Origin of the sequence: Anaerobutyricum hallii (genome assembly GCF_900209925.1) — a bacterium.
Classification (GTDB): domain Bacteria; phylum Bacillota; class Clostridia; order Lachnospirales; family Lachnospiraceae; genus Anaerobutyricum; species Anaerobutyricum soehngenii.
This window is the reverse complement of the sequence record NZ_LT907978.1, coordinates 1492231-1549901: the sequence shown is the minus strand read 5'-3', so window position 1 is coordinate 1549901 and position 57671 is coordinate 1492231. Positions and strand designations below refer to the sequence as shown.

Below are 57671 nucleotides of genomic sequence, written 5' to 3'. Positions count from 1 at the left end.
GTACTCTTCTTCAGGCAAATTCTATAATAATAGATTTGACAGTGAAAGATAAAATGAGTAAACGGATGGAGTTTTTTTTAGCATCAGGGATTGATTTAAAGTTTATTATTAAGGCCTACACAATACAAATTTTAAAAGCATCAATTATAATTCCTTTTATTATATTTGTATTAGGTTATTATCTCATAGATTTTAAAATTTCATTTTTTGGTATTATAGCCTTTTTTATATCGACAGTAATAATGAGTTACACTGAAGTTCTATTTTTCAATACAATTACATTTTCTGTAGAAAAATATAAGTTATTTAAAAATATGGTCTTTTTTGGAAATTTTTTTCTGATTTATATTAGTGCTATGTGTGCGAATGAAATTGTTGAATTTGTATCAGGTTTAAATATTAGTATGTATATTTTTATTATTATTCTGAATATAATTGGTGCGACAATTTTAGCTGTTATTTCTTTCAGAAAGATTTCTAAATTAGACAATGAAAGTGTTGTAAGGAGTGTTGGACAATGGATTTGACTATTATTAGGATTCATGTGAAAAAAATTTTAACAGGTAATTTTGTTTTTATGAGTCTAGTAGCAATTATTTTTGGTATATTAACCTTATTTAGTAAAGGGCAGGAAAAAATAATTGGCTCATATACTTATATTGATATGCTTTGGAAGGGGTATATTTTTTTATATATTATATTTGCCTGTGAATTAAGTAAAGATTTACTACAAATGGAAAAAATCACAAGAAGAATAGAGTGGTTGATTGCAAATGGGACTAGGCTTCAATCTATCCTTATTAATCATACAGTTTCTTTGTGGATATCAACTCTCTTACTTCTTATGCCACTGTTAGGTATTACTATATACAAAATAGGATCACCTGATGTTGCCCAAATACTTGATTTCTTTACATTTACCTTATTAAGCAGTATAATTATTAATGCAGTTATTTTGGTTATAAGAGATATGAATAAATATAAGGGAATTTCTTTGCGTATATCAGTATTTTATTTTTTTATTTTAATTATTGAGAGTATGTTTTATTCCTGGAGCAATAATTTTATTTTAACTGTTATAATAAAGTATGTAATAAGTTTGTGTGTTAGTGTATTTGTTCTGCGAATGGCCACTAAAGAGAGAATTGTAATGGCATACTACTAGATACGGTAAATGATGTTTCAGTGATGTGGGTGAAAAAGAGTATGAAGAGTAAGTACAGCATATATATTCTGCTCCATATAGCTATAATTGTTATGTGGAGTTTTTTTTATAAATTTAATTTGATTACAAATGATGCTGTAGAGATAAATGCATTATCTATGATATTGTTAGTTTGTTTTATTAGTGCATTATATGTATATATTATGACATCACAAAAAAAAACAGATATAGTGGATAGTATTGATTATACAGTTCCTATATTATTCTGTAGTTCCATGATACATAGAACAGGTATTATAATTTTTGAAATCGCATTTGTATTATTTTTATTGTATAAGGCAAGGAATTTATTAGCCAGGAAAAGATATAAGGAAGAAATAACTGTTCTTATTTCTTATTTTTTGGGATTGCTTTTTTACATTAATCGGTTTGTCCTTTTTTCTTCGTTTATGATAGTATTGGGCATGGCGGTAGATATTTTTGTTAAGTATAAATGGATAAATTTCAAATATGTACATATACTTCCGACTTCTGCAAAGAAGTCAAAATATATTTTAACCTTATGGATACCACTAGTAGTATATATATCTTATATTTTTGATTGGGATTCATTTTGCCTTAATATGATTTTCCAGGTTTTTATGCTATTGTTTGAAATATTAACTATGATACATATAGAGGATAGGCAAGAATTTTATAGAGAAATAAGTTCCTTTTTTTTCTTAACAAAGTATATAAATACTGAAAGAGAGAATTTTTCAAGAATACTTCACGATGATATTGTCCAGGATATCAGAGCATCTTACAATTTATTAGCATTAGAACAACCGGATATTGTGCTATCGAAAAAGGTTTTATTAAATCTGGAAGATCGTGCAAGGAAAATGATGAATTTTTATTCGGCAAATATTTTTCTGGAATATGGTGCCTATATTAATTTAGAAAATATGTTAAATTCTATACAAGCCATATATCCAAATAAGAAAGTTCAATTAAAAATTGATATAAATGAAAAAGCAGAAAAATATCTAAAAAATAAAGTGCATTTAGAAATGCTGTTACAGATTAGTAAGGAATTGATTAACAATATTTTTAAGCATTCCAATGCGACTTATATCAAATACGAAATAAAATTGGACGAAAATATGGTGTTAATAATTAACTGCAAGAGTGATGGGGCGAGTGCAATAGATTATGAAAATATTTTCAAGTCTAAAGGTGGTGTGCTACTTTTGAGGGTGCTTGTAGAGGCAAACAATGGGAAATTGACATATAATTATTCAAATGGCATTTTATGGTCTAGTGTCGAGCTGGAGGTAGATTAGTGAAAATTTTACTATTTGATGATCATAGATTATTTGGAGAGAGTTTAAAGAAATTACTGATAGAGAGTCAATTTGTATCACTTTGCTACTATGTTGAAAGGGAGAATGATTTTTTCCGTACGTTTCGAGAAAAAGAATTTGATATTATTCTATTGGACATAAATTTAAAGAATAGTTCTGAAAAGAATGGATTTGAAATATTGGCAGATATATTATCAATTAATCCAGATTCAAAAGTAGTTATACTTTCTTCGTATGATATGCCTATATACAAAAAGATGGCATTTGACAAAGGAGCTGCGGATTTTATAAATAAGTCTGTTTCTATGGAGGAATTAGTAGAAAGATTAAAGAGAGTTCTTTGTAATAAAACATATTATAATAAAATTCCAGATATTGAGGTATTAACAGAGAGGGAAATTGAAATATTACGAGCAATTTGTAAGGGGGATATAAAGAAGAAAATAGCAAAGAATCTTTTTATAAGTGAACGTACATTATATAACCATATTCAAAATATTTATGATAAACTTGAAGTATCTAATACAGTTGAAGCTTATAACAAAGCAATAAAGCTAGGATATATTGAGCCATTAATGTAATCTGTTCCGAATTTAAGTATTTTTTACTTTTTTTGATAGAATTGTAGGCAGATAATTAACTATAAATGAGCAAGTTCGTGATTTTGCATAAAAGAGAGACACCTTGATTCCGTGTGTTGTATAATGAAAGTACCTAAACAAACATTTGCAACATTTACGAAAGAAGGTGTCTCTCGCAAATACTATACATCATTCTACATTCATATACAACCAGCTTAAGAAATTAAACTTATACAAATTTTATTCCAATCGAGTGATAAATCATCTTATGAGCATTCTGATCAGCATATTTCTTTTAGGATACCATGGGAAAACCACGGACTTTGCTAAAAACAGTTCCTGTCACAGGACTACGATCGCACATTTCCTTAATTCAGGAAAATGGGATGATTCCTCACTTTCAGATACGTTAAAACGTTCTGTTATAGAGATTATTTATTCAGAAGCAGCTCGCACCGGAAAGCCTTTTTTCTGTATTGTAGATGATACGACAGCTTCAAAAACAAAGCCTTCGTCACAGGCTCTGCATCCAATTGAAGACGCGTACTTTCACCAATCCCATTTAAAGGGGAAACAGGATTACGGACACCAGGCAGTTGCTGTTATGCTTTCCTGCTGGTATACTTCTGAAAAAATAATCAACACTTTCGCAGCCGGAGGATTTCATACCATAGGTGCACTGAAAACAAACCGGATGCTTTATCCATTTGGATTCAAAAAGAAACTTAATGAGTTTGCTGCTTTTTTAACGTCCACACGTTCCAATTTTCGCCTTGTGACAGTGAAAAAACAAAAATATTACGTGTATCGTTATGAGGGAAAACTCAACGGTATTGAAAATGCCGTAGTTCTTTTAAGTTATCCGGAAAAAGCATTTGGAAATCCAAAAGCACTGCGTGCTTTTCTCAGTACAGACGTTTCATTATCATTGGACGAAACACTGTCTTATTATGTCTGCCGGTGACCGATAGAGGTATTTTTTCGCCAGTGTAAGAATAAACTGGCACTGGACAGCTATCAGATACGTTCTGCACAGGGAGTCCGAAGATACTGGCTTCTTATGTCAATGGCACATTTTATGTGTGTGACAGGGACTGGTGAATTCTGTTCTTTTGAAAAAGGCTACCACCGGATTGGAAGCATTATTCAGACAGAAAAGTATCAGTATCTCTTCCAACTTGCAAAAGGAAGTAATGATTTTAAGGCATTTATGAAGTTAGCAGGATAATTTTGTGCAATTTTTCAAATTTGCTCATTTATAGTATATTTCTTAACTTCCTGTAAAATTAACTCTCGTTCCAAATAAATGGCTTATTTATGCGGTTTGTGCGTGTTATATCGTTAACGACACGAGAATTAATTAACTCTCGAGAGTTAACTTATAAAACAGTCACAAATCCATTATTATAAGGTTCTCGTACAGTCGAGAGTTAATTCATCAGGAAGTTAACAATATTATACACAGGATCTGTTAATGTACATATCAGGATAACTGCTTCTGGATTTAAGCTCGAGATGTTCATGGAAAGTTTGTATTAAGAGGGCCTCTGAAAATGAGGTCCTCGATATTTTTATCAGAGTATTATAATTGAAAAATAGTAACGAATTTATGAAGTATCTCTGATTGTGCAGATTATGTACCAGAAGTTTGGGCTGGGATTACTGCTTGCAAGAAAGGGAAAAGACTGGTATCGGATAGGATTAGTATTAAAGAAAAGTTCTTTTATTCGATAAAGTTTTCTACGGACAGAGGATATGCGACGAGCCTTGGTATGAATATATATCTATGGAAAGAGGATATTGAAGACGGAGCGTCGGTGATGACAGTCGAATACAGACCTGTAGAATATGGAAAGGATTATGATGTTGTCAATAATCCTGATATATTTGAACTCTATATAGATGGAAAAGAAGTAAAAGAATAGCAGGGTGAACTTTTAACACCGAAATATGTACGATTTCTGTTATGACATGAACTTATGGGAACGTATTGCGGATACTTTGTGAACTTTATCCTGATACAATGATTATGCTGATGAAAGAGGGCATAGATAACTGAATACAAGAAAGAGACAGAAGCCTCAGTAGTTAAGAAAAACTACTGGGGCTTTTTTTCGTGCCTGAATTTATCAGCCAATAACTGCGGATGTGTCCCGGCAGGATGAAGGCGGAGCAGGCATGATCCTAAACAAAGGTCCTCCTTCCGAATTTGAAACGAGCAACAAGATTTCAAATTCAGGAGGAACGGATATGTATATTGAACACCCATATTTTTACGAAGGAAAGTATTACGCAAATATTGATGGAGAAATGATCGAGATTACAAAAGAAGTTGCGTATGCGATGAATAATTTTTACAGAAGCAGCAAGGCAAAAAAAGTTGAGATTAAGAATGAACTGGGTGAGGTTGTGGATAAGATGCTGAGAGAAGTACCTTACAGCGGTCAGTCCATTGATGGAGAAGGCTTCATGATTGAGGATTTTCCAGATCTGAACTGTGATGTGGAGCACTGTGTACTGACAAAAATGGAACAGCAGGATATTCACACAGTGATCAATCAACTGAACTCAGAGGAACGCATGATTATTTATGGTATTTTCTTTGAAAACAAGACACAGACACAGATGGCGGAGATTATGGGGATTTCCAGACAGATGCTGTCATACAAGTTGAAATCCACTCTTAATAAGATGCGTGAAATGTATATGAATAAATTTTTTTAAAAAATTTTTCAAAATCTTTTGCATCTGCCAAAGTCATTTGACTTTAGTAATTAGAGGAAGTTAAAGGACTTCCTAAAATGAACCATGATAACTGAATATCCAATAATAACTGACGTGACATTTCATGCAAAGAGCACGAGGAAGATGCCGCTATAGGATTATAAGACAAAACAAAGATTTTTAGTTCAGTCCGTAATGCTGCGAAAAAGCACTGACCGAAGCCAGCTGGCAGGCTGGTGATGCGATGATATGTATGAGATGCGATACACTTGCAGATCCTGAGAAGTCTGTAACTGGTAAACCTATGAACTGCTGGAGCCTGGAAACGAGAGTTTCCGGGTTGTGGTCCGGAGTATGCATCCGGGCAGGTTATTATTCCCTTCCTGCATATGCGGGAGTAACGATTCGGGGTATCGAGGATAAATAGAATCGAGCGAGCACTGTTTAATAATCAAATTGGCTATAGAGGTTATGCGGCAGAGCTTTCCGTCTTGGAAAGGAACTCTGCCGTATTCCTGTGGAGCTAATATAGCGCTATGAATGCTTTACAAATAAAAAAGGATTGGAGAGATGACAAGTGACGATTCGAAGAGGAGATATCTTATGGGCGGATCTCGGTATGTTCCCGACAACTTCGGTTCAGGGTGGAGTAAGACCGGTGATCGTAGTAAGTAACAACAAAGCTAATACATACAGTTCAGTCATTACAGTAGTTCCGCTGACGTCAAGAATATATAAGAAGCGGTATTTGCCAACACATGTATTTATCAGCAAATATGATATGACGGGAATCCGAAAAGGAAGCCTGGCACTGGCTGAACAGGTTATGAGCATTTCTACGAAATGTATTATTGAGAAATGCGGAAGAGTGAACAAGTGGAGCCTGGATCGGGTACTGAAAGCAGTACAGATTCAGATGGGAATGGAAGGAGAAGGGCATGACGGCAGAGGAATACAGAAACTATCTGGAGCAGGATTTCAGTGATGTAGATATCAATGAAATGACTGATCTACGGATGATAAAAGCAGACAGAAATAAATCGCTTCAGGAACGGAGAGATATTTTTCTGAATAAAGTAGGAAATCCATATTTGGTCCGGATCGGCAATATGAAAGTAAAAGTCAGATTTGCCAATAACGGTATATCTATGGAGCAGGCATTTGAGAATATGCTTCTGAGTGTCTGAAAAAGTACTGGCAAGATTGAGGGGACTGTGTTAGAATGTCGGTAAGGACAGATTATGCAGCCCCCTTTTATTACATGGATTTTCTGACGTAATAAAAGGAGGTAAGATATGTATCAGAATATCAATAAAATCTATCATGCCGCCATCTATGTCAGATTATCTAAAGAAGATGGCGATATTTCCAGTTCAGCAAAACTGGAAAGTAACAGCATTTCTAACCAGAAAGCTTTGATTCTGGATTTCCTGAAAGACAAAAAAGATATAGAAGTTGTTTCAGTCCGAGTTGATGATGGCTACTCAGGCTCTAATTTTGAGCGCCCAGCATTCCAGGCAATGCTGGAAGATATCCGGCGTGGGATTGTAGACTGCGTAGTGGTAAAAGATTTATCACGATTTGGAAGGGAATATATTGATTCTGGGAAGTATATCGAGAGATTATTCCCGGCTCTTGGTGTGCGTTTTATTGCCATCAATGACAATTATGACAGTCTCAAGGGAAAGAATCAGGCAGACGAAATTATTATCCCATTTAAGAATTTAATCAATGATGCTTATTGCCGTGACATTTCTATTAAGATCAGGAGTAATCTTGAGATTAAGAGGAAAAAAGGCGAATGCGTGACTCCGTTTGTAGCTTTTGGATACAGGAAGGCAAAGACAGATAAGCATAAATTAGAGATTGATCCATCTGCAGGCAGTGTAGTACAGGATATTTTTAAGATGAAGCTGCAGGGAATGAGTCAGGATGCGATTGCTAATCGTTTAAATGAACTGGGTATTCTTTCCCCATTTGAGTATAAAATCAGCAGTGGCAGTCATTATGAAACAGGCTTCCGGCAGAAAGAACAGGCACTTTGGAGTTCCGTTACCGTCCGCAGGATACTGGAAAACGAGGTTTATATCGGAAACCTTGTGCAGGGAAAAAGGACGACACCGAACCATAAAGTGAAGCAGACTTATGTGAAACCGGAAGATGACTGGATCCGGATTGAGAAAAATCATGAGCCATTGGTGAGTGACCGTGATTTTGAAATTGTTCAGAGACTTCTGGGCATGGATACACGTACTTCGCCTGACCAAAAGCAAGTATATCTGTTGTCCGGAATTGCTGTATGTGCGGATTGTGGTGCACCTATGACAAGAAAGGTTTCTACTGTGGCAGGGAAAAAATATGCTTATTATCTATGTTCCGCAAATAAAGAAACAAAACGCTGTTCTAGTCATAGAATACCGGAAAAGGATCTGGAAGATGCCGTACTGGTGATGCTGAAACAGCATATCCAGAATATCCTGCACCTGAAAAGAGTCCTGGAATTTGTTGGTACTGTGCCATTTCAGGAGATCAATATGAAGAAGCTGCAGGACAGGCTGGAGAAGAAAAAACAGGAGACAGAACGTTGTAAGGAGTTACGGATGATGCTCTATTCGGATATGAAAGAGGGCATTGTATCAAAAGAAGACTATGTAGAGCTTCATGCAGCCTATGGAAAGAGGCTTAGAAATGCGGAAGAGAGTATCCGTGCAATCCAGAAAGAAATGGATAGTGAGCTGGAAAAAGCAGACAATGCCAATACCTGGCTGGATTATTTTGTGAAATATCAGGATATTGAAGAACTGTCCCGCACAGTGGTGGTAGAACTGATCAGGAAAATCAGAGTATATGATAAAAAGAATATAGAGATCACTTTTGATTTTGATGATTGTTATCAGACATTGCTGAATCAATTACCGGCTATGGGAGTTGATACGGTAATAGATGATGATAATAATCTGCAGGTCAAGGTAAAGGAGGTTGTATAAAATGGCACGAAAGAGTAGGAAAAACATTCCGGAAGTAGTCGGCAGTGCAACCGTCCAGACAGAGGTGAGAAGACCATTCCGGGCAGGATTGTATGCCAGAATTTCAATGGAAACAGAAGAAACATTAGAAAGAGGGACGATAGAAACCCAGGTGGAATTGATGAAAAACTTTGTAGCAGATACGGAAGATATTTCGGTTGCGGAAGTTTATAAGGACTCAGACTATTCAGGTACAAATTTTGACCGTCCTGGATTCGTACAGATGATGGAAGATATCAAGCATGGAAAAATCAATTGTGTTATTGTAAAAGATTTGTCCAGACTTGGAAGAAATTATGTCGAAACCAGCAACTATATTGAACGAGTATTTCCGTTTTTTCATGTAAGATTCCTGGCTGTGACAGATGATTTCGATTCCTTCAGAGAGGGTGTGGATCTTACAGTTCCACTGAAGAATATTATCAATGAGTTCTATTCGAAAGACCTTGCCAAAAAGAGCAGCAGCGCAAAAAAAGCTCTTTGGAAAAAAGGAAAATTTACAAGTGCCTGGGAACCGTATGGTTACAGAAAGTCAGAAGAAGACCATCATCAGCTGATCGTTGATGAAGAAGCTGCAGAACATTTGAAAAGTATATTTTCTATGTATATGGATGGCAGGAACTATAGTGATATTGCAAGACAGCTCAATAAAGATGGAGTTTTATCGCCGACTTTACAGAGAAAATTCTATAAAACCGGTGAAAAGCCGCTTCCGGAGTCAAAACCCTGGAACAATTATGAAGTGAAACGAGTTCTTCAGGATGTTCATTGCACAGGTGATTCTGTATTTGGAAAATATCAGCAAAGTGTTTTCCAGGGAAATAAACAGAGAAATCGACCAGAGAGTGAATGGGTGCATGTGGAGAACACGCATGAAGGGATTATAGATAGAGAGTTGTTTCAACAGGTACAATCTAAAATCCAGGAATATACGGAAGCTTATAAGAAGAAACATCAGCAGAACAATGGAGCTATTAGAAACCATAATTTCTATACAGGAAAGATATGGTGCGGAGGCTGTGGCAACCGCATGACGTTGTCCAGAGAAAGAAATGGCACATTCTTTTATATCTGCGGAGCCAATACTAACCATAAATCCGGAGGAAAGCAATGCAAAGGGCACAGAGTCAGAAAAGAATATGTGGATGACGATGTTCTTCGCCTGATTCAAACGCATATGAAAACCGTATTGGATACAGAAAAAATGATTCAGGAAATGAATACAGCTTCCAAAAATCAGACACAGTACCTGCTTTTGGATAAAGAGGTGGGGAAACTTCGACGGGAACTGAGCCGTATCAGTAAGCGTAAATCGGATTTATATGAAGATTACTCAGAACGTTTGATTACAGAAGAAGAGTACATACAGTTTTCTCGGATCTATTCCAATGAAATTGAGAATATCAAGAGCCGTCTGGACACTGTATTGGCGGCACAGGTTCGGTATTCCCAGAATTACCACATTGAAGAAGGCTGGGGAAATGTGATACATACTTATATGTCAAAGCGTAAGCTGACAAAAGAAATGGCAGATGCCTTTGTGGATTCAATTATTATCCATGGTAAGTATGATTATGAGATCAAGCTGGTATATGACGATCAGTTTGCAGATTTACAGAAACTAAAGAAAGAGAAGGAGGCGCAGTCAAGATGACAGATCTTAGAAAAACAGCTGTTTACATCCGTTTGTCTGCAGAAGATGACAATGTAGATGGCAGAGCCAAAAAAGAGAGCGACAGTGTAACTTCTCAGAGAATTCTGTTAAAATCATTTGCAATTGATGAGCTGGGTGTAGCTGAGTCGGATATTCTGGAATATGTGGATGACGGTGTCAGCGGTACTCATTTTAAAAGGCAGGGATTTCAACAGCTGCAGGATGACATGAAAAGCGGAGAAATCGGCTGTGTAGTTGTGAAAGACTTTTCCAGATTTGGAAGAGACTATCTGGAAGTTGGATTTTATATTGAATATATTTTCCCACTTCTACAGATTCGATTTATTTCGATTAATGACAGCTATGACAGTGCAGCAAGCAGCGGAATGACTGGTGGAATGAATGTAGCATTGCAGAATCTGGTATACAATATGTATAGCCTGGATTTGTCCAAGAAAATTTCATCAGCATTGCAGACAAGAACGAGAAATGGTACACGCCTTCCGGTAAATGCCAGATATGGCTATAAAAAAGGAAAAGACGGAAGACTGGAAGTTGATCCGGAGGCTGCAAAAGTCGTGAAAATGATTTTTCGGATGGCAGCGGAAGGAACAAGTTTTGCAGATATTACAAGGGAATTGAACAAACAGGCGATTGCCACTTGTGATGAGCAGAAATTATCAAGAAGGGATCAGGTGCAGTTCCAGAGGTTTGACACGATTAAAAAGAAACACTGGAGTCCTACGACAGTAGCGGCAATTGTCCGGGATGAGATTTATATTGGAACCAGAATCTGGGGAAAAACACGTTGCAGTATGCATACCGGTCATAAAGCAGTTCTGAATGATGAAACAGAATGGGTTCGCCTGGAAAATCATCATACGGCAATTATAGACAGGGCATTGTTTGAAAAAGCAAATGAAATGCATCCGAAAAAGAAGAGAAGTGTTGCGGAATCACGTACCAATTTTACTCTGGAAAGGCGTAAAAAACAGCCGGCATTACTGATATGTGCCAACTGTGGGCATTCTTTACTAAAAGAAACGGAGCATCTGCTAAAATGCTCAGATGCTCGAACCAATGGAGATCCTGTGTGTCGAAGTCTGGTGATCCGACGGGAACCGCTGGAGGAGAATATCCTTGGGCTTGTTCATCAGTATGCAGCGTCAATGTTGGAAAAAGAAAAGAAAGTATCTTCCAACAGGCAATGCGACTACAAAGAGATCAATACCGCAGAATTGCAAAAACAGAGCCGACAGTTGACCTCGGAAAAGATGAAACTCTATGATGATTACAAAGATGGTCGTATAGATCGTGATTCGTATAAGCAGAGAGCAGGAAAGATAAGTGTACAGCTGGAGGAAATAAAACGAAAGATAGAAGATGCGGAGAATAGTAAAAAGCTTCTTGAACAAAATGAACTTTCTGATAAAATAAAACTAAAAGATTTCTTGGGAATTCAGAAGTTCGATACAGAGAAGCTGCGTGAGATTATCAAGGTGATCCGTGTTCATAGTCAGGATGAAATCGAAATCGAATGGAATTTTGACGATATTTTTTCAGAACAGAGGTAACTTGAGCAGGACAAGAATGACTTACCAGAAGATAATAAAGGTGCTGGGACTACCTGATGGAAGCGTCAGATAGTCTTCGGCAGAAAAAAATAAAATTTTTTTTGTCCTATACTTGACACATCCATATGTATGCCGACACACCTATTGTTCAAATATGGCAAAATCCGGAATGAATCCAAAAGCATTGTAATATTTGATGGGCCACTCAGATATCAGCGTAACGCTAAATACATATACGCATGTAAATCTTAAAGATGCCGGAAAAGAAGTTGCCCGAATTCGGATTGTATAATGATAATTTTTAATTGAAAATAGCAAGGTGTAAAATATAAAAATATGCAGCTTATTTTACACCTTTTCGCGGTCATAATATGCTATATTATACTTAGATATCCCAAACAAATTTTTTAACAATGTGTCAAAAAGTAACTAAAAATCACTAAATATTAAGAAATGCGAGGTTATAAAAGTTATGATTAAAGTATTATTCATATGCCACGGCAATATATGTCGCTCTCCGATGGGTGAATTTATTCTAAAAGATATGGTAAAAAAAAGAGGATTAGAAGATTCTTTCCAAATCTCTTCTTGTGCTACCAGTCGTGAAGAAATTGGAAATCCGATGCATCCGGGGGCGAGGGCAAAGCTTGATGCAATGGAAATTCCTCATACAAAGAGGCAGGCAAGACAGCTGACGAAACAGGATTATGAAGTTTATGATTATCTGTTATGCATGGATAAATGGAATATCAATAATGTAAAACGCATTATTAATCATGATCCGAAGCATAAAGTGCATCTTTTACTGGAATTTGCAGGGAAGAAAAGGGATATTGCAGACCCATGGTATACGGGTAATTTTGATGAAACTTACGAAGATCTCATTGAAGGCTGCGAGGCGTTTCTCGAAGAGCTAGGTGTATAATTAATATTTTATGAGAATATTTTTCACTATGCAGGATATATGAGATTGTGTTAAACTAACAACGAAAGATTTTAATATAAAGTACATGAATGAGGTATAAAGGGAGGATTTTACAAATGAACAGAGCAGAAAGAGCCGCAGAATATCATAAAAAAGGATATAATTGTGCACAGGCAATCGTATGTGCATTTTGTGACAAAGCAGGACTAGATGAGGAAACGGCATTCAAGGTATCAGAAGGTCTTGGTCTTGGTGTCAGTGATACTTACGGAACTTGTGGAGCGGTGACAGGAATGGCTCTTATTATGGGAATGGCGAATAGTTGTGGCGATTTGGAAGCGCCAGTTTCTAAAGCAGATACTTATAAAAAAGTAAGAGAATTAAATGATAGTTTCCGCAAGAAAAATGGTTCTACAATTTGCCGGGAATTAAAAGGAATGGATACAGGCAAGGTACTTCGTTCTTGTCCTGGCTGCATTGAAGATGCTGCCAAAATATTGTCTGAAAAATTAGGTGAATAGTTTCTATTTATTAATAAAATTAACCAAACATGAGCTTTTTAATTATTTTCTCTTGAAAAAAGATTAAATATATGATAATATTCGAAGCATGACAAGGGTGTCTGAAGTATAATAATTATACTTTAGGCGCCTTTTTTATTTTCCGGAATATTTTTTAATTAATGATGAATCATCAAAGAAAGAGAAGAAAGGACATAAATAATTATGAATACAGGAGATACAGCTTTTATGATGATATGTGCAGCGCTTGTCTTTTTTATGACACCGGGGCTTGCATTCTTTTATGGTGGTTTAGTTCGAAGAAAAAATGTTTGTAATACAATTATGGCATGTATTGCTATTATGGGGCTTTCTGTTGTAATGTGGACGCTTTTTGGTTATTCGTTAGCTTTTGGAGGAAATCATGCAGGAATTATCGGTGATTTCCGCTGGTTTGGTTTAAATAATGTTGGAATGAGCGCAGGACCTTATGCAGATAGTATTCCTCATCTTGTATTTTGTGCATTTCAGATGATGTTTGCTATGATTACCCCGGCTTTGATCACTGGTTCCTTAGTTGGTCGTATGAAATTTAAAGCATTATTTCTTTTTGTAGCAATATGGTCAGTTATTGTCTACTATCCTATGGCACACATGGTGTGGGGCGAGGGAGGATTTCTTGCGGCAATCGGTTCTGTTGACTTTGCCGGCGGAGATGTTGTTCATATCAGTTCAGGAGTAAGTGCCTTAGTACTTGCCATTATTCTCGGAAGAAGACGAGGCTATGAACATACGACTTATCGAATTCACAACATCCCTTCTGTTGTCCTTGGAGCAACGCTCCTTTGGTTTGGCTGGTTTGGTTTTAATGCAGGCAGTGCATTAAAAGCTGACGGACTGGCAGCGCACGCATTTATGACTTCGGCTATTTCTGCAGCAGCAGCTCTTCTGTCCTGGATGTTTATTGATGTAGTAAAAAACAAAAAAACTACATTAGTTGGTGCTTCAACAGGATTAGTTGTAGGACTTGTCGCTATCACACCTGGAGCAGGATTTGTTCCAATATGGGCATCCTTTATTATCGGTGCGTTAGTCAGTCCAATCTGTTACTTTGGTGTAGGATTTATTAAGAAAAAATTAAAGATAGATGATGCGTTAGATGCTTTTGGATGTCATGGTATTGGCGGAATCTGGGGTGGTATTGCAACTGGTATTTTTACTAAGTCTTCCATTAATCCTGTCGCAAAGTGGGATGGTCTGATTTATGGAGATTATCATTTATTTGCTGCACAGATTATCGGAATTATATTTACGATTGCCGTTGCTGTTGTCGGTACATTAATTTGTGTTGCAATTGTCAGAATATTTACTCCATTACGTGTAAGTGTTCGTGAAGAACAGGTTGGTCTTGATATTTCTGAACATGGAGAGAGCGCTTATCCATCCTTTAACGGACTTGACCAGTAATATAAATACTATTCGTATGCAATTTCAGAAAAACAGGAGGAATAGAAATATGATGATAAAAGTTGAGGCTTATGTCAGAGAAGATAAATTTGAAGATGTAAAAGCCGCTTTAAATGCGATTGGTGTAAATGGTCTTACTGTATCCCAGGTAATGGGATGTGGTATCCAGCGAGGATATAAAGAAATTGTTCGTGGTATGCAGGTTGATATGCAGATGCAGCCTAAAATTAAGTTTGAAATCGTTGTTTCTTCAGAAGAATGGGAAGCAAAAACGATTGAAGCGATTGAAAAAGCTGCCTATACAGGAGAACCTGGCGATGGTAAGATATTTACGTATGAGGTTCGTCATGCTCAAAAGATTCGTACGAAAGAAACTGGATATGATGCGATTCAGGCAACAGAATAATAAGAAGAATAATAAAAAGGGGCTATCAGAAAATAGATAGTTCCTTTTTATTTTGGACAAAATGATTATTAATAGATTCGGATTCATCAAGATAAAACATCATATGGATTTCAAAATTTGTTTTTTTGCGCTATAATATAGTCTGTTCTATTTGTACAGAAAAAACGAATTATTTATGAAAATTTTGAAAAGAAAAGGAAAAAAGATGAAATATTTAAAACCACATTTTTATGACAAGTTTATCTGCACAGCAGGAGATTGCCCAGATACCTGCTGTGCAGGATGGCAGATTATGATCGATGAAGAATCTTTGGAACGTTACGGAAAAGAGGCAGGCGAATTTGGAAGACATCTGCGTAATTCAATTGATTGGGAAAAGGAGTGCTTTTATCAGAATAACCGTCGGTGTGCGTTTTTAAATGAGGAAAGTTTGTGTGATCTTTATAAAGCATTAGGACCCGATGCGCTCTGTGATACCTGTAAATCCTATCCAAGACATACGGAAGAATATGAAGGGCTTAGAGAATTATCCTTATCACTTTCTTGTCCAGAAGCAGCAAAAATCATTTTGTCCTGTAAAGAACCTGTTCGATTTCTAGAAGAAGAAACAGATGAGGAAGACGATTTTGAAGAGTTTGATTTTATGATGTTTTCCCAGTTAGAAGATACTAGAGATGTTCTGTTTTCTATTTTGCAAGATCGTTCTATTTCATTGACGCTCCGTATGGAAGTTTGTGAACAGCTGGCAGAAAGTTACCAAATCTGTATGGAGGAACAGCGAGAATTTGATATTGATAATCTTTTGCGAGAATGTAAGCGTTATCAGAAAGAAGGTCATTTGCAGGAATTCGTATTGAAATGCCTTGCAGGAAAGGGGGTTAATGCCGCATCTCTTCATCAATGGGAACGGCAAAAAGAAGAATTACAGATTCTTCGGCATCTGGAACGCCTGCGTCCGGAATGGAATCAAGTGCTTGATGGGGCTGATAAATGGCTTTATAAGACAACGAAAGAGAATTATCATCACATTTGTAATGAATTTCACGAAATGTATGGTTTGTTGAGTATTCATAAAGAAGAGTGGAAAAATATAGGCGAACAATTGCTGATGTTCTTTGTTTATACATATTTTTGCGGAGCTGTTTACGACGATATGGTTTGTTCTAAAATGGAACTGGCATTATTTTCCGCTCGCTGGATTCAGGAATTTTTAATCGTTCGTTGGTTAGAGAATGGAAAAAAACTTTTCATGAAAGATGTGGAAGAAATTTCCTGGCGATATGCGCGAGAGGTTGAACATTCAGATGAAAACTTAAATACATTAGAAGACTGGCTGTTTGAAAAATATGCACCAAAAGGCTGTATAAATACAGATGGCTGTGATATATTGTAATAAATAAATGGAGGCAGAATTATGTTAAATAATAAAAAAAAGAGATCAAATCTTGAGATGTTTATGAAGCTTATAACAGGATATTTTAATAATAAAGAGCAGTTTGAAGAGATGCAAAAAGCGGGAAAAATATATCCATATGCCGAGCATGTTAATACAGTCTGTAATGACAAGATTAAAAATCTTCCAGTGGATTTTCAGGGAAAGTTTCTTGTAGAAGAAAGCTATTATGAAACAAATGGAAAGAAACATGCATCTCCCCATATTTTTTTATTTACAGAGGAAAAGGAAGGAATTTTACTTTCATCTTATGAAATACCGGCGGGAGCAGATAAAAATACATTTACGTATGATTCCATGCTGCCGGTAGAATATAGTGAATTGAAGAAGTCGGAAAAATTTACACCGGCATTATATGTTGAAAATGATGGTATTTGGGAAGGTGGAAGTACAAGCCAGTTTACACCGGTTATGAAGTTTAAATTGTGGGAACGTTTTTCAGAGACAGGTTTGGAAGTAGCCGAGAGTATGGAAGTAAATGGAAAAAGAACGTTTGGATATGATGTTCCAATTCTTTATAAGCGTGCATAAATGAATGTAATAATAATTTGGAACCATTTGCACAAAGAGAGATATTATAACGACAAGTAGATAAAGAAAATCAAACGTAGTAGTGTATAAAATGAACCCGGTAAAAATCAGGAAACTTTGCCCCTTTTCTTTTTTACAAAATTAGTATATGATGATACAAGATATTTGAAATGAGGTGAAGAACAATGATTTGTAAGAATTGTGGCGCACAGACAGAGGGAAACTTCTGCAATAACTGTGGAGCTCCACTTCCGAAAGAAGTAGCAGGTAATAATGAATCTATGGATGCAGAATATAAAGTATATAATGAAGAAGATGCGCAAAAGGAGAATCAGCAGCAGAAGAATGTAAAAGTTACAATTAAAAATAAAAGAGGAGGTTCTTCAAGAAATACAAGAACCACTCAGACAAAAAGAAAGCGCCGCTCCGCTTTAAGTGCTGGTGGAGATGCTGTATCAAGCGCGGCTTCTACAGCCGGAACTGTTGTAGGAAAGAGTGTAAAAACAGCCGGAAATCTGCTTTTTACAGGACTTCATTGGCTCTGTGCACTTCTGATGCTTGGAATTGTACTGCAGATTTTTAGAAATGTCTTCAATTATACAAGCATAGGCGCAATTATGGAACTTCCTTCCTCAAGAGACATTAATAGTATTATATTTGTTGGAGGCAGTGCCTTTTTCATTCTTTTTGGAATTATAGAAGCCTTATGGATTTTAGGTTCTAAAAAAGTAATGGATATGGGTGTTCTTAGAAATATTGACACCGGAAGAGGCATTTTTGCCTTCGGATTATTTCTAATTATTACGATACTTGCCCCATTTATTGATGGCTTTCTTTCTCTTGGATATAACGGTATAGAAGGTGAGGGTGGAAGATGGATCTTAGATGCTTTTACAGGAAGTAAGACGATACTTACTTTTGCGGCAGCCGGATTAATCCTTTCCTTTGTTCGAAAGATGAGGGGAAGCATCAGAGGAATGATCGCATAGATAAAAGGATTCTGTTTTTAAATTTTAAAATCAAAATGCACTGATTTGCATATTAATAAATAAAACAGGTTTGGCAAAGTGTTTTGGAACATGTTATGAGTAAATATTATCCAGATATCAGTCATTATCACCCAGTACGAAACTGGGATACTGTTAAAAGAAGCTGTCCCTTTCTTATTATGAAAGCGACACAGGGGATTTCCTATATCGATAAAACATTATACACTAATATAAAAGAATGTGAAAAAAGAGGAATTCCATATTGGTTGTATGCATTTCTAAACCGAGGAAAAGAAGTTGACCAAACCAGATTTTTAGTCGAGGTCTGTAGAGAACGAATAGAAAAACATTTTGTAGGGTATGTGCTTGATGTGGAATCAGGCAATGCAGAAGCAGATATAGAAAAATCTCTCGATTTTTTAAAGAGACAACGACATAAAATGATGCTTTATACGATGTACTCAGAGTACGAAATGTATAAACAAGTAATTTACAGACGACCAAGGAATTGTGCGTGGTGGGAAGCTCGTTATGGATTAAATAATGGAAAATATAATCCTCGCTACGATGTTCATAAGGGAGCAGACCTTCAGCAATTTACGTCTAATGGATTTTGTCCGGGAATATCCGGAAGAGTTGATTTAAATCGGATTACAGACCAGGGAAAGAGTGAAAGATGGTTTCGGAATTCTGGAAAACGTAATTAAAATAAGAACCGCCTGTCATAGTAACTATAAAGATAGCCGCTATGACAGGCGGTTCTTATTTTTTTCTTTTGATTCCTTATAGGAACGCGTTTGATACCAGATTGCTACACGCCTTATCGCAATCTTCAAAAATAATTAGATCGCAATATCTCCTACCCCATTTAAAATAAGTCTTGGGCGATATGGAAATTCTTTGATAGTTGCTCTTGTGGATACTCCTGAAAGTACTAAAGCAGTATCAAGACCAGTTTCAATACCAGCAATAATATCTGTATCCATTCTATCACCAATCATTACTGCCTCCGAAGAGTGCACACCTAAAATTTGTAAACCCGTACGCATCATTAATGGATTCGGTTTACCGACATAATAAGCCTTTTTTCCTGTAGTTGCTTCAATCGGTGCAACAAAAGCACGACAGGCAGGTGCGATACCACCCTCAATAGGACCAGTAATGTCAGTATTTGTTGCAATTAATCGGGCACCTTTATTTACAAGATTCATGGCAGTAATAATATGTTCATAACCATAAGTTACAGTTTCTCCTACAACAACATAATCCGGATCCACATCATTAATTGTAATTCCGGCATCATATAAAGCATTATAAAGTCCATGATCTCCAATCACATAAGCGCTGCAGCCCGGAGCCTGAGATTGTAAAAACTTCGCTGTAGCTAATGCACTTGTGTAAAAATGTTCCTCTCCAATTTCCAATCCCATACGATATAATTTATTCTGTAATTCTTTGGGCGAGCGACTGCTTGCATTTGTAAGAAAAAGAAATTGTTTTTCCTCTTTTTGTAACCATTCAACAAACTCTTTTACACCCGGAAGAAGTTGATTTCCATGATAAATTACACCATCCATATCGCAGATAAAGCCTTTTTTTGCTCTTAAACTTTCCATAGCTGTTTATTCTCCTTTTTACAATTATAACCTGTAAATATTTTCAATTCTTAAATATAGTCTTCAAGCGTATTGTAACGATTTATTTCGTTGTTGTAAAGTGAAAAAAGAGAAAATAACACTATTTTCAAACATTTTACAAAAGACATACGTGTTTTATATACAAATACGTGGTTTAAGATTTTATATATGCAACAAATTTCATTTATAAACATATATAGAAAATAATTTTATTTTTCTGTTGACATAATTCTTTATAGATGATATGATTACAACAAGGTGAAATAAATATTAATAATATATTATATTTGCAACAAATTGCATTATGGAGGGCTGAACAATGAAAGCAGTAAGAATGTATGCACCAAGAGATTTAAGAGTAGAAGAAGTAGATATTCCGTCTTATGCATCAGATGAATGCCTGATCAAGGTGATGGCTGTTGGTGTCTGTGGTTCTGATATTCCTAGAGTGAACCAATATGGAGCACATGTTTCTCCGATTATTGTAGGGCATGAATTTGGAGGACAGATTGTTGAAACAGGTGCTGATGTAACCAAATTTAAAGTAGGGGATAAAGTAACCTGTCCACCGCTGATTCCATGTTTCAAATGTAAATATTGTGAGATAGGAGAATATTCTCTTTGTGAAGACTATGATTATTATGGTTCAAGAAGAGATGGTGCATTTGCTCAATATATCGCAGTAAAGGAAGGAAATCTTCTGAAAGTAGATGATAAAGTCTCTTATGAAGATGCAGCTACAACAGATCCTTGTGCCAATGCATTACATAGCATGATGATTGGTGAATTTAAACCAGGCGATTCTGTTTGTGTTTACGGTGCAGGTCCAATTGGGCTTTTTGCAGTTCAGTATGCAAAGATCAAAGGCGCTTCAAAGATTATCGCTGTTGATGTCTGGGAAGAAAAGTTAGAGATGGCGAAGAAGAACGGAGCCGATGTTGTTATTAATTCAATGAAAGAAGATGCGGTCGCAAAAGTTATGGAAGCAACGGGTGGTAATGGAGCAGATATCGTTATTGATTATTCCGGTGCACCGATTTGTCAGAAGGCTGCAATTAATTCCGCAGCAAAACTTGGCAAGGTTGTATTTTTAGGAATTTCCCATCAGGGATTAGAACTATCCGAAAAAGAAGTAGATAAGATTTTACGAAGAGAACTTTCCATTAAAGGTTCCTGGAATTCCTTTGGAAAACCATTCCCAGGAAGTGATTGGACGGGTGCGGTAGATTTATATGAAAATCATGGAATGACAGCAAAAGATATCATTAGCCACCGTTTATCTTTAGATGAAGCACCAGCAATGTTTGAAAAGATTGCCACAGAGAAGTTCTTCTTTAGCAAAATTATGTTTTATCCAAATGGACAGGAGTAAATATTATTAGGTAAAGAAGAAAAAGTGAACAGGGAGGTTACAAATGAGTAAATATTTTATGGGTGTAGATGCGGGAACACACGGTGTTCGTGTAGGAATTACAGATGATCATGGACAATTTATTGCAATGCACGAAGTAGAACATCCAACCGAATATCCAGTTCCCGGACGTGCAGAACAGAATGCTGAGCATTGGTGGGTTGGTTTGAAAGAAGCATTAAGAGATTGTTTAAATGAAATTACAGAAGAGCAGAGAAAAAATATAGTTTCAGGTTGTGTATGTGCCACTTCATCTACAGTTGTACCTGTAAATGAAGATATCAATCCGCTTTCTCCTGCCATTTTATGGATGGATAATCGTGCGGTAGATCAAGCAGATCGTATAAATGCAACGAAGCATCCTGTATTAAAATATTGTGGTGATGCAGATTCTCCAGAATGGATGATTCCTAAAGTATTATGGATTAAAGAAAATCAGAAAGATATTTATAATAGAAGTTATAAAATTATTGAACAGCTTGACTACCTTAATTATAAACTATGTGGTGTATTAAGTTCTTCTATATGTCAGGCAACCTGTAAATGGAATTATGTGGAATCCGAAGGTGGTTATCAAAAAGACTTCATGGAAGCAATTGGATTAGAGGATTATGAAGAAAAAATGGTAACACGAGTAGACAAGATTGGAACCTACCTTGGAAAAATCTCTCCAGAATTTGCAAGAGAATTTGATTTGAACCCAGATATGATTATTGTTCAAGGTGGAGTAGATGCACATATGGCAATGTTTGGATTAAATGTTATTGTTCCAAATAAAATAGGTGTTATTATGGGAACGAGTTTTGTACATCTTTGTCTTGCTGAAGAAAAAAAAGAGTATAAAGGAATATGGGGTCCATATGATGGAGCAGTTATTGACAAGTTATGGCTCTTGGAAGGTGGACAAATTTCTGCTGCTTCTGTACTTGACTGGTATCAGAATAATTTCTATCAAGGAGATAGTTATGAAACAATTATTCGCCAGGCAGAAGAAATTCCTATAGGATGTGATGGTTTAGTAGCATTAGATTTCTTTCAGGGAAATCGTACTCCATATAAAACGGCAAGAGCAAAAGGTGTTTATTATGGATTAAAATTAACACATACAAAAGCCCATTTATATCGTGCATTATTGGAAGCAGTCGCATTTGGAACAGCAAATATTATTAAAAACTTTGATGATCAAGGTTATCCAGTAAATACCTTGATCGGATGCGGCGGTGTTACAAAAAATCGTTTATGGATGCAGATTATTTCTGATGTAACAGGTAAACCGATTATTGTAAATAAAGAATTGCAGGCAGGAGTTCTTGGATGTGGAGTTGTAGCTGCTGCAAGCGCTTTATATGAGGGTGATTTTCAAAAAGCAGCAGATGAAATGGTGCATACAGATGTAAAGATTGAACCAAACATGGAAAATCATAAAAAATATGAGAAGATTTTTACCAAGTATTTAAAATTATACGAAAATCTTGCAGAAATGATGGAAATGGATAATTAAGATATAAATAATAATTTTTACTTTATGATATATGAATAGGTAATTGCGAAACTCGCGATGCTCGTTCGCAATCTTGAACTTAAACAGGGAAGGATTCGTGCTTAGCACGAATCCTGGAATAAAAAGTGGATAACCGGACATTTTAGGCGCACTTTAATAAGCCCTCGGCTTTATGGAGTTGGTAAGTCCTAGGCTATGAAAGATTTTAAACTTCTGATGTATTGTCGTTGATGGATTTTGTCGGCAACAACTACAGTTAATAACTGTGATATACCAGCAAGAAGTAAATCTGCATGAAGTGTTTTTTCGTTTGTTGTTTTTCGGTTAGCGACACAAAAACTGTCTTTAAAGTGGTTGATTGATTTTTCAACATTTACTCGGATTTTGTAAGTGTCATCCCATTCCTGTGAGCCACGCTCCACGCCGGGGTATGCTCTAAGGTTTTTTTCGGGATAAACGTAAATCATTCTGCCACAGGAAGAAGTTGTACATGGATTATCGCAGTGGCACACCCGTCGTTTTGATTTGTCTTCACGATTGTATTCCCATTTCATTTTGGGACACACAAATTTCATGGTCGGAAGATTACTTCTTAAGTGAGACTTGCTACCTTCCCGTTTCATAGGGAGTGAAGGATCATGAGGACAGCAGGGAATACCATTTTCATTGAATGTATAATCCACGTTATCCAGTGAAAGTTTTACCTTTAAAGGAATAAATGCTTTTTGAAATTTAAAATCTTCAAATAAGGATTTGTAGATTTCAATCGTATCAAAGGCAGCATCCCCAAGAAATATCTTGGGATTGATAAGAGGGTGCCGTTCTTTGAAATCTTTAAGGGTTGGAATCAAGGCTTTCGAATCGGCAAGTGATTTATCTTCATCAGGAGATTTTGATTTCTTTTCAACAATGATGTCAGGGTGAGAATCCAGATAATCCTTGTTATAAAAATCAATGGAGCGAACAATGCCAAGTCCATTGGTCGTAATGCCAAATTTATAAGCATAGCAGAAATGACCATTCACATACTGTTGCTTTACTTCATGGTTAGCAGCGGCGGATGCAGGCATAGAGGCATAGGCTGCCTTGTAAGGATCATAAGAATCATCGAAGTTATGAGCTTTAGCATAGGACTTAAGCTGTTTAATAATGCGGTTGGCGTATTTGGGATTGTTTTCAGTCACATATGCTTTAATCCCTGAAGTATCAAACAAAAGCATAGAGGCGAGATTACCGTTAATGTCCTGGCAGATTGGTTCTGTGATATCTACGAGATTATCAAAAACTGATTGTAAGTCCATTAAAAAATCCTGTTTGAAACGAGTGATTTTTGAAGCGTCAGGAACTTTAGTAAAGCCACAGAATTCCCTCAGATGTCTGGAATAATGAAGGAAGATTAACAGGAGGGAATCTGTTGGAATAGAAAAGAGGCGTTGAATAATCAAAGCCCAAAGCATTGCATGCAAAGGATATTTACGATTTCTTCCAGTGGATGCGTAGTAATGCTTGTAAAAAGAAGTCGGAATAATTTTATCAAGGTCAATGTGATTTTCGAGCAGAGTAAGGAAATGAGGTTTGTCAGATTCATAAATATCTTTACAATCTTCAAAAATATCTGCCAAAGAGAGTTGTTTTTGTGGTATCATAGACATATCTCCTTTCGGGGCGTGATTTATGGTTTCTAGTCAACTCCATTATATCACAAACCGTGAGGAGATTTTTATTTTTAACAACAAAAAAATGACGTATTTATGCGACTTGTGGCGTTTCGCAAACGCCTAATGATATATGAAAAATAAAAGGAGAAAAAGCAATGACAAAACAGGAAATCTTAAGACATATTGATCACACGCAGTTAAAGGCATTTTGTACATGGGAAGATATTAAAAAACTTTGTGATGAAGCAATTGAGTATAATACCGCTTCTGTATGTATTCCACCATCTTATATTGAGAGAATCAAGGAAACTTATGGCGATAAAATTAATATTTGTACTGTAATTGGATTCCCGCTTGGCTATAATACCACAGAAACAAAGGTATTTGAAGTAAAAGATGCCATTGCAAAGGGTTGCAATGAAGTGGATATGGTTATTAATATCGGGGACGTAAAAAATGGACATTTTGATAAAGTAGAAACAGAAATTAGGACATTAAAAGAGGCCGCCGGTGATAAAGTTCTGAAAGTAATTGTGGAAACCTGCTATCTTACTGAAGAAGAAAAGATTAAATTATGCCAATGTGTTACAAATGCAAAAGCAGACTATATTAAGACTTCTACAGGCTTTGGAACAGATGGTGCAACAATTGAGGATATTCGTCTGTTTTCTAAGAACATTGGTCCTAATGTAAAAATGAAAGCGGCCGGAGGAGTAAAGAGTCGAGAAGATTTAGAAATGTTTCTGGATGCAGGATGTGATCGAATTGGAACAAGTTCTGCAGTAAAAATGTTAGAAACAGAGTAGGATATATATACTCTCTTTTCGCTTAATTTTTCACAAACTCTTGATTTGTGTTTTACTATCAGCTAAAATATAAAAGGAAGAATGAAAAAATCGTAATAAGAGAGGAATATGGATACGATATGGATACAAATAAATCATATCAAATTATAAGAGTAGCAAAAAAATATTACGAATTACATATGGGACAGTTAGAAATCGCTCAAGAAGAAGGGGTTTCTAAGTCCACCATAAGTCGTATGCTTCAAAAAGCAGTAGATCTTGGATATGTGAAAGTAACAATTGATGCACCAATAGAATCCGTAAAAGAAATGGAAGATAAGTTGAAGAATATTTTTCATTTAAAAGAAATTTTTGTAAGTCCTAATCTGGTAGATGATGAGGAAATTAATCTAAGAGATACCTGTAGGGCATTAGCAAATAACCTTGATCATTATATTGAGGATCATACTGTTGTTGCTGTCTCCTGGGGAAAGACTTTGAATTGCCTTGCAAAACAAATACAGCCACTAAAAGCAAAAGATATCAAAGTAGTTCAATTAAACGGTGGTGTTGCAAAGTCTGCAAGTAGTACGGGTGCTTCTCAAATCGTAGATGCTCTTACGATGGCCGGACATGGAATCGGTTATATGTTTCCAGTTCCAGCTATTGTAGATTCAAAACTTACTTCTGATATACTACAGGAAGAAACCCAGGTTAAAAATGTACTTACGTTAGCAAAAAAAGCAGAAGTTTCTATCTTCAGTATTGGAGCATTATCGAAAGATTCTATTTTATATGAAGTAGGCTACTTAAAAGATGAAGACTTCTTAGCACTTGAAGAAAAAGAAGCGGTTGGAGATATTGCATCAAGATTTTTTGATATAAATGGTGCAATTGCCCTTAATGAATTAAATGATAGAGTTGTTGGTTTCAGATTAGAGGAATTAAAAGAAAAGGAGTGGGCAATTGCAATTGCTGTTGGAATCAATAAAATAAACGCATTGATAGGTGCCCTCCGTGGAGGATTTATGAATGTTCTTTATACAGATGAAAAAACTGCAAGAGAGTTATTAAATCGTTGTGGCTAAGAAGAGAAAATAAAACTTCAGGTCATAGGAAAGGTAATGTCGAAGCAAGTAAAAATGCCAATAAGCATTTTCTACGCCGCGACTATCTTTACATTTCCTATGACTTGAAGTTTTTATTTTCTTACAATATTCTATTTAATAAAGATCATAATTACTCATTGTTTTTCCTTCTCCAGTTAATGCTTCAAAGTCTTTTATGAAATCATCAACTGCGGAAGTGATGGCCTGATTCTTAACAAGTCCTTCAATGATGTCCGGAGCAATAGTAGAAGCTCCGATTCCATATTCACATAATTCAAGAACCTGCTGTGAATTTTTAAAGCTTGCAGCAAGAACTTCTGTTTTTAAATTATTATTTTTAAAAATATCATGGATTTGTTTCGTAACCTGAATCCCATTGAATCCCATATTATCAATACGATTTACATATGGAGCTGCGTAAGATGCGCCACATTTAGCAGCGAGGAATGCCTGCATTGGGGTGTAAATAGCAGTAGCTGTGATATTGATATTTCCCTTAACGAGAATTTTCATTGCTTTGAAGCCTTCTGGAACAGACGGAACTTTTACATAAGTATTTGCTCCTAATTCTTTTACGATGCGGTGGGCATCTTCAACCATACCTTCCGCATTTTTCGCTACAACCTGCACATGAAGTTCTGTATCTTTCCCAATAAAACTACGAATTTCTTTTAATACTTCAAACGGCTGTCTTCCGCTTTTAGCTAAAATAGATGGATTTGTTGTTACTCCATCTACAGGATAGTAATCGCAGATTTTTTTAATAAGGTCAATATGTGCATCATCAATCAACAATTTCATAAGTAATCGTTCCTTTCTGGTTATGTATTATAATTATCTGTTTCATATAAATAAAAATCATACACTGTTGTCACGAACTTGTCTATATATTTTTTCACTTCCATATTTTAGAATATCCATTATAAATAGTTCTTTCAAAAAGCTTTCTTCACTATAATTGACAGATATTATGGCTACCTATATAATAGCCATAGGATTGTTTTGTATAAAATAAATTGCAAGATTGTGGAGTGCTTAAACATGAAAAAAGTTTTAAATTCAAAGAAATTATCATATATTACCCGTAGCTGTATGATTCTTTTAACAACAGTTTTAATTATATTGTTTTTTTGCATTATGTTACTGGTAGGACAGATTCAGGGGACAGCAAGGGTTGTTAATTATGCGGGATTGGTGCGTGGTAAAACACAGCGTATTATAAAGCTTGAGAATGCCGGACAGCCTCATGATGAGATGATTGAAAGTGTTTCTTCCTATATTAAAGGATTACGTTATGGCAGTGATGAATTGAAACTTGTCCGATTGGATGATGCTGCTTTTCAAGTTAAAATGAATGAACTTAACAGATATTTTGAAAAATTATGTAAAGAGATTCTTCTCATTCGTGAAAAAGGATATGAGAATACAAATATTATTGAGATGAGCGAGACTTTTTTTAATATATGTGATGAGGCAACCGGACTTGCTGAAGCGTACTCTCAAAGGAAGGCAACTGCTCTTAACAGATTAGAGCAGATTGTTTTCGTTGATATTGGAGGTCTTATTATTATCATTGCCATTGAGCTTGTGAAGGCATTACGTTATGCAGCACAAAACCGCATTTTGCAAAGTAAGGTATATCTTGATGAGGCAACTGGTCTTCCGAATAAAAATAAATGTGAGGAGATTCTTAATAAACCGAAATTGTTAACTACCGAAGATGCTGTGGCAGTTTGTGTGTTTGATCTGAATAATCTTCGCAATATTAACAATACTCTGGGGCATGATAAAGGAGACGAATATATTTATTCTTTTGCTAAACAGCTTCGCATTGCTGTCTCGGATGAGTATTTTGTAGGCCGCGATGGTGGTGATGAATTTATTGTTGTTTTAAACGGGGTTACTCGTGCTCATGTAGAGAAATGTCTTTTAAATATTCGGAAGCAAACAGAAACGTATTCAAAGGAACATCCGGAAATGCCGATCAGTTATGCTGTTGGTTATGCCCTGTCACAGGATTTTGAGCAGGCTACGATGAGGGAATTATTCCGTTATGCCGATAAAAATATGTATATTGATAAGAATCGTGCCAAAATGGAAGAGGCAGCGGAAGAAAAAAGGATTAACCAGTCTTTATTAGCAAAGGTAAAGGATATGGGATATCATTTTTCTGATTGCCTTTATTGTGATGCATTTATGGACAAGTATCGTACTTTACGTGCCAGTAGTGAATTTTTTCTTGCAGAAAATGGAAGCTATTCCGGAGCGGTAGAACAAATTGTTCGTAAACTGGCTACTGACTCTACACGAAAGACTATATGGACGCAGCTTCAGATTGATTATCTGAAAGAACATCTTACAAATAAAAATTTTGTTCATGAAATTTCATATCAATATAGAAAGGGAGATTCCCCATTACATGGAAGATTAACTGTTATTTTTTATGATGCCAGTCGTGATGGGGCCGTACACCATTTTATCTTGGGATTTGAAGTATTTCATGACAAAAATATTGCAGCAGCGGATGAAAAGCTGCAATTAACGCAGTATTATGAGCAGATGAAACAGATTATTCTTGAAAATGGAAATTATGTAGAAGCATTACTTGATACGGCAGAAGTAGTTTGTACGGCGGATTTTACGCATGATCGTCTGGAAAATATTTTTTATCATTCAAATAGTCTACAAAAATTCAATATGAAAGTAAGTCTGCCATGTTCTTATAATGAATATTGTGTAAAACACAAGGAGCTGATAACAGAAGATACCATAGAGAATTATCGTATTGTAGACTCATCTGCAAAGTTATTGGAACGTTTCCATACAGGAGAAAAACAGGTAATAGTAGAATATCGTGAAAAAGATATTAATGGTAAACCAATCTGGCTTCAAAAAACGGTATTAATGTCAAGAGATACTGTTTATGACAGTGAACTTCAAAAAGAGTCAACGGTAGTGCATGGAATTATTTTATTTAAGAATACAGCAGTGTTTCATGAAAAAGATCAGCAGGAAAAAGAGCGCCTGCAGCTTGCATTTGAAAAAGCAGATTCTGCAAGTCGTGCAAAAACAGAGTTTGTTAACCGTATGAGTCATGATATTCGTACTCCGATCAACGGAATTATAGGTATGCTCGATATAATCCGTAAAAATAAAGACAATGAAAAAAAGGTGGAAGAATGTCTTGATAAAATTCAACTTTCTGCTGGACATTTGATGTCTCTTGCAGATGATGTCCTTGATATGAGCAAATTAGAATCTGGACGACTTGTGTTAGAGGAAGTTTCTTTTAACCTCTTACAGGTTATTGACGAAGTGTGTTCTTTAGTTAATGCACAGCTTCTTGAAATGAAATTATCACATCATGCGCATCGAAAAAATTTAGACCATATGATGGTGATTGGAAGCCCTACACGCCTACGTCAGATTATGGTGAACTTGTTTAGCAATGCTATTAAATATAATAAAATTGGTGGTACAATTGATACGTATGCAGAAGAAATTTCTTTTGACGGAACTACAGCCTGGTTTGAGTTTAAAATAAAAGACAGCGGAATTGGAATGAGTGAAAAGTTTGTAAAGGAAGAACTGTTTGATATTTTTACTCAGGAGCAGGTGGATGCACGAACACGTTATAAAGGAAGTGGTCTGGGTATGTCCATTGTCAGACAGCTGATTGAAGCAATGAATGGAACGATAGAAGTAGAAAGTATTTTAGGAAAAGGAACAACATTTATTTTCCGCCTTCCATTTAAAATAAATCAGCCAGAAAGTTCTTTACCTGATACAAAAGAATCACTATTATCCATTTCAGAAAAATCAATGAAAAAAGGCAACACTGCTTCCGAAGTTAACAGTTTAAATAATAACTGTTTGGATTGTATGCATATTCTTTTGGCGGAAGATAATGACCTCAATATGGAAATAGCAGAATTTTATTTACAGGAATACGGAGCACGAATTGAAAAGGCATGGAATGGTAAAGAAGCCGTAGAGAAATTTCTGGCATCTGCCCCAAATACCTATGATATGATTTTAATGGATATTATGATGCCAGTTATGGATGGTCTTGAAGCAAGTCTGGCTATTCGACTTTCTAAACGTACGGATGCAAAAAACATTCCGATTATCGCAATGACAGCACAGGCATCTAAAGAATGTATGCAGCAATGTAGTGACGCAGGTATGAATGGACATTTGACAAAGCCAGTTGCCTCTCAAAAATTAATAGAAACTATTATAGAATTTGCATAATTTTACATATATTAATTAGATAAGAAAGGAATACATACAATGAGAATTTTATTTATAAGACATGGGGATCCCGATTACTTAAATGATACATTAACTGAAAAAGGCTGCAGAGAAGCCGATCTTTTAGCCAAGAGAGCGGTTACTCTTCAAATGGGAGAATGTTACATATCTCCATTAGGAAGAGCACAGCGTACAGCAAAACCCTGTTTAGCGGCAGTGAACTGCGAAGCTGAAACTTTATCTTGGTTACAGGAATTTCCTGCACAATTAGATATAAATAAAGCCCCCGAACTGGCGGAAGCTTATCCTGATGTAAAGAAAAACGAAAAAGGATATCTTCCAAGAATCGTATGGGATATGATGCCAGAACATCTGACAGAACATAACGAATATATGGATAGAACTGCATGGAGAGATTCCGTTGTAGCACAGTGTTCTGATATGGTCGAGGTATATGATAACATCATACAAGAATTTGATAATCTTCTTGCAGAACATGGGTATGTTCGTGAAAATGGTCATTATCGCGTAGAAAAAGAAAATACAAAAACGATTACCTTTTTCTGTCACTTCGGTCTTATAGGTGTACTCCTTTCGCATTTGTGGAATGTTTCTCCATTTACTTTATGGAATAGTCTCGCATTAGCTCCAACATCTGTTACAGAGCTTGTAACAGAAGAAAGAAAAAAAGGCATTGCTTATTTTCGCGGTTTAAAAGTAGGGGATGTGTCTCATCTTTATGCCGGTGGGGAAGAACCGTCTTTTGCCGCAAGATTTTGTGAAGTCTACAGCAATAAAGCTCAAAGACATTAATTATTGATTTATGGATTTGGTGTAGACGACACTGCTGAAGAGGGATTACTTAACTGAATTGTATTGAAATTTCTAAAGAAAAGAGAATTTTTATAAGTTTGATTTTGTTCCGTTGCGCTAAACGTTTCATTTTGCCTCGAAAAACGAAAACTTCGGAAAAATAAGTCCGAAGTTTTCAGAGTCAAAATTCCACAACACAAAGTCACAAATGCAATACTTATAAAAATTCTCTTTTCTTTGCCATAGTTTCCTTCCAATTCAGCAAAAGGCTTTATCTCAGTCGAGAAGACTCCCACCTCTTTCAGGTGGTGAGTGACAGCAAATTTGTCTTAGTGGGAGTCCAATCTCCGACTGAGATAAACGCTCCGCGAGGATGCGCAGTGATTCTGTAAAGAATATGTCAGCTTACGCTGACCAGAATCACGCGCCAAGTCTCGCAGCGGCTCGACTTGAATACAGCGGCTGTCTAATCTAAATCCATAGTTGGTGAGAATGGAATTTTCCAGAATATTATGGCTTTCTATGGAATTAAATTTTAAAGGATTGACATTCAAACTGGAGATTTTCATTTGAATAAAAATCACAGACTTTGGGACAATCCCCTTATTTTTCTCAGGTAGAAATCCTGATTTCATCTGTTTCGCCTTACAAATCAGGATTCATTCTCTTTAATTCTGGAAGGACAGTAGCGAGCATGACGATAAAGCACAGGCTTCCGCCAAGTACATTGGATACTGGTTCTGCTATGAAAACACCGTTACATCCCATATGACAAGCATACGGAAGTAAATATGTCAATGGTACAACAATGATGACTTTACGCAGTAAGGAGAAAAAAATTGCCTGTTTTTTCTTATTGAGAGATTTAAACATTGTCTGTCCGGTATATTGAAAAATCATAAAAATAAAGGCTGCAAAGTAAAGCTTCATTGCAGGAATTGTATCAATCATAAGACTTTTATCCGAGCTAAAGATTCCAATTAAGAATTTTGGAGCAAGAAGAATGATTCCCCAGGCAATAAGACTGTAAATTAAAGCAAGAACAGACATAGTGATCCATGCCTTGATTACTTTTTTTGGTCGTTTTGCTCCATAATTATAACTGATAATCGGAGAAGATCCTTCAGAAATAGACCATATTGGGGTTTCTATCATTTGTCGTACACTAGATATGATTGTCATAACTGATACATAAACATCTCCTCCTGTTGCTGCAAGAACATTATTGCAGCAAATCGTCACAAGGCTGTTTGTAAGCTGCATAACAAATCCTGCTGTTCCAAGACTGACGATATTTTTTGCATCTTTCCCGCAATTCTTAATTTCTTCTTTATGTAGTAATCGAATTTTGTATTCTGCTTTTTTTGAAAGAAAATAGAATACAAATCCAGCAGATAAGCATTGCGATAATACGGTTGCTATAGCAGCCCCACGTATACCAAGATGAAATACAAAGATAAAAAGAGGATCAAGTACAATATTGGCTATGGCTCCGATAATAACAGAAATCATACCTGTTGTTGCATATCCTTGTGCATTAATAAAAGGATTCATTCCGGTTGCGATCATTGACGGAAAAGTTCCAATCAGATAAATCATAATATAAGGATAGGCATAGATAAGTGCATTGTCAGATGCACCAAATATTGTAAGAATCGGCCTGGCAAATAAAAAAACGACACACATCAGTAAAATCGAGCATATCGTGAGCATAAAAAAGGAGGTATTCATGATCATACCTGCTCTTTTTGTATCGTTACGTCCTCTTTCAATTGCAAAGATAGGAGCACCGCCACTACCAAACAAGTTGCTAAAAGCCGTAATAATCACGATAATTGGAAAACACAGACCAACCGCTCCAAGCGCAGTTGTTCCGATATCTGGTATTCTTGCAATATAGATTCGATCTACAATATTATAAAGAAGACTTAAAATCTGTGCAATTAACATCGGTATGGCTGCTTGAAAGATGTTGGTAGTAATTTTTCCGTTGTCAAAATCAATTCTTTTCATAAATAAAATCACTTCCTGTTATGTTTACATTTTTTTTACTTAAGCGATTATAACACGAAATTGGCTATATGAAAAATAATAAATGTAGGGATAATGAAAGATTTTAAGGGATGTCTGCAGATAAGATTATCAATCATAACGGCAGGCATCCCTCTTGTTATAGAAATAAATAAATTATTTTTTTAATCGACTCAGTTCAAGTTGTAAATTATACTTTTCTTCTTTTATTATATCAAGTGTATTTCGAAGTTCTTCTGTTTTGGAAATCATTTCCCTTTCTTTTTCAATAACAGCTCGTTCTTTTATAAGCTCGGCATCTTTTACCTGTTCTGCAAGCTGAATACGTAAAGTATTTAATTCCTTTTCCTGAGTAGTAAGAAGGGATTCTTTTTCGGAAAGCTCCTTTTGTGTATTTTCCTTCATATGCAGTTTTTCCTGATTTAACTTTTCGATAGTAGAAGAATCATTCTCTTTTTCTTTTTTTAACTGCTCTATCTCTTTAATATGTAAAAGTTCGTTTTTTTCGTAGTCTTTTATTTTAAATTGCAGATTTGAAACTTCCTGATTTAAAGAAGTCACTTTTTGTTCTAAAGAATTATAATTTTTAGCTTTTTGTTCTGCTATACGTAACTTTTCCATCAGCATGATATTTGTTTTATCTTTTTCTTTTGCAAGATTCACAGCAGAGGCCGTTTGTTCTTCGGCAGCTTTTCTTGCAGATTCTGCGGTTTCCTGCAATTCTTTTAGATCATTGTATTTTCGTAGAGCTTCTTCCTTCTCTGTAATGAGTTTCCCCAGTTGAATCTTATAGTTTTTTTCTAATTCTTCGTTTTTTTCCCGAAGTTCTGCCATACGGCGTTCATATTCTGTCCGGATTTCTTCTTTTCCGGAGAGGGCGGCAGTGAATAGATTACGAATATTCGTAATGGAAGCATCTAGTGCCTCTGTATCTACGCCGCTTCTTTTTAATTGATCTTCCTGCAAATGGGTGGATACAAGATCAAAAAGACGATTCAGTGTAACTCCTTTTTTTTCTCCAGGTTCTTGTAATTCCTCTATAAGCTTATTGCCACGGGCGATAACATTTTCATCGGCTGCAATTGCAAAATTTGCCATAATAAATTCCTCCAATTTTCTTAAAATTCTTCTTCTAAAATCCGTTCTCTTTTTCTTCTGGCAAGTGTAGCGGTACTGATCCCGGTCATGCTCTCAACTTGTTTATAACTATATCCTTCTTCTAAAAGAGAAAGGGCATGATCTATCTTTATCTTGCTGATTCGAGGTCTTCCTTCTTTAAAATCTTCTTTTTGTCTGGCAATCGCCTTTCCTTCCTGGGTTCGTTCAACAATCATATCACGTTCAAACTCAGCAAAGGCAAGCATAATTGTTCGAATCAGCTTGCCGGTAGGCGTATTATCCATAATACCCATATTTAAAATATGTACAGTGACTCCTTTATCAAGCATCGTATCTATCAATGCGATTCCCTGCGTGGCACTTCTTGCAATTCTGTCTAACTTAGTTACAACAACTTTATCGCCATCTTGTATCACTTTTAGCAACTTGTCCAGTTGTGGTCTGTGTTTCTTTGTCCCTGTAAATGCATCTGCATATATTTCTTCTGCACCCGCTTCTCTTACTGCCGCCTCTTGTGCCTCTATACTGTTTCCGTCTTTCGCCTGTCCCTTCGTTGATACCCGGCAGTATCCGTAAACCATTGATAATCCTCCAATTTTGATAATAAGTTTTGATAAAACTCACAGCTCTATTTTTCGTTGTTTTTGAGACGTTATCAATACTGTTAAGTTTTGATAAGGGTATATTCCCCCTAAAAGCTTTAAAATGCCTCAAAAACCTTTTCTACAGCATACAACATCTCAAAAAAAACTTCAAGATGCATTTTTATCAATTAATATTAATTAATATATTACAATTAATAACATATATCTTCTGAAAAATGTTAGATAAATACTGTAAAACAAATAATTTACATAGGATGTGCCATTTTTTCTTAAAAATCAATTTATAAATAGTAAAACAGAATGCGAAATAGCATGGTTTCTGGTTATTTATAGATTGTACTTATAATTTCATTAGTTTTTTTGCCTGATTTTGGGGAGATTTTCGTGGAATAATAGAAACAAAGAACTAAATTTTAGAAAATAAACGGTTAATACCATTGTGTAGATTAAAAATATAAGAATGTTGGCGGCTATATCGCATATGATATAACAAAAAATGCACATAGTCGAATCAGTTTTTGTGCAAAGAAAAATAAAGAGATAACTTTCTCTTGCAATAACAATAGAAGATTCGCTATGTGCATTTATTATTTTTTGTATTTTTTCAAAAATATTCCGGTATGCTTGAAATTAGTTTTTTGTAAGTTTTCGTGCTTCTCGTTTTTTCTCAAGGTTTGATACAACAACGCAGCAAGAAGCATCTCCGGTAATATTAACCGTTGTACGTCCCATGTCAAAGATACGGTCAACTCCGGCAACTAAAGCAATTCCGTCAACAGGAAGTCCAACCGAAGTAAGTACCATCGCAAGCATAACCATTCCTGCTCCAGGAACACCGGCTGTACCGATAGACGCTAAAGTAGCAGTGAAAATGATCGTAAGCATTTGTGGAAGGGTGAGATGAATTCCATAGCAAGAAGCGATGAAGATTGCACATACCCCTTGATAGATTGCAGTACCATCCATGTTAATTGTTGCACCCAGTGGGAGAATAAAAGACGAAATCTCTTTAGACACTCCCAGTTTTTCTGTACACTCCATATTAATAGGAAGTGTTCCAACAGAAGACGCACTTGAAAATGCAAACATGATAGCTGGAAGCATTTCTTTAAAGAATGTCACCGGACTGATTCCACCGAGTGTTTTTACAGCAAGCGAGTAAACAATAACGGCATGAATAACATAACATACATAAGCTGCTAAAAGTACCATGGCAAGAGAGCCAATAATCGTTGCTCCATTCGCGGCAACTACTGGACAAAGCAGACAGAACACACCGACTGGAGATAATTTCAAAATCATTTCCATACATTTCATAAATATATCATTTAAATCATTACAAGCCGTAATAATCCGGTCATTCTTTTCGTCCCCAACAAGAATAATAGCAAAACCGATTAATATTGCCATAACAATAACCTGAAGCATATTTGCTTCGACCATTGGAGAAATAAAATTGGAAGGAAAAATATTTACAATCGTATCCATTAAGGATGTTTTCTCTCCGATTTCATAAGATAGATCTGTGGTGGCAATTACAGGAAATAATTTTTTAAATAAGTTACCGCCGATCAGACCAAAAGTAATAGCAAAAGCAGTAGTACACATATAGTAAACAACTGTTTTCAAACCGATTGCCCCAACTTTTTTAATATCGCGCATCGAGATGATTCCACACATGATGGAAAACAGCACGATAGGAACAACGATAAATTTAAGTAGATTTAAGAAGATTGTTCCAAATGGCTTGATATACGTTTCGGCAAACTGCGCATATCTTTGCAAAAGAAGTCCGGCAGCAATCGCCAGAACCAATGCAATAAATATCTGCATTGCCAGTGACATTTTCTTTTTTTCTTTCATAATACCTTTCTCACTTTCCTTTTCTTTGGACATAAATTATGGCATTGCTTAATACAATGCCATAATCCGTAAAACTTATTCTATCATATTTCATAACTGAAATCAATTCTTATCATGAATCGTTATATTTTTATTTCCATCGAAAAGGTTCTGCCTTCTATAAATGAGGAGTATTGATTAAATCTTAAACTTCTCCCAAAGTTTCTTTTTGGAACTGTAGTAGAGTAGGGAAATATAAACAGAAGTGAAAGAACCTTCGGGAGAAAGAAATTCAGGATAACTTTTCCTGAAAATGTTGAATAACCTGATCTGTACAGAAGATATTCTGTAAAAAAATCTGGTTAGGAACATACCAAATGTTTTAAAATGTTATAAACACTTACTTGTTGAAGTATAACAGGATTTTTCATATAAGTCAATAAAAATGCAATTATTTCTATGTTTATATTTCTATACATTTAATTTTTGCAAATATTTTCATTTTTTCGATTTCTATTGATTGACACTATCCTATTGGTATTTTATAATAATGGTAAATGTGGGGGAAACGTATGAAGAATGATAAAATAATCAAAATAATTCGAGTGGCAAAAAAATATTATGAATCGCATATGGATCAGAAGATCATTGCACAGGAAGAGGGAATTTCGGTATCTACCGTCAGCAGAATGTTAAAAAAAGCAGAAGAGATGGGATATATTAAGATTACTGTAGAATATCCGGTATTATCGAATGAAGAATTATCCGATTCTTTACAAAAACGATATGGGTTAAAGAAAGTATTTCTTGTTCCTAAACTGTCAAGCACGTCAATTGCTGTACAGGAAGATGTATGCAGGGCAGCAGCAAAGGACTTATCTTCCTATTTAAAAGATGGAAGCATTATCGGAACTGCCTGGGGTCGTACAATGAAGAGTTTTGCAAATTATATTTCAGATCTTGGTGTGAAGAATGTAAAAGTAGTTCAGCTTAATGGAAAGACAAATCTGACGTCTGTTCCTGTTGGAGCAGATGATTTGTCACAGGCGATTGCCCGGGCAGGATGTGGAGAGGCTTATGTAATTCCTGCGCCTGTTGCAGTAGATTCCGCAGAAATTGCTGATATGTTAAAACAAGAAAGAAATATTTCCGCTGCACTTACTTTAGGACGTGATTGCCAGATTGCCCTTTTTGGTATAGGAAATTTAAGTCGGAATACTATTTTATATCATTCTGGTTCTTTAAAAGAAGAAGATTTTGTTGAATTAGAAAAAAAAGGAGCTGTAGGAGATGTATGCACTTGTTTTTTTAATGCATCCGGAGAAGCAGTAAGTAGTTCCTTTTCAAGGAGACGTATCAGTCTTACTTTAGAAGAATTAAAGAAAATCCCCTGTAAGATAGGTGTTGCTTCCGGACTTGAAAAAAAAGAAGCACTGCATGGTGCATTACTTGGTGGATATATCGATATCCTCTATGCTGACGAAGAATTAGGAAAAGAGATACTGAATTACTAAAATCATTTAAAAAATGGTCTTCTGACAGTGGCTGAATTATATTGAAACCTTATCCAGCCACTGTCAGACTTAAAAGAGAAAAGCTTATCTTACTAATTTACTGATGATACGTGCTTAAAAATTCAGCCATACCTGTCGTTGCTTTTTTTAATACTTCGATTCGTGGCAGATATACAACACGAAAATGGTCTGGCTGTTTCCAGTTGAATCCACCACCATGAATAAGTAATACCTTTTTTTCTCGTAACAGATCTAGTACGAATTGCTCATCGTTCACAATATTGAACTTTTTCGTATCGATCTTTGGGAAGATGTAAAAAGCTGCTTTCGGTTTTACTGCGCTGATTCCCGGAATATCTGTAAGAGCCTTGTAAATGAATTCTCTTTGTTCATAAACTCTTCCGCCAGGCATAATATAGTCTTCTACGCTCTGATGTCCGCCGAGTGCTGTCTGTATGATGGACTGGCCTGGAACATTAGAACAAAGACGCATATTAGAGAGCATGTTTAAACCTTCGATATAGTCTTTGGCCATAGCTTTATTTCCACTTAAGATCATCCAGCCAACACGAAAGCCTGCAATCATATGGGATTTAGATAATCCACTAAATGTTACACAGAATAAATCCGGTGCGAGAGAAGCAATGGAAATATGTTTTTCGCCATCCATAACAAGACGGTCATAAATCTCATCAGAAAAGATAATTAACTGATGTTCTCTTGCTACCTGCACAATCTGTTCTAACACTTCTTTTGGATAGAGTGCACCTGTGGGATTATTAGGATTGATAATAACGATTGCCTTTGTGTGGTCGTTAATTTTTTTGCGGATATCATTAATATCCGGATACCATTCTGACTCCTCATCACAAATGTAATGAACAGCTTTTCCACCTGCTAACGTAGCACAGGCAGTCCAGAGTGGATAATCCGGAGAAGGAATTAAGATTTCATCTCCTGTATCAAGGAGTGCTGACATACAAAGATTAATCAATTCACTGACACCATTTCCAGTGTAGATATCATTGATATTCACATTTGGAATATGTTTTAACTGTGCATACTGCATAATCGCTTTTCTTGCTGAAAACAATCCCATTGCATTTGAATATCCTTCACAGTCTGTTAACTGCTGGCGCATATCATAAATTACTTCATCAGGAGTACGGAAACCGAACGGTGCCGGATTACCAATATTTAATTTTAAAACATGTGTCCCAGCCTCTTCCATACGAGCAGCTTCATCAACAACTGGTCCTCTTACATCATATAAAACATTATCTAATTTGGATGATTTCTTAAATTCACGCATTGTTCTTTCCTCTTTATTACTAATGTCCCTGCTGATAATTTCTGCAGAGGTTGTTTGTATAGTATTACTAGTATCGTTCTTATCTAATAGATCTCTATTTTTATTGGCAGAAATGGCTGTGTCAGATTCCATATCCGATATACCAATCAGCCATTTTTCTTCTACTTGTAATGTTTTCGCCAAAAACAATAAAATATCCGTCCTTGGAACTGTTTTTCCGCTTACATACTGGCTTATATGACTTTTTCCAAGTTTGATACCCTGTGACTGCGCCGCTCGTACAAGATCAATCTGCTTTACGTTTTGTTTCTTCATGGCAGCTTTTAATCGCTCTGAGAAGACTTCTTTTTGAATCATCTAGCTGCTCCTTTCTGTTTTTATGATTGCGCAAAGTTCAATTTGCGTTGTATGCTTGTAAGATTTAGACAGAGTATAGCACACGGAAGGAAAAAGTTCAATATAAAATAAATAAATTTGAACTTTCTATATTGAATTTTTATACAGTTGAAAAAAGTATCCTGATATGATTGAACTTGTTTGCCGAATGTACTCACAAAATCAAGTGCAAGAAAGACTCGAGAGTACATCCGATTAAAGAAGTGTAAAAAAGCAGAAAAAGAAGAGAAACATAAATCATAGCTAAGAAAATCTCAATATGCTATACTTATAAAAGTAATCAGATCTTGTGTAGCGGATATAGATATGTAACAGATATGTAATTGAAAATTTACAAGATAAGAAAGGCAGGTTTTTAGAAATTGAAAATAATACATATTTTAACGATTCTAATTGGTGCAGTTTTTTTCATATGGTTCAGTATTCCATTATTCACTCACCGAATTTTAAATATTGGGAATCTTACAGGATTAGTAGTTAGCGGTATTTTGCTGCTTGGAGGCATTTTTTATAAGAATTTTCAGCAAGGAATATTTTATTTGCAAAAAAATTTTCTTGGAAAGTGTGTGATTGGTATTGTAATAGCTGTTGTTAGTGTTGTAGTGATAACTGTAATTATCGAAACCATTTTTATCGTAAAGGCATCAACAAAAAAGCCAAAGGAGAATGCAACGCTCATTGTACTTGGCTGTAAAGTATATGGAGAACATGCCAGTCGTTCTTTGCGGGAAAGGTTAGATGCGGCTCTTATCTATTTAGAGGAAAATCCTGATTCACAATGTATTGTATCCGGTGGAATGGGCGAGGGAGAAAAAATCAGTGAAGCGGAGTGCATGTACCGCTACCTGATAAAGAAAGGAATTCATTTTTCAAGAATTATAAAAGAAGATAAATCAACTTCTACGAGGGAAAATCTGAGATTTTCTAAAAAAATAATAGAAGAGAGAGGATTAAGTAAGAATATAGCGATTGCAACAAGTGATTATCATCAGTATCGCGCTTCAAAGATAGCAAAGACACTTGGTTTTTCCGTTGGGGCGGTACCTGGTCATACTGCATGGTGGCTGTTTCCTACATTTTATGTGAGGGAGTTGTATGGGATTTTGTATCAGGTGTTATAGGTAAGTTGCAACAATTTTGTATGAATTGCCCATTATCAGAAAGGAGGAAACTATTTATGAAAGTTCTTGTAATACCAGATATACATTTAAAACCATTTATGTTTAAACAGGCAGCGGAATTGATGGAGCGAGGGATTGCACAAAGAGCGGTTTGTTTGATGGACATTCCTGATGACTGGGACAAACAGTTTAATATCCTGTTTTATGAGGAGACTTACGAAGAGGCTATTCGTTTTGCAAAAAAATATCCGGATACTGCCTGGTGCTATGGAAATCATGATTTAAGTTATGTTTGGCGTGAGTTAGAAACGGGATACAGTACTATGGCTGCTTATACCGTACAAAAAAAGTTGCTTGATTTAAAGGAAGTATTACCAGAGAATAATCCAATAAAGTATGTGCACAGAATTGATAATGTTCTGTTTTCACATGCAGGAGTAGCTAAGAATTTTGTTGACTTATATGTTCCAAAGACAAAGCACGATGATGTGGACACTGTTTTAGACTACATTAATAATTTGGGAAAAATGGAGATGTGGTATGACGGCTCCCCAATCTGGCTCAGACCACAGTATACAGATGTGAAAATGTATAAGTCACATCAATTCCTGCAGGTAGTCGGGCATACTCCGATAGAAACTATTACAAAAAAGAACAATGTGATATCGTGCGATGTATTTTCCACAGATCGGGATGGCAAACCAATAGGAACAGAAGAGTTCCTTTTATTAGATACTATTACATGGGATTATAGTATGGTTAATTATGGAAATTGTTAAATCATTTTATTAAGAGAATACTACGTGCATTTATAAATATTTTTATGAACAGATTTACTATTGATGATATAATGGAAACTATTAATATTGAAAATTTTTGAATTTAAAGGATTTATCATTACAAAGGATAGATCCTTTTTTATTCTAATTTGTAATAATAATTTTTTTAAATATTGCTTGCAAAATACCCTTATGGGGTATATAATCCTACTTATCTGATAGAGAATAATAGAGAATAAAATTTACAGAAAGGAAAATGCTATGGGAGAGTGTTGTAATAATAAAGAAGATATTTCTTTATCTTGTCACTGTGGAGCGAATGATAGTTTTAAAAGCAGTTCTTCTCAACCGAAGTGTCAAAATTGCAGTGTAAAGAAAAAAGTTCGTTCAGAAAAAGAATTTAAGGCATTGCTCAATCGTTTAAGCCGTATCGAAGGACAGGTTCGTGGTGTTCGGTCGATGTTAGAGAATGATGCATATTGTATTGATATTCTTACACAAGTTTCTGCAATCAATGCGGCATTGAATAGTTTTAATAAAGTATTGATTTCGAATCATATTCGTACCTGTGTAAAAGAAAATATTCAGGCGGGAAATGACGAGGTTATAGAGGAGTTAGTTGTAACGTTGCAAAAGTTAATGAAGTAGATTTTTCAGACAGAGAGGAGACAGAATGGAACAGTATAGTATAACAGGAATGACCTGTGCAGCATGTCAGGCTCGTGTAGAAAAAGTAGTTTCTAACGTACCTGGTGTTACAGATGTTTCTGTAAGTTTATTAACAAATTCTATGGGAGTAGAAGGAACGGCTACTTCAGCAGATATTGTGGCAGCCGTAGAAAAAGCAGGTTATCATGCTTCTGTAAAAGGGGCGCAGATGGAGAGTAGTCAGGGAGCGGAAGCTTTAGCAGATACGGAGACACCAAAGTTATTAAAGAGACTGATTATTTCTCTTATCTTTTTGATGCCGCTTATGTACCTTTCTATGGGACACATGATGTGGAACTGGCCGTTACCGGGCTTCTTAAATAATAATCATGTCGGTATGGGGCTTGCACAGCTTTTATTTACTGTAATCATTATGGTAATTAATCAGCGTTTCTTTATTAGCGGATTTACAAGTCTAATTCACAGGGCACCCAATATGGATACTTTAGTTGCGATGGGGGCAACAGCAGCATTTGGTTATAGTACGTATGCTCTGTTTGCGATGACCGTAGCGCAAACTGCCGGAAATGATAAGCTTGTTATGAGCTATATGCATGAGTTTTATTTTGAATCTGCGGCAATGATTCTTACTTTGATTACTCTTGGTAAAACATTAGAGGCATATTCAAAAGGAAAAACAACAGATGCATTAAAGAGCCTTATGAATCTTGCTCCAAAGATGGCTACCGTTGTCCGCAATGAACAGGAAATGCTGATTTCTGCTGATCAGGTGAAAAAGGGAGACATTTTTCTTGTAAAACCAGGGGAAAGTATACCGGTAGATGGTATTGTCCTTGAGGGAAATAGTGCGATTGATGAGGCAACTCTTACTGGAGAGAGTATTCCAGTAGATAAGGCTGTAGGAGATACTGTTTCCGCCGCAACGATTAATCAATCCGGCTTTATTAAATGTGAGGCTACAAGAGTAGGAGAGGATACCACTCTTTCTCAGATTATCAAGATGGTAAGTGATGCGGCGGCAACAAAGGCTCCTATTGCAAAGATTGCTGATAAGGTGTCTGGTATTTTTGTACCTGCTGTTATCACAATTGCGATTATCACGATTATCGGCTGGCTTCTTGCCGGAGAGAGTGTTGGTTTTGCCCTTGCAAGAGGTATCTCTGTTCTTGTGATCAGCTGCCCTTGTGCATTAGGTCTTGCAACACCGGTTGCGATCATGGTTGGAAACGGCGTTGGTGCCAAACATGGTATTTTATTTAAGACGGCTGTATCCTTAGAGGAAGCTGGCAAGGTTGATATTGTTGCCTTAGATAAGACTGGAACGATCACAAATGGTCAGCCGAAAGTAACAGATATTCTTCCGGTTGACGGAATCAGTGAACAGGAACTTTTAGAAACAGCATTTTCACTGGAAAAGAAGAGTGAGCATCCGTTAGCAAAGGCAATCGTAGAATATGGTGAAGAGAAAAACTTTACGGTTTCTGTTGTAGATAATTTCAAAGCTGTTCCAGGAAATGGGCTTACAGGAACATTGAATGAAGAAACCCTTATTGGTGGTAATTTGCTTTTTATAGAAAAGAGTTTATCTATCTCCAGGAAATTAAAACATAGCGCAGAACAATTAGCGTCTGCTGGAAAAACTCCTCTTTTCTTTGCAAAAGAGAATCGTCTTCTCGGAATGATTGCCGTAGCTGACGTAATTAAGGAAGACAGCCCACAGGCAATTAAAGAGTTAAAGGCGATGGGGATTCATGTTGTTATGCTGACAGGAGATAATGAACGTACTGCAAAGGCAATCGGAGAACAGGCAGGTGTTGACAATGTAATCGCAGGCGTTCTTCCAGACGGAAAGGAAAGTGTTATTCAAGCATTAGGTAAAAAAGGTAAAGTTGCTATGGTTGGTGATGGAATTAATGATGCTCCAGCTTTAACTCGCGCCGATGTAGGAATCGCAATCGGAGCAGGTACTGATGTAGCGATGGATGCCGCCGATGTTGTATTGATGAAGAGTAAACTCGCGGATGTTCCGGCTGCAATCCGCTTAAGCCGAGGCGTATTAAGAAATATCCATGAAAACTTATTCTGGGCATTTTTCTATAACACAATTGGAATTCCTCTGGCAGCCGGTCTGTTGATTCCCGTATTAGGATGGAAATTAAATCCAATGTTTGGAGCGGCAGCAATGAGTTTATCCAGTTTCTGTGTTGTTACAAACGCACTACGTTTAAACCTGTTAAATATTCGAAGCACAAAAAAAGATAAAAAGAAGAAAAACACGATAGATGTTAGTTTAATTAACATAAATAATAATGAAAAGAAAGAGGTAAATGAAATGACAAAGACAATGAATATCAAAGGAATGATGTGCGGACACTGTGAAGCAGCAGTAAAGAAAGCATTAGAAGCACTTCCAGAGGTAGCTTCAGCAGAAGTAAGCCATAAGAAGGGAACGGCTGTAGTTACTTTAGAAAAAGAGATTGCAGATGATGTCTTAAAGAAAACAATTGAGGATAAAGATTACGAAGTTGTTGAAATTAAGTAATAATTTGTCGGGCTAAACAGCTATAAAAAAAGCATTCTTAAATTCCTTGAGGAATAGGATGCTTTTTTTATTTTCAAGAATAGATTGGAAAAGTATTGAATTAGAAAACAATTTAAATATAGGATTATTTTTGCGTAATATAACGTAAAGTGACGTTATATTATTTTATAAGCGTATATTTGCGTAAGAATGTTGAAAGCCATACTATGACATGATATAATAATGTTAGGGTCAAAAGGAATTTTGCCCCTAATTTGATGTCACGAATTACTCCGTAGCTAATGCTACTCCCGTAATAAGGAGGAATTAATCATGTTTAAAATTAATCCTTATCGCCCAGGTGCTGGATTAATGCCAGGGTATATAGCTGGAAGAGAAAAAGATATTACTAATATAGAACAAATATTTGATGCATTAATAATGAATATACCGGTTCAATCTGTTATTTTCAGTGGATTACGAGGGGTTGGAAAAACTGTTCTGATTAATAAATTAGAGTCGATTGCAGCAGAAAAGAAAATCTTTTGTAAACATATCGAAATTGAAGAAAGAAATGATTTTATTTCACAGATTGCAGAATGTTCACAGGCATTTCTCCGAAAGGTAAGTACAATAGAGAAATTTAAACATTTAATACAAAAACCATTAGATGCTATTAAATCCTTAATCATATCCTTCAATCCAAACGATAATACTTTTTCTGTATCTATGCAGGAAAGAGAACTGTATACATCTGGAAATTTAACACAGAGTTTAACAGAGGTATTCGTAAGTATTGGAGAGTTAGGAGCAAAAACAGGAACACCAATTTGCTTTTTTATTGACGAGATTCAATATATGAAGCAAAAAGAATTAGGGGCTCTAATTGCTGCCTTGCATAGAGCAAACCAATTAGGTTATCCTATTATGATAATTGGTGCAGGACTTCCTAAAATATATAAAATGTTATCTGAGGAAAAATCCTACTCAGAAAGATTATTCATGTACAAAGAAATCGGCTCATTGACTCCTGATGAATCTCAGAAAGCGATTGAAGAACCAGCTAAAAAATTTAACGTCAGATATAGTAAAGCAGCTGTTAATGAAATAATTGAAATAACAAAAGGATATCCTTTTTTTATCCAGCAATTATGCCAGATCGTATATAATAAAATGAATGATCATTTAATAGATAAAGAATTAGTTGATTCAAGCATTAATGATTTTTTTTCGATACTTGATGTTGGATTTTTTAAAACAAGATATGAAAGATGTTCTCAAAGCGATAAAAGATTTTTATTTGCAATGGTTAAATGCGGTGAATTACCTTGCACAATATCAAATGTAGCAAAAAATTTACACAAAAATGTAAACTCTATTTCTACAATCAGAGCGCAGTTAATTAATAAAGGAATTATTTATCCAATTCGATACAAAGAATTAGATTTTACTGTTCCTGAATTCGATGGTTTTATAAGAAGATTAAGTGAATATAAACAATGGTGCAAGGAAGATTAAAAAGATGTTTGAGTGTCTAAAAACTTATTAACCAATATTAAGGTAATCAGAAGAGCAATCTAACTATTCGCGAAATCCAACTTTAACGAATAGTTGTAAGGATAAGAGCATCTTAACCGCTTTATATATCTACTATTTACGTTCTAGGTTTTCAACTTTATAATTTAGAAATATTTTATTTCAATGAAAAAAGGCCAGCATTTTCTGACCTTTTTTCATTAGTAATCTTCTTACTATTTTACTTTTAGCCCTTTAAAAATCTTCTTATAAATCCTTTTTACCTTCTTAGGCACTCGAATAACAAGCTTTTTGTGAGCATTTTTAAAAGCTTTTTTATTTGCAGTTTTTCCTGTTAAGTGCACAGATTTTATGGTGACAGTTTTTAGATTCTTACAATTAAAGAATGCGTTGCTATTGATTTTTACAATATTTGTTCCAATCGTTACTTTTGTAAGTTTTTTATTATTGTTAAAGGCTTTCGCTCCAATGGATGTTACCTTGTAGGTTATTCCTTGCGCATAAATTTGTGCAGGAACGGTTACATTTTTGGTAGTTTTACTTGTTTTAACAAGAATTACCTCTGCTCCTGGTTTTGATACTTTATACTCGTTTCCAGAAATAGTATATGATGTACCTGCCTTTGGATAAGCTAATTTTTCTATGGAAATTATCCTTTTCGCTGCACACTTCCTACAGCGGTATGTAAGTTCTCCTGCTGTCTCATAAGTAGCTCTTTTTGTTACTGTGCCATCATTCCACTGATGTTCTAACTTTGGAAGAATCTTTCCTTCTTCTAAAAGGGTCTTACAAATACGGCAATAGGTATCTCCCGTATATTCTAATTCCTTTGGAATGACCCTTTGCAACAATTTCTTCTTTTTTCTTATCATTACAGGTCTGACAAGCAGAAATCGAATATCCATTTTCTGTGCATGTAGCATCCTTCTGTTCCATTATTTTGTAATTATGTGCAGTCTTTTTAATGCTAACTGTTTCTGTCTCATCACAGTTTTCGCATGTGTAGGTCATGATTCCTTCTTCCTTACAGGTAGCTTCTTTTGTAACTTTACCACCATCCCAGTCATGGTCATATTTCTTAGTTACTTTTCCAGATGAAAGTAGTATTCCGCAATCTTTACAATAGATATCTCCAGTATATCCTTCTGCTTGGCAAGTCGGCTTTTTATAATTTCTAGTTTCTTTGTTTTTATGACCGGTTGCCTTTAAAGATTCTGTTTTTTTATAAGGACAGTTTGTATAAGTGCAACAATATTCTTTTTCTCCAGTGACTGTACAAGTTGGTGCTACTGTTGTTGTTCCTGAATCTAAATCATGTGTATGCTTCTTTCCACAACCTTCTCGGCTACATGTTGCGGTTCCATCCCCATTGTCTTTCCAATCATGTCCTAATGCTGGATTTTTGGCATCTTGCTTAGTGATTGTCTTTGAACAGCGGCTACATTTACCGTAAAGAATGCCATCACTTTCACAAGTTGGGGCCTCCTTTTTTATTAGGATATACCTATGCCCAAGTTTTTTTACAGCTTCTGTTTTTGTAGCTGTACAAATTCCATTTTCTTCATAGGTACAATGATATGTTTTTTCTCCTTTTGCTGTACAGGTTGGCTCTGTAGTTATTGTTCCAGAATCCCATGCATGAGTATGTGTTGCCTTACATCCGTTACGAGTACATATAGCAGTTTCGTCTCCATTATCTTTCCAGTTATGACCTAAAGCAGCAATACTTCTTTGCTCTGTTGTTGCTGTACAGTTTTCATTTGTACAATGGCGGCTTTCTGTACCAGCTTTTTCACAGGTTGCAGCTATATCTGTAGTCCAGGCTGACGCATAATTATGTCCAGTTGCAGGGAACGCTTTCTTTTTTTGTGCTTTTACAAATACTGCAGGTAAAAGTTTTTTCTCCAGGTTCTGTACAAGTTGGCTTTTTAGTAACTTTTCCAGTGCCCCAATGATTCTTACAATCATGGACAGATACTGTCGAACCTGATGCAGTCATACCATAAAGGGTTGCTCTCAGATTTGTTGTACCCTCCTTTAAACCAGAAAGCTGATTATTGTTATAGGATGCTACTGAGGAATCGTCTATTGAGACAACAGGGGTATCCAGAACAGGTGCTAAGCCTCTTCCCTGTGACGAGAAATTAACAACATCTATTCGGGTCTCTGTAATTATTGGTGTTATGTTCTCTCCTATTCGTAAGGAATAGGAATCTTGGTCAAATGTTACATCGACCTTTTTGATTTTCTTTTTATCTACAGAAACTGAAACCGTTTCTGTACTGTCGTTTGCCGGAATTTCCGTTGTATTTATCTCCGGTCTATTTGCAAATACTTCTACCCAGTAATGTACTCCATTATAATAAACGTGTCCAATTCCGACACAATTATAATCGGAAGAAAGCATATTTCTACGATGTCCCTGTCCAGCATAAGTCTTATCATCTTCTCTCCAACCAAGATTTGCTTCGGCAGCCGTTGTATGACCAACAGAGATATTTTCACCGGCTGCAAGCCATTTAATGTTTTCTTCATTATAAACGTCCCAAACTTTACCCCCCATTGGACGTTCATGCTCATAAGATAATGCAATTTCCGCAGCACGTTTCATAGCTACTCGTTCAAGATCGTAGTCATACTTAAGTTCTTCTAAGTTCGGACAAGGGATTTTTTCATTGTCATATGCATCCCAACACCACGCATCGTCAGGGTTTGTTCGCATCTCATTAATCATATCAAAAATTGTTCGAGCTTCCGTCTGTCCGTATTTTACGGAAATATTTACCGGAATAATCTCAGCAGCTTTGGCTTTTTGTGGAAGGATAATGAGCCCTCCAATAAAAAGCAAGAGTAACAAGAGTCGTAATTTTGTTTTCTTCATGTTTTTCCTCCACCGAATGTATTTTATATATTTTTTCTTTTTTAATATATCATAAATCTTCCAATAGTGGAATGAAATTTGTCGTAAAATGTAAATTTTTCTTTTATCAAACAGATACTATGAATTGCTTTTTAAGGATTTTACAATCTGATTTAAAAGTTTTTTTCTTTTTGTGGAAAATTGCTCTGCATCAAAATGATATTTTTTATTCTGACAATCAAGATACTGATAGCTAAACAGGCAGTATCCTTCTATTTTTTTCTGCTTTTTTAGATAGGAAAGTTCTTTTTTTAGTAAAGAGGCTTTTTGAAGCTCTTTTTTATCTGACTGTCCCGGCTCCGTACTACCCATCCGGTAAAGCTGAAGTCCAATATATAGTTTTTGTGAGGAGTCTTTCATGAGGGCAACCCACTCATCAGTTACTTTATCAAAAGGTGCTGTCTCGTTCGTAAATCCCCAATAAATCTGTGGCATCAAATAATCGACATATCCATTTTGGGATACCCATGTATCAATATCAACATAGTATTCTAAATCATTCCGCAGATTATCTAAATTTCCGGCAGGGCTGATTCCAAAAGTGACTTGTGAATTGTTTTCTTTTATAGCTTTATAAATTCCAGATACCAGTCGATTTACGTTATCACGTCTCCAATCTGCTAAAGAGATTTCATTTGAGGATTTATTTGAGGAAGAAGATTGAGAATCTGTTGATGACATATCCGATTTTATCTGTTGTTTATACTCTGGAGCATCAAATGCGGTAGTTACATTTTCTTCGGTAAAAGCCGGATAAAAATAATCATCCATATGAATACCATCCACATCATAATTTTGAACTATTTCTTCTGTTCCTTTTATAATAAGATTTCTTACGCTTTCTGAAGAAGGATTATAATAAAGACTGCCATTATAAGAAAGTACATTTCTTTTTGTATTCTGAGAAGAAAACCATATTTTAGCAGGATTTGTTTTAGAAAGACTTTGGATGGAATCGCCAGAAGAGATGCGATATGGATTGATCCAAGCTTCAATCGCAATATTCTCCTGGTGGCTCATTTCCGTCATGATTTTTAAAGGATCATATCCCGGATTTTTCCCCTGCTTTCCAGAAATACAAGCTGCCCATGGAAAATACTGTGATTCATAAAGTGCATCCCCAAAAGGACGTACTTGGACGATAATGCGGTTAAATCCAAGAAGTTTTATGCGCTGTAAGATATATTTATAAAATTTACGAAAGTTTTTTTCGTTATTATTTTTTACTGATTTACGATAACTGTTAAATTCCAGATAACTAAGCCAGACTGCCTTATAATCCATAGTATCTGATTGTTTTCTTTCTTGTTCTATAGAATCTTCTATGGAAGTTTTATCGGTATTTTTATTATCGGAAGCTTTTTCCTGTGTATTAAAAAGAAAGTTAATAAATTCTGAACTACTTTTTCCGCTTATTTTCTTTTCCATTACAGCGTAGGAAAATAAAATCGCAACGGTAAGCACCATAATAATAATGATATTTTCGATGAATTTTTTCATACAGCCTCCTTCCTGCTGACATATTTTCATATTATATCAAAACAATTTTTAAACGTCCAGCCTGTCCGGTTACAGATATTTGCATAATCTAAGAATGTCTTGATATTCTTGCTGCGAGATGCGCGCCATAAACACATGATTTCATATCTGGTATATCTTATGTTACTGTTTGGAGACACATTCATAAAAATCTATCGTAATACTTTCCGATTTCTTGAAGAAATAGAACATTTGTGCTAAGATAAATAAAAGATAACTAAAAATATGTTAGGAATTATTATATGAAATTACAGAAATTATTAAGCTTAACCCGCCAGGCAATTGACGAATATGGAATGATTCAGGAAAATGATAAAATCGCAGTAGGAATTTCAGGAGGCAAAGATAGTTTAACACTCCTTTATGCACTCTCCTGCTTACGAAAGTTTTATCCGCATAAATTTGATATTGTGGCTGTAACTGTTGACTTAGGATTTGATAACCTGAATTTAGATGGAATACGGAAATTTTGCAAAGAACGAGATGTGGAATATCATGTTATTAAAACGCAGATTGCAGAGGTTGTCTTTCACATTCGTGAGGAAAGCAATCCCTGTTCTCTTTGTGCAAAAATGCGTAAAGGTGCATTAAATGATGCGGTAAAAGAACTAGGATGTAATAAAGTTGCCTATGCGCATCATAAGGATGATCTCTTGGAATCTATGATGATGTCATTTCTATTTGAGGGAAGAATTCATACATTTGCGCCAGTTACATACCTCGACCGTTCCGGTATTACAGTAATCCGGCCACTTCTTTTCTTGTATGAGGGAGATGTGAAGGGATTTGTAAAAGAATATCAACTTCCGGTAGTAAAAAGTCCCTGCCCTGTTGACGGTTCAACAAAAAGGGAGGATGTAAAGAATCTTATAGGAGAAATTAATCATCAATATCCTGGTGCAAAAGCACGTATGATTCGTGCAGTGCTTGATGATGTTGTAAATGTTGACAAGATTCATGAGAGAAAGGAGCAATAACTTTGCAGCAACCAACCTATAATGAGCAGATTACAATGAAAAATGAGATAAAGCTTCGAGAACTTTGTGTGGAACTTCCTGATTTTTGCAAAGAATTTTTTCGAGGAATTGAACCTACTACTTCTTCCCGAACCCGTATCGCTTATGCATATGATCTAAAAATATTCTTTCATTTTCTGCAGGAAAAGTATCCATCCATCGAGGAAGGAAGTTTAAAAACATGGCCTGTAACAGTTCTTGATAAAGTAACTTTAACCCAGCTCGAAGAATATTTAGATTACTTAAAGCTTTATGAGGATGCCGATAATAAAGTCCATACGAATGAAGAAAGAGGACGCATGAGAAAAACAGCAAGCATGCGGACATTTTATAAATTCTTTTACAGAAAGCAGGCAATAAAAAACAATACAGCCAGTCTTCTAAATCTTCCAAAGAAGCATGAACATGCTATTACACGATTAGAAATCGATGAAATTGCCAAATTGTTAGATGCTGTAGAGGATGGAGAGAATTTAACAACGTCTCAAAAGAAATATCACAATAAAACAAAAGTACGGGATCTAGCAATCCTTACTCTCCTTCTTGGCACAGGAATTCGTGTATCCGAATGTGTTGGTCTTGATATATCTAATCTTGACTTTGAAACAAACGGAATGAAGATTCATCGAAAAGGTGGCGCAGAAGTTATCTTATACTTTGGAGAGGAAGTTCGGAAAGCTCTTATTGATTACCTGGATGAGCGGGAAAACATAATTCCAAAAGAAGGTTCAGAAGATGCGCTCTTTTTGTCAATGCAAAAGAGACGTATCAGTGTTCGGGCTGTAGAGAACCTTGTTAAAAAATATGCTCGTCCTGTCACTCCATTAAAAACGATAACACCACATAAATTACGCAGTACTTACGGTACGCAGCTCTATCAGGAAACTGGTGACATCTATCTGGTTGCTGATGTTCTTGGACATAAAGATGTAAATACAACAAGAAAACATTATGCCGCTATGGAAGATCAACGGCGAAGAATGGCAGCCGGTAAAATACAACTAAGAGAAAAATAACCACGATCTGCTGCTTTTTAAAAAGTTTAAAAAGATGAAATTAAAAAGCATAGTATCATATGAATAATACTCGTCTGAGTATTGAAAATAGGATACTATGCTTTTTGTTTTGTATGTGACATGCTCCCCCCACTTAAATCATAGATTTTGAAGTGGGGGCTTCTTGTTCAATGGCTCTATTAAAAAATTAATTATAATATGGCACCATTAGATAGCATCCTGTATTTATCTGATTTGACTTCATATTATTACACTTCTTAATCTCATGTATATATTGATAAATATCAGTAAAACCATAATCGTTGGATTTCTCTTCCATATTCTCTCTAGCAATAGACCACAGGCTGTCTCCTTCTTGTACTTCCACTACTTTATACTGGATATCAGAAGAAGGCTCCTTCGCTCTGACTATGCTGTTGCTAAAATACAAGAAACAGCATATCGTCAATAAACTAATGAATATTATAATCCCTGTAATAAAAAATGGACGCTTTTCACGAAGTTCTCTCTCGTGCTTCTTCTTCTGCAATTCTGAAAAATTATAAATCTGTGCAGTTGTTCTGATACTCATCTCTTGCATAAAAAACCCCTCCATACTTAATTGATGTACTCTCGGAGTCTTTCTTGCAAAATCAAGCACAAAGAGATTCCGAAAGTACATATTATAAATAATTCGTGCAATACATATGTTCCAAACAAATATTCCGAACATATATTCCGTATATATGTTTGTATTATAGCGAACATCTTTTCGGATGTCAATAGAAAATCATAAAAATAAGAGACATTTTCAGTTATCATACAATCAATAATGTCTCCCTCAGGATTACATTGCAAGAGTAACTTAAAAACGTCTCTTTGATATCACTTATTTAATTAACAATCGTCTCTTCCATCCGCATTTTTATAATAATCCTGCGAATAATCTCATAAATAATTGCCCCAATCGTAAATATGCACTGCGTCCTGTACGATACTGATCTGTCACATCACGACACTCTTTTATTATTCTTGTCAGGTCGTCCCTTATTTCTATCACAGTCTGACAATCTGCCATAAAACATCCATTTTCAAAATGATGATATAAGCTTCGATAATCCAGATTAATCGTTCCACAAGTTGCCATACAGTCATCTGCCACACTCATTTTTGCATGACAAAAGCCTGGTACCCATTCATAAATACGTACACCATGTTTCACCAATCCATGATAAAAAGAACGCGTAATACTATAAATAAACTTTTTATCTGGAATACCTGGTGTAATAATTCTTACATCAACGCCTCTTTTAGCTGCCAGACATAAGGCATGTGTCATTTCGTCTGTTATAATCAAATATGGTGTCATAAACCAGCAGTATTTTTCTGCTTTATTGATCATGCTGATATAAACTTCTTCCCCTACCTGTTCATTATCCATCGGACTGTCTGCATAAGGCTGAACAAATCCGGTTTGACAAGCTTTATATTCAGGATGACAAATATATTTTTTAAAATCAAGATCATTCGTATCTTTATCGCTGATCGCATTCCACATTTCCAAAAATGTTACAGTAAGTGAACAAACAGCATCACCCTCTAAACGGATTCCGGTATCTATAGTGGCTCAGTTGTCAAGACAAAAATCTAAGATTTTTATAATGAACTGATATGGTGGACAAGTTACAAGGAACATGGAGAGAACAGTGGAGCACTCCCCAGATCCAATATATGCTAAGCTACATATGGCATCAACATTGCCGGATAGTAGCATTCAGCCGGTGTTTGGTAATCAAGTGCAGAATGGCGTCGCTCAAAGTTGTAGGTGTGGATATACTGTCTGATAGCAGCCCTTGCTTCCCTGATGTTGTTGTACTGTGTCAGATAGGCTTCCTCATACTTGAAGCTGCGGAACCAGCGCTCAATCATGATGTTGTCTGCCCAGCGGCTTTTTCCATCCATACTCTGGCGGATACCGTTTTCCTTTACAAAGTCAATGTATTGCTGACTTGTAAACTGACAACCCTGATCTGAATTCAAGATCTGAGGTTTTGCCACTTTGAAAGCTTTTTTCAGGGCACTGATAACCATTCTGGTATCAAGTGTGTCATCCACTTCCCAGCCGACAATACAACGGCTATACCAGTCGATCACGGCTGTCAGATACAGAAATCCGCGCTTGATCGGAATATATGTAATGTCAATAGACCATGCCTGATTTGGTTTGTCTATGACCGCATTACGAAGAAGATATGGACATACTTTCGCCTGCTGCATTCGCTTGGAAAGATTCATCTTTGGATAAATCGGGTAAATATCCATCTCATTCATGTAGCGTCTTGCCTTGCGGCGTCCAACCTGGTAACCACGGGTTTTTAACTGTGCAGACATTTGTCTTGCGCCCCAAGTGGGATTATCTGTATGGAGATGATCAATGATCTCTTTGCAGGCCAGTTCCTCATCTGAAATAGGGGCACCCTTGTAATAAATGCTTGTACGGTTGATGTCAAGCAACCTGGCGCCAACAGAAGCCGGAATTTCCTTAGTCGTCAAAAGGTTTTGGACTAAACTTACTCTCGTAGTCAGGTCCACAAATTTCTTCAGATTTTTTTTTGAGCCAGTCAACCTGCATGGTTAACTGACCAACCTTTTTGGCATACTCCGCTTTCTCCTTACGCTCTTCGGCAAGCTTTTCTTTGAGGTTTTCCTCACGCTTGTCGTCGAACACAACCGAAGCATTGTTCAAGAACTCTTTTTTCCAGTTGCGGAGCAGATTTGGTTGGATGTTATTTTCAGTTGCAAGGGTATTGAGATCTTTCTCACCCTTAAGCAGCTCAATTACAAGGTCTGATTTGAATTTGGCATTAAAATTTCTTCTTTGTCTGGACATGATAATGGATCCTTTCTTTCATACTGGTTTAAGTATATCAGATTCATTAAAAACTGTCCGAAAAAGTGTCTTAATTTATGAGACCATTATAATCTTTCCACTGCCCATACGGATGTGTATAATTAAAATATTCATTTGCAAGATTATAACCACCTGTAAATCCAATTTTTCCATCAATAACCGTTATTTTTCTATGATCACGATTATTTAAAAATAAATTTAATCCGGGCATAAATGGATTAAAAACCCGGCAATGAATCCCTATCCGTTCCATTTTTTTAACAAAATCTGTAGTAATAAAACCAATCGAGCCCATATCATCATAGAAAACTCGAACTTCAACACCTGCTTTTACTCGTTCCTCCAAGACACTTTGTATTTTATGCCACGCTTCGGCATCTTCTATTGCGTGGTATTCCATAAAAATAAATTTCTGTGCTTTTGACAGATCTTCAAGCTGTGCTTCTAATCCTTTCACAGCCTCATCATAATAGACAATATCTGTATTCTGATAAATAGGATACTGCGAATTCCTGTATATATAATCTGCTATATTTCCAGCCTTTGGAATCTTTTCTTTTATCCTGTTTAAACTCTCTTGATTATCCGGAAGCATAGGTAATAATATTTTATCAATCTCAGCATATCGCTCCCTCATTTTATGGGTGCCACCGTTTAAACCGATTAGTAAATACAATCCAACCCCCATAACAGGAAAAATTAAAATTAAAATAACCCAGGGCATTTTCATGGAAGAGGTCTTATCGGATGCATATAATCCCAAAACTAAAATACCACTGAAAATCCTGGTGAATAAATTTACAACTTCTGCATATTCATTCAAGCGTGTCACCATAACAATAATGAAAATCACTTCAAGAAGAATGCAGACAATGGAAAAGCATAATCGTTTAACACCATTTTTTGTTTTCGCTTTTCCTTCTAAAGTATCTTGTTTCATATGTACGCCACCTTATTATTTATTTTGAACCATTATTAACTATCTACTGTTTTTATGAAAGTATGTAACTTTCTTCAGCAACTACTATATTTTCTGCCTTGTCTACTATAGCATGATTTTCTTTTTACTTCCAGCACTATTTACAAATGATTCCAATGATCATATAGTTTTGCAAGTGAATAGCTATATCCAACAAAATAGTGACTGTAAGACACTGTTTTTATAAAAATATTTTTTTATAATAAACATATAGAAACTATTTTCAAAATAAGATATGTACTCTCGGAAGCTTTTTGTGCTTGATTTTGCAAGAAAGACTCCAAGAGTACATAGATATACGAGGAGGGGAACTATGACATATTTTCATATTTATTCTTTTATTTTAGCGGCACTCCC

50 protein-coding genes and 4 pseudogenes (2 of these 54 only partly in view) are annotated in these 57671 nt (G+C 35.8%); 38 read left to right on the top strand and 16 right to left on the bottom strand.

The genetic code is table 11. The annotated features are described in order from the left end of the window. The 23 genes and pseudogenes from EHLA_RS07070 to EHLA_RS06970 all read left to right on the top strand — a co-directional run. Positions 1-527 carry the 3' portion of a hypothetical protein gene (locus tag EHLA_RS07070; protein WP_015529881.1) on the top strand. It extends 178 nt beyond the left edge of the window, so only the last 527 of its 705 coding nucleotides appear in the window; its start codon lies off the left edge, out of view; its stop codon occupies positions 525-527. Next, complete coding sequence (locus EHLA_RS07065) at positions 518-1165, top strand: hypothetical protein (RefSeq protein WP_015529882.1); 648 nt, start codon at positions 518-520, stop codon at positions 1163-1165. Before EHLA_RS07070 ends, EHLA_RS07065 begins: the two co-directional genes overlap by 10 nt. Positions 1166-1206: 41 nt before the next feature. Further along, positions 1207-2490, top strand: coding sequence for a hypothetical protein (locus tag EHLA_RS07060; protein ID WP_055039880.1), 1284 nt, complete (start codon positions 1207-1209; stop codon positions 2488-2490). Continuing rightward, on the top strand, positions 2490-3092 hold the full coding sequence (locus EHLA_RS07055) for a response regulator (protein WP_055039879.1): 603 nt from the start codon (positions 2490-2492) through the stop codon (positions 3090-3092). The genes EHLA_RS07060 and EHLA_RS07055 overlap by 1 nt, the downstream gene beginning before the upstream one ends. Before the next feature lie 268 nt (positions 3093-3360). Beyond that, complete coding sequence (locus EHLA_RS07050) at positions 3361-4056, top strand: transposase (RefSeq protein WP_015529886.1); 696 nt, start codon at positions 3361-3363, stop codon at positions 4054-4056. A gap of 96 nt (positions 4057-4152) precedes the next feature. Continuing rightward, complete coding sequence (locus EHLA_RS16595) at positions 4153-4320, top strand: hypothetical protein (RefSeq protein ID WP_015529887.1); 168 nt, start codon at positions 4153-4155, stop codon at positions 4318-4320. Between the two features lie 544 nt (positions 4321-4864). Then, positions 4865-5017 (top strand): hypothetical protein, encoded by a 153-nt coding sequence (locus EHLA_RS16410; protein WP_015529888.1) that lies wholly within the window; start codon positions 4865-4867, stop codon positions 5015-5017. A gap of 325 nt (positions 5018-5342) precedes the next feature. Beyond that, a complete protein-coding gene (locus tag EHLA_RS07045) occupies positions 5343-5816 on the top strand; it encodes a sigma factor-like helix-turn-helix DNA-binding protein (RefSeq protein ID WP_172677211.1) in 474 nt (157 codons plus the stop codon). Between the two features lie 244 nt (positions 5817-6060). Next, a complete protein-coding gene (locus tag EHLA_RS07040; protein ID WP_005344284.1) occupies positions 6061-6243 on the top strand; it encodes a hypothetical protein in 183 nt (60 codons plus the stop codon). Positions 6244-6393: 150 nt separating this feature from the next. Beyond that, a complete protein-coding gene (locus EHLA_RS07035) occupies positions 6394-6801 on the top strand; it encodes a type II toxin-antitoxin system PemK/MazF family toxin (protein WP_055039877.1) in 408 nt (135 codons plus the stop codon). After that, the gene (locus EHLA_RS07030; RefSeq protein WP_015568866.1) at positions 6755-7003 is read left to right on the top strand and encodes a DUF6870 family protein; all 249 of its coding nucleotides are present in this window, start codon (positions 6755-6757) and stop codon (positions 7001-7003) included. The genes EHLA_RS07035 and EHLA_RS07030 overlap by 47 nt, the downstream gene beginning before the upstream one ends. Before the next feature lie 108 nt (positions 7004-7111). Then, positions 7112-8803: a recombinase family protein gene (locus EHLA_RS07025; protein WP_055039876.1), complete on the top strand. Its 1692-nt coding sequence runs from the start codon at positions 7112-7114 to the stop codon at positions 8801-8803. 1 nt (position 8804) lies between these two features. Continuing rightward, positions 8805-10496, top strand: coding sequence for a recombinase family protein (locus EHLA_RS07020; protein ID WP_055039875.1), 1692 nt, complete (start codon positions 8805-8807; stop codon positions 10494-10496). Further along, positions 10493-12070, top strand: a complete 1578-nt coding sequence (locus EHLA_RS07015; RefSeq protein ID WP_055039874.1) for a recombinase family protein — start codon at positions 10493-10495, stop codon at positions 12068-12070. The genes EHLA_RS07020 and EHLA_RS07015 overlap by 4 nt, the downstream gene beginning before the upstream one ends. Positions 12071-12191: 121 nt before the next feature. Then, a pseudogene (locus EHLA_RS16215) lies at positions 12192-12362 on the top strand (tyrosine-type recombinase/integrase); the annotation flags it as partial. 180 nt (positions 12363-12542) lie between these two features. Continuing rightward, positions 12543-12995, top strand: coding sequence for a low molecular weight protein-tyrosine-phosphatase (locus EHLA_RS07005; RefSeq protein WP_096240003.1), 453 nt, complete (start codon positions 12543-12545; stop codon positions 12993-12995). Positions 12996-13111: 116 nt separating this feature from the next. Further along, complete coding sequence (locus tag EHLA_RS07000; protein ID WP_021906162.1) at positions 13112-13516, top strand: C-GCAxxG-C-C family protein; 405 nt, start codon at positions 13112-13114, stop codon at positions 13514-13516. A 204-nt stretch (positions 13517-13720) separates the two neighbouring features. Further along, positions 13721-14962 (top strand): ammonium transporter, encoded by a 1242-nt coding sequence (locus EHLA_RS06995; RefSeq protein ID WP_096240002.1) that lies wholly within the window; start codon positions 13721-13723, stop codon positions 14960-14962. Positions 14963-15011: 49 nt separating this feature from the next. Continuing rightward, on the top strand, positions 15012-15368 hold the full coding sequence (locus tag EHLA_RS06990; RefSeq protein WP_096240000.1) for a P-II family nitrogen regulator: 357 nt from the start codon (positions 15012-15014) through the stop codon (positions 15366-15368). 205 nt (positions 15369-15573) lie between these two features. After that, on the top strand, positions 15574-16761 hold the full coding sequence (gene fliB / locus EHLA_RS06985; RefSeq protein ID WP_021906165.1) for a flagellin lysine-N-methylase: 1188 nt from the start codon (positions 15574-15576) through the stop codon (positions 16759-16761). A 21-nt stretch (positions 16762-16782) separates the two neighbouring features. Next, complete coding sequence (locus EHLA_RS06980; RefSeq protein WP_021906166.1) at positions 16783-17352, top strand: hypothetical protein; 570 nt, start codon at positions 16783-16785, stop codon at positions 17350-17352. A 185-nt stretch (positions 17353-17537) separates the two neighbouring features. Continuing rightward, entirely contained in the window at positions 17538-18341 is an 804-nt protein-coding gene (locus tag EHLA_RS06975) for a zinc ribbon domain-containing protein (protein ID WP_096239998.1), read from the top strand. 95 nt (positions 18342-18436) lie between these two features. Next, positions 18437-19048 carry a GH25 family lysozyme gene (locus EHLA_RS06970; RefSeq protein WP_096239996.1) on the top strand — a complete coding sequence of 204 codons (612 nt, stop codon included), beginning with the start codon at positions 18437-18439 and terminating at the stop codon, positions 19046-19048. 135 nt (positions 19049-19183) lie between these two features. Here EHLA_RS06970 and EHLA_RS06965 read toward each other — a convergent pair whose 3' ends face one another. After that, positions 19184-19957, bottom strand: coding sequence for an HAD-IIA family hydrolase (locus tag EHLA_RS06965; RefSeq protein WP_096239995.1), 774 nt, complete (start codon positions 19955-19957; stop codon positions 19184-19186). 340 nt (positions 19958-20297) lie between these two features. Here EHLA_RS06965 and EHLA_RS06960 point away from each other — a divergent pair, with 340 nt between their 5' ends. After that, entirely contained in the window at positions 20298-21350 is a 1053-nt protein-coding gene (locus tag EHLA_RS06960; protein WP_096239993.1) for a galactitol-1-phosphate 5-dehydrogenase, read from the top strand. 43 nt (positions 21351-21393) lie between these two features. Then, positions 21394-22890 (top strand): FGGY-family carbohydrate kinase, encoded by a 1497-nt coding sequence (locus tag EHLA_RS06955; protein WP_096239991.1) that lies wholly within the window; start codon positions 21394-21396, stop codon positions 22888-22890. Between the two features lie 256 nt (positions 22891-23146). Here EHLA_RS06955 and EHLA_RS06950 read toward each other — a convergent pair. Next, positions 23147-24536, bottom strand: a pseudogene (locus EHLA_RS06950) (transposase). A gap of 167 nt (positions 24537-24703) precedes the next feature. On the opposite strand from EHLA_RS06950, the gene deoC reads away from it, so the two are divergent. Both deoC and EHLA_RS06940 read left to right on the top strand, forming a co-directional pair. Next, a complete protein-coding gene (deoC, locus tag EHLA_RS06945; protein WP_096239989.1) occupies positions 24704-25354 on the top strand; it encodes a deoxyribose-phosphate aldolase in 651 nt (216 codons plus the stop codon). Between the two features lie 119 nt (positions 25355-25473). Next, entirely contained in the window at positions 25474-26421 is a 948-nt protein-coding gene (locus tag EHLA_RS06940) for a sugar-binding transcriptional regulator (RefSeq protein ID WP_021906603.1), read from the top strand. Positions 26422-26556: 135 nt separating this feature from the next. Here the strand turns inward: EHLA_RS06940 and EHLA_RS06935 are convergent, their stop codons facing one another. Then, on the bottom strand, positions 26557-27243 hold the full coding sequence (locus EHLA_RS06935; protein ID WP_096239987.1) for a fructose-6-phosphate aldolase: 687 nt from the start codon (positions 27241-27243) through the stop codon (positions 26557-26559). Positions 27244-27483: 240 nt separating this feature from the next. Here EHLA_RS06935 and EHLA_RS06930 point away from each other — a divergent pair, with 240 nt between their 5' ends. Together EHLA_RS06930 and EHLA_RS06925 are read left to right on the top strand one after the other, a co-directional pair. Further along, positions 27484-30696, top strand: a complete 3213-nt coding sequence (locus EHLA_RS06930; protein ID WP_096239985.1) for a diguanylate cyclase domain-containing protein — start codon at positions 27484-27486, stop codon at positions 30694-30696. 39 nt (positions 30697-30735) lie between these two features. Continuing rightward, a complete protein-coding gene (locus EHLA_RS06925) occupies positions 30736-31509 on the top strand; it encodes a histidine phosphatase family protein (protein ID WP_096239983.1) in 774 nt (257 codons plus the stop codon). Positions 31510-32154: 645 nt separating this feature from the next. Here the strand turns inward: EHLA_RS06925 and EHLA_RS06920 are convergent. From EHLA_RS06920 to EHLA_RS06905, 4 genes are all read right to left on the bottom strand, one after another. Further along, positions 32155-33522, bottom strand: coding sequence for an MATE family efflux transporter (locus EHLA_RS06920; RefSeq protein ID WP_096239981.1), 1368 nt, complete (start codon positions 33520-33522; stop codon positions 32155-32157). Between the two features lie 174 nt (positions 33523-33696). Continuing rightward, positions 33697-34638 carry a hypothetical protein gene (locus EHLA_RS06915; RefSeq protein ID WP_096239979.1) on the bottom strand — a complete coding sequence of 314 codons (942 nt, stop codon included), beginning with the start codon at positions 34636-34638 and terminating at the stop codon, positions 33697-33699. A gap of 20 nt (positions 34639-34658) precedes the next feature. Next, entirely contained in the window at positions 34659-35240 is a 582-nt protein-coding gene (locus EHLA_RS06910) for a recombinase family protein (RefSeq protein WP_021906609.1), read from the bottom strand. A 654-nt stretch (positions 35241-35894) separates the two neighbouring features. After that, on the bottom strand, positions 35895-37127 hold the full coding sequence (locus tag EHLA_RS06905) for a dicarboxylate/amino acid:cation symporter (RefSeq protein WP_096241582.1): 1233 nt from the start codon (positions 37125-37127) through the stop codon (positions 35895-35897). Between the two features lie 551 nt (positions 37128-37678). Between EHLA_RS06905 and EHLA_RS06900 the strand changes: the two genes are divergently transcribed. Further along, positions 37679-38620: a sugar-binding transcriptional regulator gene (locus EHLA_RS06900; RefSeq protein ID WP_162290855.1), complete on the top strand. Its 942-nt coding sequence runs from the start codon at positions 37679-37681 to the stop codon at positions 38618-38620. A 97-nt stretch (positions 38621-38717) separates the two neighbouring features. On the opposite strand, the gene EHLA_RS06895 is transcribed toward EHLA_RS06900, so the two are convergent. Further along, positions 38718-40289 (bottom strand): aminotransferase class I/II-fold pyridoxal phosphate-dependent enzyme, encoded by a 1572-nt coding sequence (locus EHLA_RS06895; protein WP_096239975.1) that lies wholly within the window; start codon positions 40287-40289, stop codon positions 38718-38720. Between the two features lie 578 nt (positions 40290-40867). Here EHLA_RS06895 and EHLA_RS06890 point away from each other — a divergent pair. The 5 genes from EHLA_RS06890 (at position 40868) to EHLA_RS06870 (ending at position 46936) form a co-directional block, all read left to right on the top strand. After that, on the top strand, positions 40868-41449 hold the full coding sequence (locus EHLA_RS06890) for a YdcF family protein (RefSeq protein WP_157908561.1): 582 nt from the start codon (positions 40868-40870) through the stop codon (positions 41447-41449). A 56-nt stretch (positions 41450-41505) separates the two neighbouring features. Further along, entirely contained in the window at positions 41506-42228 is a 723-nt protein-coding gene (locus EHLA_RS06885; protein ID WP_096239971.1) for a metallophosphoesterase, read from the top strand. A 261-nt stretch (positions 42229-42489) separates the two neighbouring features. Further along, entirely contained in the window at positions 42490-42876 is a 387-nt protein-coding gene (locus EHLA_RS06880) for a metal-sensing transcriptional repressor (RefSeq protein WP_096239969.1), read from the top strand. 25 nt (positions 42877-42901) lie between these two features. Further along, positions 42902-45439, top strand: a complete 2538-nt coding sequence (locus EHLA_RS06875) for a heavy metal translocating P-type ATPase (protein WP_096239967.1) — start codon at positions 42902-42904, stop codon at positions 45437-45439. A gap of 312 nt (positions 45440-45751) precedes the next feature. Beyond that, entirely contained in the window at positions 45752-46936 is a 1185-nt protein-coding gene (locus tag EHLA_RS06870) for an ATP-binding protein (protein ID WP_096239965.1), read from the top strand. A gap of 233 nt (positions 46937-47169) precedes the next feature. Here EHLA_RS06870 and EHLA_RS06865 read toward each other — a convergent pair whose 3' ends face one another. The 3 genes from EHLA_RS06865 to EHLA_RS06855 form a co-directional block, all read right to left on the bottom strand. Then, positions 47170-47802, bottom strand: a complete 633-nt coding sequence (locus EHLA_RS06865; protein WP_157908560.1) for a leucine-rich repeat protein — start codon at positions 47800-47802, stop codon at positions 47170-47172. Positions 47803-48788: 986 nt separating this feature from the next. Continuing rightward, positions 48789-49835 carry a CAP domain-containing protein gene (locus tag EHLA_RS06860; RefSeq protein ID WP_096239961.1) on the bottom strand — a complete coding sequence of 349 codons (1047 nt, stop codon included), beginning with the start codon at positions 49833-49835 and terminating at the stop codon, positions 48789-48791. Positions 49836-49952: 117 nt separating this feature from the next. Continuing rightward, positions 49953-51374: a glycoside hydrolase family 10 protein gene (locus EHLA_RS06855; RefSeq protein WP_157908559.1), complete on the bottom strand. Its 1422-nt coding sequence runs from the start codon at positions 51372-51374 to the stop codon at positions 49953-49955. Between the two features lie 281 nt (positions 51375-51655). Between EHLA_RS06855 and EHLA_RS06850 the strand changes: the two genes are divergently transcribed. Both EHLA_RS06850 and EHLA_RS06845 read left to right on the top strand, forming a co-directional pair. After that, positions 51656-52390 (top strand): tRNA 2-thiocytidine biosynthesis TtcA family protein, encoded by a 735-nt coding sequence (locus EHLA_RS06850; RefSeq protein ID WP_096239958.1) that lies wholly within the window; start codon positions 51656-51658, stop codon positions 52388-52390. 2 nt (positions 52391-52392) lie between these two features. Beyond that, on the top strand, positions 52393-53445 hold the full coding sequence (locus EHLA_RS06845) for a tyrosine-type recombinase/integrase (RefSeq protein ID WP_096239956.1): 1053 nt from the start codon (positions 52393-52395) through the stop codon (positions 53443-53445). A gap of 187 nt (positions 53446-53632) precedes the next feature. On the opposite strand, the gene EHLA_RS06840 is transcribed toward EHLA_RS06845, so the two are convergent. The 5 genes and pseudogenes from EHLA_RS06840 to EHLA_RS06825 all read right to left on the bottom strand — a co-directional run. Next, positions 53633-54025 carry a LysM peptidoglycan-binding domain-containing protein gene (locus EHLA_RS06840; RefSeq protein WP_157908558.1) on the bottom strand — a complete coding sequence of 131 codons (393 nt, stop codon included), beginning with the start codon at positions 54023-54025 and terminating at the stop codon, positions 53633-53635. 324 nt (positions 54026-54349) lie between these two features. Next, positions 54350-55042 (bottom strand): annotated as a pseudogene (locus tag EHLA_RS06835) (phospholipase D-like domain-containing protein); the annotation flags it as partial. A gap of 116 nt (positions 55043-55158) precedes the next feature. Beyond that, positions 55159-55977: an IS3 family transposase gene (locus tag EHLA_RS06830; RefSeq protein ID WP_242970654.1), complete on the bottom strand. Its 819-nt coding sequence runs from the start codon at positions 55975-55977 to the stop codon at positions 55159-55161. Further along, a complete protein-coding gene (locus tag EHLA_RS16590; RefSeq protein WP_229097941.1) occupies positions 55967-56314 on the bottom strand; it encodes a transposase in 348 nt (115 codons plus the stop codon). The genes EHLA_RS06830 and EHLA_RS16590 overlap by 11 nt, the downstream gene beginning before the upstream one ends. A 91-nt stretch (positions 56315-56405) precedes the next feature. Beyond that, a pseudogene (locus EHLA_RS06825) lies at positions 56406-57275 on the bottom strand (phospholipase D-like domain-containing protein); the annotation flags it as partial. A 352-nt stretch (positions 57276-57627) separates the two neighbouring features. Here EHLA_RS06825 and EHLA_RS06820 point away from each other — a divergent pair. After that, positions 57628-57671, top strand: partial view of a DUF3592 domain-containing protein gene (locus tag EHLA_RS06820; protein ID WP_157908557.1) — the beginning only. 451 nt of this gene lie beyond the right edge of the window; the window shows 44 of its 495 coding nt (coding positions 1-44); its start codon is at positions 57628-57630; its stop codon lies beyond the right edge, outside the window.

Excerpts from the sequence above, each read along its gene's own strand:
- EHLA_RS07065 (WP_015529882.1), top strand. The coding sequence starts at position 518 with ATGGATTTGACTATTATTAGGATTCATGTGAAAAAAATTTTAACAGGT.
- EHLA_RS07060 (WP_055039880.1), top strand. The coding sequence starts at position 1,207 with ATGAAGAGTAAGTACAGCATATATATTCTGCTCCATATAGCTATAATT.
- EHLA_RS07050 (WP_015529886.1), top strand. The coding sequence starts at position 3,361 with ATGAGCATTCTGATCAGCATATTTCTTTTAGGATACCATGGGAAAACC.
- EHLA_RS16595 (WP_015529887.1), top strand. The coding sequence starts at position 4,153 with ATGTCAATGGCACATTTTATGTGTGTGACAGGGACTGGTGAATTCTGT.
- EHLA_RS16410 (WP_015529888.1), top strand. The coding sequence starts at position 4,865 with ATGAATATATATCTATGGAAAGAGGATATTGAAGACGGAGCGTCGGTG.
- EHLA_RS07045 (WP_172677211.1), top strand. The coding sequence starts at position 5,343 with ATGTATATTGAACACCCATATTTTTACGAAGGAAAGTATTACGCAAAT.
- EHLA_RS07040 (WP_005344284.1), top strand. The coding sequence starts at position 6,061 with ATGATATGTATGAGATGCGATACACTTGCAGATCCTGAGAAGTCTGTA.
- EHLA_RS07030 (WP_015568866.1), top strand. The coding sequence starts at position 6,755 with ATGACGGCAGAGGAATACAGAAACTATCTGGAGCAGGATTTCAGTGAT.
- EHLA_RS07025 (WP_055039876.1), top strand. The coding sequence starts at position 7,112 with ATGTATCAGAATATCAATAAAATCTATCATGCCGCCATCTATGTCAGA.
- EHLA_RS07020 (WP_055039875.1), top strand. The coding sequence starts at position 8,805 with ATGGCACGAAAGAGTAGGAAAAACATTCCGGAAGTAGTCGGCAGTGCA.
- EHLA_RS07015 (WP_055039874.1), top strand. The coding sequence starts at position 10,493 with ATGACAGATCTTAGAAAAACAGCTGTTTACATCCGTTTGTCTGCAGAA.
- EHLA_RS07005 (WP_096240003.1), top strand. The coding sequence starts at position 12,543 with ATGATTAAAGTATTATTCATATGCCACGGCAATATATGTCGCTCTCCG.
- EHLA_RS07000 (WP_021906162.1), top strand. The coding sequence starts at position 13,112 with ATGAACAGAGCAGAAAGAGCCGCAGAATATCATAAAAAAGGATATAAT.
- EHLA_RS06995 (WP_096240002.1), top strand. The coding sequence starts at position 13,721 with ATGAATACAGGAGATACAGCTTTTATGATGATATGTGCAGCGCTTGTC.
- EHLA_RS06990 (WP_096240000.1), top strand. The coding sequence starts at position 15,012 with ATGATGATAAAAGTTGAGGCTTATGTCAGAGAAGATAAATTTGAAGAT.
- fliB (WP_021906165.1), top strand. The coding sequence starts at position 15,574 with ATGAAATATTTAAAACCACATTTTTATGACAAGTTTATCTGCACAGCA.
- EHLA_RS06980 (WP_021906166.1), top strand. The coding sequence starts at position 16,783 with ATGTTAAATAATAAAAAAAAGAGATCAAATCTTGAGATGTTTATGAAG.
- EHLA_RS06975 (WP_096239998.1), top strand. The coding sequence starts at position 17,538 with ATGATTTGTAAGAATTGTGGCGCACAGACAGAGGGAAACTTCTGCAAT.
- EHLA_RS06970 (WP_096239996.1), top strand. The coding sequence starts at position 18,437 with ATGAGTAAATATTATCCAGATATCAGTCATTATCACCCAGTACGAAAC.
- EHLA_RS06965 (WP_096239995.1), bottom strand. The coding sequence starts at position 19,957 with ATGGAAAGTTTAAGAGCAAAAAAAGGCTTTATCTGCGATATGGATGGT.
- EHLA_RS06960 (WP_096239993.1), top strand. The coding sequence starts at position 20,298 with ATGAAAGCAGTAAGAATGTATGCACCAAGAGATTTAAGAGTAGAAGAA.
- EHLA_RS06955 (WP_096239991.1), top strand. The coding sequence starts at position 21,394 with ATGAGTAAATATTTTATGGGTGTAGATGCGGGAACACACGGTGTTCGT.
- deoC (WP_096239989.1), top strand. The coding sequence starts at position 24,704 with ATGACAAAACAGGAAATCTTAAGACATATTGATCACACGCAGTTAAAG.
- EHLA_RS06940 (WP_021906603.1), top strand. The coding sequence starts at position 25,474 with ATGGATACAAATAAATCATATCAAATTATAAGAGTAGCAAAAAAATAT.
- EHLA_RS06935 (WP_096239987.1), bottom strand. The coding sequence starts at position 27,243 with ATGAAATTGTTGATTGATGATGCACATATTGACCTTATTAAAAAAATC.
- EHLA_RS06930 (WP_096239985.1), top strand. The coding sequence starts at position 27,484 with ATGAAAAAAGTTTTAAATTCAAAGAAATTATCATATATTACCCGTAGC.
- EHLA_RS06925 (WP_096239983.1), top strand. The coding sequence starts at position 30,736 with ATGAGAATTTTATTTATAAGACATGGGGATCCCGATTACTTAAATGAT.
- EHLA_RS06920 (WP_096239981.1), bottom strand. The coding sequence starts at position 33,522 with ATGAAAAGAATTGATTTTGACAACGGAAAAATTACTACCAACATCTTT.
- EHLA_RS06915 (WP_096239979.1), bottom strand. The coding sequence starts at position 34,638 with ATGGCAAATTTTGCAATTGCAGCCGATGAAAATGTTATCGCCCGTGGC.
- EHLA_RS06910 (WP_021906609.1), bottom strand. The coding sequence starts at position 35,240 with ATGGTTTACGGATACTGCCGGGTATCAACGAAGGGACAGGCGAAAGAC.
- EHLA_RS06905 (WP_096241582.1), bottom strand. The coding sequence starts at position 37,127 with ATGAAAGAAAAAAAGAAAATGTCACTGGCAATGCAGATATTTATTGCA.
- EHLA_RS06900 (WP_162290855.1), top strand. The coding sequence starts at position 37,679 with ATGAAGAATGATAAAATAATCAAAATAATTCGAGTGGCAAAAAAATAT.
- EHLA_RS06895 (WP_096239975.1), bottom strand. The coding sequence starts at position 40,289 with ATGATTCAAAAAGAAGTCTTCTCAGAGCGATTAAAAGCTGCCATGAAG.
- EHLA_RS06885 (WP_096239971.1), top strand. The coding sequence starts at position 41,506 with ATGAAAGTTCTTGTAATACCAGATATACATTTAAAACCATTTATGTTT.
- EHLA_RS06880 (WP_096239969.1), top strand. The coding sequence starts at position 42,490 with ATGGGAGAGTGTTGTAATAATAAAGAAGATATTTCTTTATCTTGTCAC.
- EHLA_RS06875 (WP_096239967.1), top strand. The coding sequence starts at position 42,902 with ATGGAACAGTATAGTATAACAGGAATGACCTGTGCAGCATGTCAGGCT.
- EHLA_RS06870 (WP_096239965.1), top strand. The coding sequence starts at position 45,752 with ATGTTTAAAATTAATCCTTATCGCCCAGGTGCTGGATTAATGCCAGGG.
- EHLA_RS06860 (WP_096239961.1), bottom strand. The coding sequence starts at position 49,835 with ATGAAGAAAACAAAATTACGACTCTTGTTACTCTTGCTTTTTATTGGA.
- EHLA_RS06855 (WP_157908559.1), bottom strand. The coding sequence starts at position 51,374 with ATGAAAAAATTCATCGAAAATATCATTATTATTATGGTGCTTACCGTT.
- EHLA_RS06850 (WP_096239958.1), top strand. The coding sequence starts at position 51,656 with ATGAAATTACAGAAATTATTAAGCTTAACCCGCCAGGCAATTGACGAA.
- EHLA_RS06840 (WP_157908558.1), bottom strand. The coding sequence starts at position 54,025 with ATGCAAGAGATGAGTATCAGAACAACTGCACAGATTTATAATTTTTCA.
- EHLA_RS16590 (WP_229097941.1), bottom strand. The coding sequence starts at position 56,314 with ATGTCCAGACAAAGAAGAAATTTTAATGCCAAATTCAAATCAGACCTT.